Genomic DNA, 55,632 nt, shown 5'->3' on the forward strand with positions numbered 1-55,632 from the left:
AGCGCCTCGGCGATCGAGCCGACGATGCGCGCGCCCGACAAAATATCCTGCGCGCCGCTGGCGAAGGCCACCGCTTCCGCATCCGTCAAGGCGTCGGGAAAGCGGGGGTTGACCAGCACCAGATCGGAAAAACCCATCGTTTTCATGGCGCGCGCAACGCCGCCAATGTTGCCAGGACGACTAGTTTCGACAAGAATAAATCGCAGGCGTTTGAAAAGAGACGTGTTGATTTCGGGCAGATTCATTTAAAATAGCGCTATTGCGCGGTATCGATACAGGAAATTTCGGGAAACGGAGTCACAAAACGCTGACGCCAGGCCGGGATTTTAACCACTTCGGCACCGCTCCGCTCTTTAATTCATTCTTGCACTCTATCGTACCGGCGCCGCAAGGCGGCCATGGGCGGTCGCGTGCTTTTAACGGAAGCTCACATGCACCCAATGCTCAACACGGCGATCAAAGCCGCCCGCCGCGGCGCCGCCGTCATCAATCGCGCCTCTTTTGACCTCGACCGCGTCGTCGTCACGGAAAAACAACATAACGATTTCGTCACCGACGTCGACCAGGCGGCCGAACAAGCCATCATCGAGGTGCTGTCCAAAGCCTACCCGGACCACGCGTTCCTGGCTGAGGAATCGGGAGCTTCCGCCAACTCGCACGACGAGAATGAATATCAGTGGATCATCGATCCGCTGGACGGCACCACCAACTTCATCCACGGTTTCCCGCAATACTGCATCTCGATCGCCCTCGCGCATCGCGGCGTCGTCACGCAAGCCGTCATCTACGACCCGGTACGCAACGACCTGTTCACGGCCACCAAGGGCGCCGGCGCCTACCTGAACGAAAAACGTATCCGCGTCACCAAGCTCGACCGCATCTCGAACGCCCTGCTGGGCACCGGCTACGTGGCCGGCAGCGCCCGTGCGCTGGACGAATACCTGAAGATGTACGCGATCATGGGTGAACGCAGCCAGGGCGTGCGCCGCGCCGGCTCGGCCGCGCTGGACCTGGCCTACGTCGCTTGCGGCCGCCTGGACGGCTTCTACGAAAAAGGTCTGAAGCCTTGGGATATCGCCGCCGGCGCCCTGATGATCACGGAATCGGGCGGCATCGTCGGTGAATTTTCCGGCGAATCGGACTACCTGTACAAGGGCGACGTCATCGCCGCCAGCCCGAAGATCTTTGGCCAGATGATCACCCTGCTGACGCCATTCGCATAAGGTTGCGCACGCGGCATCCATGAAAAAACCAGCCTTGGCCGGTTTTTTGCATTCAGGGGCTGACCTGCCCCGCCACGACAAAGCCCAATGTCATTGCCACCACCATCGCCGCGCCCGTCGGCGTGGGTGGCGTGGGCGACGGCAGGTCGAACCAGCGGCACACGGCGCCCACCAGCAAGCCCAGCAGCGACCCTGCCAGCATCACGTTCATGGCGCCTCCCGTTTCATGTCACGGCGCTGCAGGTACAAGCCCGTGAGCCAGTAGCCGCAACTGGTCAAAAACACCAGCAGCGCGACGCCCAGCACGGGCGGCGCCGGCACGGGAATGTGCGTCAGCTGGCAGATGAAACCCACGACAAAAGCCAGCAGCAGGCCCAATATCACTTTTTTGTAATACATAACGTTCTCCTAGAAGGCGAAGCAGCTGCAGCCCAGGGTGCCCCAGAAGCCGGAAAAATCGGAAATCGGCACGGCCGACTTGCGCGCCCGGTCGTGGGCGTGCGCATGCACGCCGCAGGCGCCCGCGCACTGGTGCGGCAGCATGGTTTGCGTTTGCGCTTGCTTGGCCACGGGCCGGTAATGGCCGGGCACCGTGCGCACGGGCGACCACTCGGGCAGCACGGGAATCGGTGGCGGCGCCAGATTGGTGAACTCCGCCTGACCGTAGACGACCTTGCCGCCCACCATGGTCAGCACGGATTCGATCGACTTGATCGCCTCTTCCGGCACCGTGAAATAATCGGCCGACAGCACGGACAGGTCGGCCAGCATGCCCTCGCGGATACGTCCCTTCTTGCCTTGCTCGCTCGAGAACCAGGCGCTGCCCGCCGTCCACAGTTCCAGCGCCGTGTCGCGCGACAATCGCCCCGCCGCATCCGTCAGGGCCAGGCCGCCCACGGTGCGCCCCGAAACCAGCCAGTACAGCGCCGTCCACGGGTTGTAGCTGGCGACCCGGGTCGCATCCGTGCCGCCGCCCACGGGCACGCCCGCGTCCAGCATGCGCTGCACGGGCGGCGTGGCTTTCGCCGCATCCGCGCCATAGCGCTCGACGAAGTACTCGCCCTGGAACGCCATGCGGTGCTGGATGGCCAGGCCGCCACCCAGCGCCTTGACGCGGTCGATATTGCGCGGGCTGATGGTTTCCGCATGATCGAACAGCCAGTGCAGGCCGCCGAACGGCGTGTCGCGGTTGACCTTCTCGAATACATCGAGCATGCGGCTGATCGATTCATCGTAGGTGGCGTGCAGGCGGAACGGCCAGCGCTGCTCGACCAGGTGGCGCACGACCTTTTCCAGCTCGTCTTCCATGCCGGCCGCCAGCTCGGGGCGCGGCTCGAGGAAATCCTCGAAGTCGGCGGCGGAAAACACGAGCATTTCGCCGGCGCCGTTATGCCGGTAAAAGTCCGTGCCGTCGCCGGGCTTGATCATGCCCGTCCACTTCTGGAAGTCCTGCAGTTCCGCGCCCTTGTTTTGCGTGAACAGGTTGTAGGCGATGCGGATGGTCAGCTGATCTTTTTGCGCCAGCTCGTCGACGACGGCGTAATCCTCGGGATAATTCTGAAAGCCGCCGCCCGCGTCGATGGCGCTGGTGATGCCGAGGCGGTTCAATTCGCGCATGAACTGGCGCGTGGAGTTCACTTGCAGTTCGCGCGGCAGGCTCGGACCTTTCGCCAGCGTGGCATACAGGATCATGGCGTTCGGGCGGGCGATCAGCAAGCCGGTCGGGTTGCCGGCCGCGTCGCGCACGATTTCGCCGCCGGGCGGGTTCGGCGTGTTCTTGTCGTAGCCGACGGCGCGCAGGGCGGCGCGATTCAGCAGGGCGCGGTCGTACAGGTGCAGGATGAAGACGGGCGTGTCGGGCGCGGCCGCGTTAATTTCATCGAGGGTGGGCATGCGTTTTTCCGCGAACTGGAATTCCGTCCAGCCGCCGACCACGCGCACCCATTGCGGGTTCGGCGTGCGCAAGGCCTGTTCCTTGAGCATGCGCAAGGCGTCGGCCAGCGAGGGCACGCCTTCCCAGCGCAATTCCAGGTTGTAGTTCAAGCCGCCGCGGATCAGGTGCAGATGCGAGTCGTTCAGGCCGGGAATCACCGTGCGGCCAGCCAGGTCGATCACCTGCGTGGCCGGGCCGCGATGACGCATCACGTCTTCCACGTCGCCCACGGCGAGAAATTTGCCATCGGCGATGGCGACGGCGGACGCCAGCGGCTGCGTCCTGTCGACCGTGTGGAAACGGCCGTTGAGCAAGATGGTGTTTGCGTGCATGGGAACTCCCGGATCAAATGAAAAAACGGCCCCGCCGGCGGGCGGCGAAGCCGGAGTCAGTGAAAATCAATGGCCTTCGCTGGCGTTGAACATGGATTTGGCGTAGATCAGGCCCAGGCCATAACCGCCGCCGTGCGCCACGGCCGTTGCCACCGTTTCATTGTAGGTCTCGCCGCGGGCCCAGTCGCGCTGCAGTTCCAGCAAGTATTGCACGGACGTCATCGGCTGCGCACCCGCCTGTATCATGCGCTGCATGGCCATCGCATGGGCTTCGTCGGAGACGTCGCCGCTGGCGTCGGCGATCACGTAGACGTCAAAACCCTGTTCCAGCGCCGACAGCGCAGGTCCCACGATGCAGACGGAGGTCCACAGGCCGGCCAGCACGATCTTGCCCTTGCCGTAGCCATTCACCTTGTCGGCGATGCGCGCATCTTCCCAGGTGTTCATGCTGGTGCGGTCGATCGGCGCCTGGTCCGGGAAGACGGACTGGATCTCGTCGAAGATCGGGCCGGAGAACGATTTCGCCGCCACCGTCGTCAAAATCGTCGGCACCTTGAATTCCGCCGCCGCCTTGGCCACCAGGGCCGCATTGTTGCGCAGCAGGGCCAGGTCGATGGAGCGGGTGGCGAAGGCCATCTGCGACTGGTGGTCGATCATGATCAGGGTATGATCGTTCGGGGTCAGCAGTTTTTGGGCGGCTTGGGCGGTGGCGATAGGCATGATGTTTTCCTTAGTGAAAATAATTGAATATAAAAAAAGAGATGTCGTTATACGGTGCTTCTGCTCCTGCCCTTGCGTCACGCTGTGTGTGCCGGGCCAGTGCTATGCAGTATGGACGAGATACTTTGAAAACAAAAACGGAAAGAATGCCAAGCTATGTGCAATTTTTTCGATGATACAAAATAACCGCGGCGGCGACCTGACCATCAAGGGAGAAAACATGGGATTTGAATTCAGGGTCACGGCCAGCCTGGCGCCGGAACAGCGCCAGCACATCGCGCAGCTGCTGGCGGCACGGCCGCAGGCGTCCGGGACCATGTCCGACACGGACGCCAGGCTGACGGATGCGGGCCTGTATATATGCCAGTACCTGCGCCCGGACCCGTGGCATGGCCTGGACGCCGTGCGCGCCTGGCTCGATGCGCAGGGCGTGCGCTACACCGTCGACGAGATCGACGACTAAACGCCTTTTCTTTACTTGCGACATTGCAAACCTGAAACAAAACAGGCGCGTTTTTGCCAGGCTGTTATACTTCGCGTGTGCGGCACATATGACCAGTCCCCTTGCCGCTGTCTTTCGACCCCTAATCTGATTGCCTGCGACTGGCGCCCCACGATGGCGACAGGCCGATCTCACAATAAAGTTACCATGTCCTTTTCCTCCCTCGGATTGTCCGACGCTATCGTACGTGCCGTTACCGAACACGGCTACACCGTGCCGACCCCGATCCAGTCGCAGGCGATTCCCGCCGTGCTGGCTGGCGGCGACTTGCTGGCCGGTGCACAAACCGGTACCGGCAAGACGGCCGGCTTCACCCTGCCCGTGCTGCACCGCCTGTCGACGGACGCCAATGGCGCATCCATCACCAGCAACACCTCGACGCGCCCGATCCGCGCCCTGATCCTGGCCCCGACGCGCGAACTCGCCGCGCAGGTCGAGGAAAGCGTGCGCGCCTACAGCAAGTACACCAAATTGAACTCGACCGTGATCTTCGGCGGCGTTGGCATCAACCCGCAAATCAAGCAGCTCAAGCATGGCGTCGACATCCTCGTCGCCACGCCGGGCCGCCTGCTGGACCACATGGGCCAGGGCACGGTTGACCTGTCGAAAGTGGAAATCCTGATTCTCGACGAAGCCGACCGCATGCTGGACATGGGTTTCATCCGCGACATCAAGAAAGTGCTGGCAGTACTGCCGCCAAAACGCCAGAACCTGCTGTTCTCGGCCACGTTCTCGGAAGAGATCAAGGCCCTGGCCGACGGCTTGCTGAACAAGCCAGCCATGATCGAAGTGGCGCGCCGCAATTCGACCGTGGAAGTGATCAAGCAAAAGATCCATCCGGTCGACCGCGACAAGAAGCATCCGATGCTGTCCTACCTGATCAAGTCGAACAACTGGACGCAAGTACTTGTATTTACGCGCACCAAGCATGGCGCCAATAAACTGGTCGAACAGCTGGGCGCGGACGGTATCGGCGCCCTGGCCATCCACGGCAACAAGAGCCAGTCGGCGCGCACGCGCGCGCTGTCCGAGTTCAAGGATGGCACCCTGCAAGTGCTGGTCGCCACCGACATCGCCGCGCGCGGTATCGACATCGACCAGTTGCCGCACGTCGTCAACTACGACTTGCCGAACATTCCGGAAGACTATGTGCACCGTATCGGCCGTACGGGCCGTGCCGGCGCCAAGGGCGAAGCCGTGTCGCTGGTCTGCGTGGATGAGCACGAAATGTTGAAAGACATCGAAAAGCTGATCAAGCAAACCCTGCCGCGCGAAGTCATCGAAGGCTTCGAGCCCGACCTGAACGCCCGCGCCCAGCCTGTGCAATTGCGCAGCGGCACCGGCGGCCACCGCAACAACAGCCGCGCGCCAGCCGGCGCCGTCGTGCGCGTGAAAACCGGCGGCAGCGGCGCCAAGCCACGCAGCGCCGGCCCATCGGGCGGCGGTGGCGGCGGCAACCGCAGCGGCAATGCGCCGCGTTCGGCAGCCAATCACAGATCTGGCGGCCGCGGTCGTTAATACCCGCGGGTAAGCGCATATCGCAGCAATCAAAACCGTTCCAGAACTTGTTTCTGGAACGGTTTTTTCATGCCCGCCACCAATTGCCGATTTGGGCTAGGATAGTGTCCATTGCCCTCACCTGCGTGCCGCCATGCCGAACTTCGCTGCCAACCTCAGCATGATGTTTACCGAACTGCCCTTCCTCGACCGCTTTGCCGCCGCCAGGGAAGCGGGCTTCGATGCCGTCGAATTCCTGTTCCCCTATGCCGTCGAGGCGCGGCAGATTGCCATGCGGCTGGAACGCCACCAGCTGCAGCTGGCCGTCTTCAACTTTCCGCCCGGCGACTGGGAACACGGCGAACGGGGCATTTCCTGCGACCCGCGCCGGGGCGAGGAATTCCGCAGCAACGTACAGCTGGCCCTCAACTATGCGCTGGCGCTGGGGGCGAAGCAGCTGCACTGCATGTCCGGCATCGTGCCGCCCGGCATGAGCCTGGAACGGGCGCGGCAAAGCCTGATCGGCAACCTGCAATTTGCGGCCGACGCCTGCCGTCCGCATGGCATCAACGTGCTGATCGAGCCGATCAACCACCACGACATGCCCGGTTACTTTCTGAACCATAGCCAGCAGGCGGCCGACATCATCGCCGACTGCCAGCGCAGCAATATCTTCCTGCAGTACGACGTTTATCACATGCAGCGCATGGAGGGCGAGCTGAGCAACACCATCCGCGCCATGCTGCCCCTGATCCGCCACATCCAGATCGCCGACACGCCGGGCCGCCACGAACCGGGCACGGGCGAGATCAACTACCGCCACGTGTTCAAGCTGCTGGACCAGGTCGGCTACGCAGGCTGGGTCGGCTGCGAATACCGCCCCGCCAGCGACACCGTTACCGGACTGGGCTGGCGCGAGCAATTGACGGGCGCCTGATCGCAGCCTGCTTGCGCCCGCACAAGGCGGGTAGCGCAGGCCGGCACGACAATACCTTTCCATACAGTATTTCCTGTCGAGAGGTGACGTGTCCGCCCTGCCCGCCCGCCATCGCCGCGCCCTTTATCTTTGCATCCACCTCTGCCTGGCTGCCGTGCTGTGCGGCTGCGCCACCGCGCGCCCCGAGCTTGCGCAAGTGCGCGCCCTGGCCGCCGGCAACGAGGCCTTGAGCGCCTTCAGCGAACTGTCGCAACGCCACGTCGACAGCTACCAGCGCGCCCGCCCCTATCTGTCGCCCGCCGAAGACGCGCGCGAACGCCTGCTCGATGCGCAGCGCCGCGCCGCGCAGGCGGACGCCGCGCGCCTGGCGCAGGCCGTGCGCCTGTACCTGCAGGCTCTGGGCCGGCTGGCCGATGCCGACGCGTACGACGTGCGGCCGGAACTGGCCGGCGCCGGCGCCGCCCTCCGCGCCTGGCCGGGCAGCGGCATCGACGACCGCCATGTGAGCGCCTACACTTTGCTGCTGCAACAACTGTCGCGCCTGAGCGGCGAGGCCAGCCAGCAGACACACCTGGCACAAGTGCTGCACGATGGCGACGCGCCGCTGCAAGCCCTGCTGGCCGCGCTCGACAGCTTGCTGGCGCTGTACGACAAAAGCGGCGACAACGAGCGCGACATGGTGCTGGGCTTGCTCGACGTGGAAATCGCGTATGCGGACACGCCGCAGCAGCGCCTGCTGGCCGTGCTGGCGAAAAACATGCAGCAAAGCAAAACCGAGGAATACCGCCTGGCTGGCTTGCGCCATACCCTGGCGCGCCGGCAACTGGCGGCACTGGGGCGCGAACACGCCCGGCTCGCCGCCACCCTCACCACCACGGAGGCAAGATGGACGGATCGGTAGGCAGGAGCAACAACAGCGAACGCCGCGAAGCGGCCCTCAGCAGCGCCATGCGCGTCGAGCAACTGGCCGACAGCCTGTCGCAGGCGGCCGTCACCCTGCACGGCGCCGTCATGCGCGCCATCCGCAAGCGCGCCAGCCAGGGCGCCGACGGCATCAGCCACAGCCAGGCGCAAGCCGTCTTCGCCCTGGAAGTGGCCTTGCGCCAGCAAGCCAACCAGCTGTATGCCGATGCGGCCGGACACACGGTGGCGGGCCTGGAAACGGCGCAGCGCCAGCTCAGCGGCCTGCTCGACACGGTGCGCCTGCGCATCGCCCGCAACGACGACGTGCGACACTGGATCAGCCTGGCGACGAGCTTGTTGCACCTGGGCAGCGCCGTGCTTGCAGGCAATCCCGAACGCATCCTCAGCACCCTGGGCAAGGTGCGTGAGCGGCTGCAAGAGATGGCGCCGGAGTGATTGAAATCGGCCGGCGAGCGCCTATACTGGGACCTCCCCGCCTGGCAATCGTGCCTGCGGGGCGATGACCAGAGGAGACCAAGATGCGTATCGAACCGTATTTGCAATTCAATGGAAACTGCGCGCAAGCGCTCGAATACTACCGCCAGCACCTGCATGGCACCGACTTGTGCCTGATGCCATTTCGGGGCACGCCGGGGCAGGAGCAAGTCAAGGAAGACTGGTATGACAAGATCATGCACGGCTCCGTGCAGCTGGGTCCCACCATGCTGATGGGCTCGGACGGCGGCTGCACCGAGGATGGCGCCAAGGGCATGAGCGGCTGCTCGGTCTGCCTGACCGTCGATACACCGGAAGAGGCGGAGCGGGTCTTCGCCGCACTGGCGCGTGACGGCGCCATCCAGATGCCCATGGAAGAAACGTTCTGGGCCAAGCGCTTCGGCATGCTGAAAGACCAGTTCGGCGTCGCCTGGATGGTCAACTGCCTGAAAGAGCCAGCATAGAACGGCCGCTGCCAGCCTGCGCCGCGTCAAACGCGGCGCGGGTGGTAGCGCAAGCAGAGCCGCCAATCTTGGACTACCATGATGGAAGTAACCTCTACCGGGTGATGGCCATGAATGGATTGCCGCAAGACCAGCTGCAGCGCCTGCAAGGCGTGCTGGAGCAACGCAAGCTGGCGTTGCTGGAACAGATCGAGAACGAAGCGGCCGAAGCGGACGCGCGCGCCTCGCTGCTCAATGAAGTCGAAGCCTCGCCGGCCGACAATGCCAGCGTGCGCACCTTGAACGCCCTCGTCAGCGAAGCGGCCGAGCACAACCTGGCGCAGCTGGCCATCATCAAGCACGCGCTGGCCAGGTTTGCCGATGGCAGCTACGGCCTGTGCGACAACTGCGGCGAAGCCATCGGCCTGTCGCGCCTGAACGCCCGCCCCGAAGCACGGCTGTGCATCGATTGCCAGACGCGGCTGGAAAAAAGCCAGCGCTGACTAACACGCTGAGCACCATGACGGCGGCGCAACAACAAAGGGCAAGGCATCGCTGCCCTGCCCCTGTATTACAGCGTGACTGCCATTGCCTGACGTCCGCCGCCAACGTCTGTGCGCCGACTGGGTGGACGGGTCTCCTCTACTGCCATTGCCTCTGTGCAAGCTGTACGCTTGCTTAACTCATGTGCTGTCCGCCATTGATGGCGATGTTCGCGCCCGTGACAAACGCGGCCTCGTCCGACGCCAGGTAAGCGACCAGGGCCGCCACCTCGTCCGGCTCGCCCAGGCGGCCCAGGGGAATTTGCGGCAGGATCTTCGTTTCCATGATATCGGCCGGCACGGCCGTCACCATCTGCGTACGCAGGTAGCCGGGCGAGACCGTGTTGACGGTGATGCCGTGTCGCGCCACTTCCAGCGCCAGCGCCTTGCTGAAGCCATGCACGCCCGCCTTGGCGGCCGCGTAGTTGCACTGGCCAAACGCGCCCTTCTGGCCATTGACGGACGAGATATTGATGATGCGGCCCCATTTATGTTCGAGCATCGGTTCGAGCACCTGCTTGCTCATGTTGAACAGGCTGTCGAGATTGGTACGCATGACCTCGGACCAATGCGGCAATTCCATCTTGCGCATGCTCTGGTCGCGCGTGATGCCGGCGTTGTTGACCAGCACGTCGATGCGGCCGAACTGCGCCAGCACGCTGGACACGGCCTCGCTGCAGGCAGTGAAATCCGTCACGTCGAGGGACAGCGGATGAAAATAATACTGCTGCGCCTGCTGCTCGTCGAGCCAGCTTGCCACCCGCGCATTGCCCGGCGTATGCGCGGCCACAACGGCAAAGCCCGCCCCATGCAGGCGGCGGCACAAGGCCGTCCCCAGGCCGCCCATGCCGCCCGTGACCAGCGCTACTTTTTGCTCCTTCATGACTGTCTCTCCCCGCTTGTTATGGTTGTTCTGCGTGGCATCAAGTGTAGGAGCAGTTTTTATAGCCAGCCTTGCGCCAGATCAAGTGCTCAGTCTGATGCAGTCGTGCGCGGCCGGCACCCCGGACTGTGCCAGAATGGCCGCTACTGCACAGCGAGAGGACAGGCCATGACATACAAGACCGTATTGCTCCACATCGACGACAGCGCCGGGCGCGCCGCCCGCATCGAAGCGGCGGCCAGCATCGCCCAGGCTTGCGGCGGCCACCTGACGGGCGTGGCGCTGACGGGCGTGTCGCGCCTGCTGTACCAGAACCAGCCCGACCTCGATGCGGACCCGAACCTGAGCTTGCATCTGAATTTCCTGCGCGACCGGGCCACGCGCGCCCTCGACGGTTTTGAAGCGCAAGTGCGCGCGGCCGGCGTCGCTTCGTTCGAACAGCGCGTGCTCGACGACGAGGCGGCGGGCGGCATCAGCCTGCTGGCCCGCTACGCGGACCTGGTCGTGATCAGCCAATACAATGCCAAGGATAAATCGCCGTCCGTGATGCGCGACTTTCCCGCCTATGTGCTGCTGCATTCGGGCCGTCCCGTGCTGATCGTGCCGTATGCGCCGCCGCTGCCCCTGCTGGCGCCGCCGGCAGCCGCCCGCAATGTGCTCATTTCCTGGAATGCCAGCAAGGAAGCGAGCCGTGCCGTGAGCGCCGCCCTGCCCCTGCTGCAGCGCGCCGGGCAAGTCCACGTGGCCATCTTTGACGCCCAGGTGCATGCCGCCGAGCACGGCGAACAGCCGGGCGCGGAACTGACGCAATACCTGGCGCGCCACGGCGTGGAAGCGCGGCTGCATTTGCTCGATGGCGGTGGCGTGCGGCGCGGCGATATCGGCGAAGCGCTGCTGTCGCAGGCTGCCGACCTGTCGGCCGACTTGCTGGTGATGGGAGCGTATGGCCATTCGCGCCTGCGCGAAACCATCCTCGGTGGCGTCACGCGCACGATTCTGCAAAGCATGACGATCCCCGTGCTGATGGCGCACTAGGGATTATTCAAAGGGGCAGGCTAGCCGCCCTGCCAGGGCTGGCTGCGGATCTTCGCCACCTGGCGCTGCGCCAGCCACTGCCACAGCTGCAGGGCGTCGTCCTGCGGCAGGGCCGACATGTGGCGCGGCGTGGCCAGGGCGATTTCGCAATCGCGGTCCGACCATTCCTCGAAAGTGACTTCGCCTCCGCTAGCGACCTCGACCTGATACATCAAGCCATCATCGTAGCCGAAGCGCAACAGGACGGCGGCCGGGCTGCCGTCCGGCGCGCCACCACGGTAGACCTCGGCCAGCGCATCGGCCAGCTGTGCCGGCGAGGGCGCGCAGATGTCGCGCCCATCGGCCCGTGTCAGAATGAACCATGCCTGTGTCATGACGCGACCTCCTATTCATACTCGTTAGCATGCGAGGCAAGTACTACAGGCAGTCACCTTGGTCCAGTGTCACTTGGGGCGCGCGGAAACTATCCCTGTCGGCATTGTTTACCAATAATTACGAATACTAACAAGGATCATACCTAAATTTCATGCAGCGCGGAATTTATGCATATTCCACGGCTGGTGCGCCGGTTCACGCCACCAGCACGGGTATGCTGAGCGGGTCGAAATCATGCCAGTCGCCATTGGCGATCGTGCCTTCCGCTTCCTCGATATGCTCGGCGCCCAGCCGGTGCAGCGCCTCGAGCGCCCGTTCGCGCTCGTCGGGACCGCCCAGCGCGACGGCGATCAGCATGCCCGGATGACGGGGCTGGCGGCGGTTTTCGCCATTCCCCTCGCCATTTTCTTCGGACTCGCCCGCATCCTTCATCTTGTTGAAACTGTAGAGCGAACCCACGTGGGCGCCCACCAGCGCTCCCACCACCGGGCCCAGCGGCCCTGTCGCCAGGGTGGTGGCCGCGCCGATGCCCGCACCCACGGCAGCCCCGACGGCCACGCCTTCGGCGACGCCCTCCGGCGTCTCTTTCGCGCCCGGCGACATGTCGCGGTCGCCGCCGAGCGCATGCAAGTCGTGCTGACCCGGCTGGTTGACAAAGAAGGAACTGATGCGGCTATCGGGAAAGCCCGCCTGGTTCAGGGCCGCGCGCGCGGCGTCTATCTGTTCCTGCAACTGAAAATGACCTGCGATGATGCGTGACATGGTACGGCCCTCCTGGTCGGCTGCTGGCGCACCGTGCGCCGCTTGCCTGGCTAGCGTGCGCTTGCCGCCGGCGAAATACCGTTCGCTTGCGCACACAGCCGCCAATCATGCGGCCGCGCCGAACGGGCTGCGGATATCGGACAGGAATTGTTGTGCGCGCGCATGTTGCGGCCGCACAAAGAAATCCCCGGGCGTGGCCCGTTCCAGCACTTGCCCGTGGTCCATGAACCAGACCCGGTCCGCCACGTCGCGCGCAAAGCCCATCTCATGCGTTACGCACACCATCGTCATGCCGCCCTGCGCCAGGTCGCGCATCACTTGCAGCACCTCGCCCACCATTTCCGGGTCCAAGGCGCTGGTCGGTTCGTCGAACAGCATCAGCGGCGGCTGCATGGCCAGCGCGCGGGCGATGGCCACGCGCTGCTGCTGGCCGCCCGACAGGGCCGCCGGCATGGCGCGCGCCTTGTGCGCGAGGCCCACCCGTTCCAGCAAGGCCAGCGCCCGCTCTTCCGCCTCGCGCCGGGTCAGGCCGCGCAGGCGCTGCGGCGCCAGCGTGCAATTGTCCAGCACGGACAAATGCGGGAACAGGTTGAACTGCTGGAACACAAAACCGATGTGCGAGCGGAAGGCATTCACGTCCAGTCCCGGCGCGTATATGTCCTGGCCCGCCACCGTGATGCGGCCCGAAGCAATCGCTTCGAGGCGGTTGATGGTGCGGATCAGGGTCGACTTGCCGGAGCCGGACGGCCCGCACACGACCAGCACCTCGCCCTTGGCCACATGCTCGTTGATGCCATTCAAGGCGTGATAATCGCCATAGTATTTATTGACGTTGTCAAAGTTGATCATGCTGCCGCTTTCAAGAGACGCGCCTGGCGCCGCTCGAGCCAGAAGGCGGCGCGCGACAGGCTGAAACATAAAACAAAATACGTCATGCCCAGCAGGAAATACACTTGCACGGGTTTCGTCAGCACCAGGCCATTGACTTGCGTAGCGATGAACGACACTTCAGCCAGGCCGATGATGGTTCCCAGCGACGTTTCCTTGATGGTCGAGACGAACTGGTTGACCAGCGAAGGCAGCATGTGGCGCAGCGCCTGCGGCAGCACGACCTGGCGCAGGCTGTCCAGATAAGTCAAGCCCAGGGAACGGGCCGCCTCCACCTGCCCCTTGGGCACGGCTTGCACGCCGGCCCGCACGATTTCCGCCAGATAAATGCCGTCGAAAATGACGAGGGCCGCCAGCATGGTGCCGAACTGTCCGCTTTCATGGCCGGTAATGCTGGGCAGGAAGAAATATGCCCAGAAGATGACGAGCAGCAAGGGGATGCCCCGTACCACGTGGATCAGCGCGGCGACGGGCCAGCGCAACAGCCGCCAGGGACTGAGGCGTGCCAGCCCCAGCAGCAAGCCGAACGGCAAGCTGAGCACCAGCGCCAGGCTGGCCAGCAGCACCGTCAATGCGAGGCCGCCCAGCGGCCCCTCGGGATAGCGGCCGACGAGAAAATACAGCCAATAATCGTGGAGCAGTTCCAGCATCAGGACACCTTCTTTTGCAGCAAGGCCGCCAAGCCCGCGATGAGCAGCGAAACAGCCAGATACGCCGCGCTGGCGAAGACAAACGCGTCCACGCTGCGGAACGAGGCCGCTTCCACGCGCTGCGTCTGGTACATCAGCTCGGCCACGCCGATGACGGTGGCGATGCTCGTGTTTTGCCACAGGTTCAGGGTTTGCGACAGCAGCGGCGGCGCGGCCAAACGCAATGCCTGCGGCACGATGCACAGGCGCATGGTGGCAAGAAAACCGAAACCCAGCGCCCGGCCCGCTTCGAATTGCTGGGCTGGTATGGCGCGGATGCCGCTGCGGATGTCTTCCGCCATGTAGGCGGCCGTGTACAAAGTCAGGGCCGCGATGGCGCTGGCGGCTTCGATATTGCCGGCATACAAGCGCTCCTTCCACGTGTCGGGCAGCAATTCGGGCGCGCCGAAATACCAGAACAGGAAGTGGGCCAGCAAGGGCACGTTGCGGATCAGCTCGACATACGCGGCGCCCAGCCCATTGAGCAGGCGCGACGGCGCCAGGCGCAGCATGGCCACGCCGCACGCCAGCGGCAGGGCCAGGAGCAAGGTGATGCCCATCAGTTGCAGGGAAAGCAGCAGGCCGGACAGCAGCCAGTCGCGGTAGTCGCCTGCCAGCAAGAAGTTCAGATCAAACATGCGGAAGAGTCAGGCAAGGTTCAGGCGTCGATCTTGTCCGATTCAATCCTAAATGTGCGTTTCTGGAATTTCACATTGCTCGTCGGGCCATACCATTTGAAGAACAGCTTTTCCGCCTCGCCCGATTTTTCCAGTTCCCGCAGCACCTTGTCGACGGCTGTTTTCACGCCCGTCTCGCCCTTGCGGATGCCGAAGGCAAACACTTCCTGGCTGATGTTTTGCGGCAGCACGATATATTCTTTTTGCGCGGCGCCCAGCTTGGCGTAGTTGTTGAGCAGCGAGACTTCATCGTCGACATAGCCGGCGCCTTTTCCCTGCTGCAAACCCAGGTACGCCTGGCCCGCTGTCTCGAACGTCACCACGTCCACGCCGGGCACGGCCTTGCGGATATTCGGCTCCTGCGTGCCACCCTTGACGGTCAGCACTTTCTTGCCGGCCAGGCCAGCGACCGTCGTGATATTGCTGCTCTTTTTGACCAGCACGCGCTGGCCCGTGTAAAACGTCGACAGGGAAAAATCGATCAGCGCTTCACGCTCCTTGTTGTGCGTCAGGGATGCCGTCAGGATGTCGATGCGGCCCTGCTGCAATTCGGGAATGCGGGCGGCCACGGCCAGTTGCTTGATCACCGGTTTGACGCCGAGGCCCTGGGCGATGGCGCGGCACAAGTCCACTTCATAGCCGACCAGCTGGCGCGACCTGGCGTCGATGAAACTGTTCGGCTCGTCCGTGCCCAGGGTGCCGCAGACCAGCTCGCCCTTCGCCTTGATGCTGGCCAGCTGGTCCGCTTGCGCCACCTGGGTGAAGGCGATGGTGGTGAAAAGAAGCGCGGCGAAGTGAAGACGGGTCTGCATGGGATTCCTCAGGTGGATAACGAATGCCGCCATTAGACCGCGGCGCTCTTATTTCCAAAAAGGAATCTTTTCACCCATGTTTATGCAGATTTCACCTATGGCGCCAGCGCCTTCGTCTCACCGCCAAGACGGATGATCGCCGCTTTGGCTCCCACGGCGCCCGGATAGCGGGGGTCGAGCTGCAGCGCCTGGCGGTACGCTTCGATGGCCTGCGGGCGCAAGCCTTGCTCCACATAAAAATCGGCCAGGCTGTCGTGCAGATTCGCGTCGCGCGGATGCAGGCTGACGGCCGCCTGCAGCACGGCCATGCCTTGCGCCACGGCGCCGCTGCCTTTCAAACGATAGGCTTCCAGGTTCAGCGCCGCCGGACTGGCCGCGCCCAGAGGATCGCGCTCCAGCGCCAGGCGCAGGGCCGCGAGGGAAGCTTCCGTCTTGCCTGCGCGCAGCAGGGTCAGGCCTTGCAGCGCATGCGCGCGGTCGCTGAGCGGATACAGTTCCACGGCCAGGCGGCTGGCCGCCAGCGCCGCCTCCGCCTCGCCGCGCGCGGCCGACGCTTGCGCCAGTTCCTGCAGCTCGGGCACGAAATCGGGATAGGCGCGCTGGCCGCGGAAGGCCGTGCGCAGCTGGCCATCGAGTGCGGCGATGGAGGCGGGCGCGGCCGGCCAGGCGATGGCGGCCGTGCGGTCCCAGCTGCCAGCCAGGGCCACGATGGCTTGCTCGAAAACGGGATCGAAGCGGGGCAAGGCACCGGCCTTTGTGCCTTGCGACAACAGGACATAGTCGCGCGCAAACGCCAGCGCGCCGCCGCGCGCGTATTGATTCAGGTCGACGCCCGCCTCGCGCAACTGCCTGGCCATGCTGGCGCCGGCCGTGAGAAACACGCGGCCGCCTGCGGGATGGCGGGCCGCTTCGATGAAGGCGCGCGCCGCCCTGGCCTCCGACGCCAGCGCTTGCCGGTTGATTTGCGTAAAGGCTTCGCGCGTGGCGGCCGCATCGGCATACGGCTGATCCGTGCGCTCCGCGTATGACCTGCCTTCCTCGAACAGGCCTTGCGCCACCTGGTACGCGCGCTGCGCGTCCGCATCGGCGATATACGTGTTCAGCTGCCACGGTTCGCCCGTAACCACCTCGAACAGGCGCTGCACGAACGCCTCGGGATTGACGCGCTCGAGGTTGGCGGCGACGGCAAGGGTCAGCTTGCGCGATGGAAAACTGTACAGATAGGTGACGGTTTCCGGCTGCTGGCCGCTGTGGGCGATGGCGTAGCGCCCGCCCGTCGGGACGACTTCCCAGCCCATGCCATAGTCCGTCAAGCGGCCGGCGCGCGTGGCCATCGGCTGCACCATGGCAGCCACGCTGGCCGCCGACAGTACCTTGCCTTCGTGGACGCCCCTGCCGAACGCCAGCATGTCAGGCACGCTGGCGCGCGTGCCGCCGGCGGAAAAGCGGCTGCTGATGTCGACAAATTCCGCATTTTTCCACTCCTTGCCGGCCAGCCGGTAGCCGCGCACGCGATGGGCGATCACGGCGTCCGGGTCATCCATCACGATGGTGTCCATGCCCAGCGGCCCCCACACATGGCGCCGCATGTAGCCGCCATAGCTTTCGCCCGAGGCACTCTCGATGACGGCGCCCAGCAGGTTGTAGCCATAGCTGGTGTAGCGGAAGCGCGTGCCCGGTTCGGCGATCAGGTCGAATTGCTCGAAGACGGCGATGGACTGGCGCGTATCCTTGTGCTCCTTGAAGTGCTTTTCCGCCTTGCTGTTGCGGTAGGCATCGATGCCGCCCAGATGGCCCAGCAACTGGCGCACCGTCACGGGAAACGGTTTGACGGGGAAGTACGGCACATAGGTTTGCACGGGTGCATCCAGGTCGATCTTGCCCTGTTCGACCAGTTGCAGGATGGCCACCGCCGTCATGGGCTTGGTGACGGACGCGAGCCGGTAGCTGGACCGGGCCGTGGCCGGCACGCGGTTTTCCAGGTCCGCATAGCCATAGCCTTTGACCCATTCCACGTCGCCCTGGCTGAAACCGACGGTGACGCCCGGGATACGGGCCTTGTCCATGCGTTGCGCCACCCAGCCGTCGAAGTCGGCCAGGCGCGCGGCCAGCGCCGGGGTGGGAGCAGAAGCGGGAGCGGAAGCGGCCTGCGCCGCGCCGCAGAACAGCGCCAGCGCGCCGGCGAAACCGTAGTATTTGCTGCTTTGCATAATCAATATTCCATGGTGAGGGCCGTGTCCACAGCACGGCACTGATGCATGGTAAGTGTCTTTTACACACCGTTGGCGGGCCGTGCACGAACTGCACGTGGCCCGCATGAACGGCACCGAAGTGGATGAAAATGTTGCAAAGGGGTAGCACATGAGCAGCTACAATGCCCGCCATGCCCTCCTGCTTCCGCTACCTGCTGCTGTGCTGCCTGGCCTTGCCCCCTTTCGCCTTGGGCATGGACAGGCTATCGCTGGCCGAAGGCTGGCGCGCCTGCGGCGTCAGTGCTGCGACGCCCGCCGCCTCGCTGCGCCAGCTGCTCAAGCCTGGCCAGCTGCTGTGCGCCGAACGCGATATCACCCTGGCCGCCACGCCCTCGTCGACCCAGCTGCTGGTGCTGTCGGCGCTGGCCGCCAGCGAATTCTGGCTCGATGGCAGCTTGATCGGCAGCAATGGCCAGCCGGCCAGCCAGGCCAGCGGGGAGCGCGCGGGCGACATCGATTTCGCCATCCACCTGACGCCACGGCAGTTGTCCATGGGCACGCACCATCTGCGCCTGCTGCTGTCGACGCAGCAGGCGCCGGCCCGCCTGGCGTCGCCATTGTATGCGCTGTACCTGGTCGACCGGCAAGACTACCGCACGGCGCTGGCCTGGTACCGGCTGCCGCCGTTGCTGCTGGCCGGGGCGCTGGGTGCCGCCGCCCTGCTGTTTCTCGCCTTGACGGCGCTGTACCAGCGACAGCGGCACTGGGCCATGTTTGCCGCGCTGTGCCTGGTGGCGGCGCTGCTGCTGGTGGTGGAACTCTGGCGCAGCGTTGCCGGCTATGCCTATCCCTTGCACTTGCCGCGCCTGTACGCCGTCAGCGCCCTGACCTGGCTGTTTTCCGCCCTGCTGCCCCTGTATTTTTATACGGCATACCGGCTGCCGCGCTGGCCGCTGGCGGCGGCCGTGCTGCTGGCGGGCATCGCGCTGGCCGGCACCCTGCCCGCACATTTCGACTCGCGCTGCTGGTGGATGTTTTTGACGGGCCTGGCAGCGAGCCTGGCGCTCAACCTGGGCGCCCTGTGGCGCCGCCTGCCGGGCAGCCGCGGCGGCGCCTTGATCGCGCTGGCCTCGTGCGCCCTGTTCCTGCTGACGGGCAGCCAGTTTGCCGAAGGCGGCTTCGCCCTCGTCGTGTGCTTTTTGCTGCTGCCCCTGTGCGCGCAATTGCTGGCCCAGCTGCTGCGCGAACGCAGCAAGGCGGCGCGCGCCCAGCAGCTGGAAAACCAGCTCTTGCGCAAAAGCATGCAACCGCATTTCCTGATGAATTCCCTCAGCCTGATCGGCGAACTCAACGCGCAGTCGCCGCAGGCGGCCGAAACCTTCATCGAGGCGCTGGGTGCGGAGTTGCGCATGCTCAACGAATTCGCCCAACAGCCCAGCATTGCCCTGACGCAGGAACTGGCCCTGTGCGAGAATTACCTGAGCATCATGGGCACGCGGCTGCAGCAGCCGTGCAGCCTGCAACTCGATGGCGAAGCGGCGGGCATCACCGTGCCGCCCGCCATCTTGCTGACGGCGCTGGAAAATGCGTTCAGCCACAACCGCTACCGGCGCGGCGCGGCCTTTATCCTGCGCATCGCACGCCATGCGCAAACGCAGGTGCTCACCGTGGTGTTGCCGGAAGGCGAAGCGCGCCCGCATGCGGGCGGCGGCAAGGGCGAACAGTACATCCGCGCCAGCCTGCACGCCGTGTTTGGCGATGCGGCACGCTATGAGTCTGAATATGCCGGCGAACAGCAGCAAACAGGCTGGCGCCTCACCTTTACCTTGCCGGCGGCGCCATGAATGTGTTGATACTGGAAGATGAACCGCTGATCGCGCAAGGCCTCGAACGCGAAGTGCGCGCGCATTTCGGCGTGCGCCTCGGCAATCTCGTGCTGCATGACAATGTCCCGCAAGCGCTGGCCGCCCTGGCCCAGCAGCAGGTCGACTTGCTGCTGCTGGATCTGAACCTGCACGGCGCCGACGGCTATGACTTGCTGCGCCAGGCCCAGGCAGCCCCATTCCAGACCATCATCATCTCGGCCCACGCGGAACGCTCGATCACGGCCTTCGAATTCGGCGTGCTCGACTTCGTTGCCAAGCCTTTCAGCCGCGAGCGCCTGCACAAGGCGCTGCAACGCTATACGGGACGGCATACGGAAGCGGCCTCGCTGGCCGTCAAGAAACGCGGTGCGCTGGAATGGATCGCCATGGCCGACATCGACCATGTGCAAGCCGATGGCCACTACAGCAACATCGTGCTGCGCAGCGGCGAACAGTGTTTTCATGACTTGCCTATCGATAAGCTCATGGCCCTGCTGCCGCCCCACTTCCTGCGCGTGCACCGCTCCTACATCGTCAACAGCCTCGGTTTCAAAAAGCTGCAGATCGCGGCGGGCGGCAAATACGCGCTCGACACGCAGACGAGCACGGGCATCCCCGTGTCGCGCAGCAGCTATCCCGCGCTGAAACGGCGGCTGCTGGGCTGAACGCTTACCAGTGCGCTGCGTAGTTAGGAAACGGCGAGGCCATGTGCTCGGGTTCCACAGGTGGCGCCATCCAGTCGCGCGGGTCGACCTTGTAGTACTGCAAGAATTGCGCGTACAGCTCCTCGTGGTGCTCGGCCATCTGATATGGCTTTTCAAAGAAGGTTTCCGTGGCCACGGCAAAGAATTCGGCGGGATTCGTGGCGCCGTAATGGTCCATCACGCTGTGCTGCTGGTAGATGGCGTCGTGGCGCAGGTTGTCGAAGTCGCGCGACAGCACCGTGGCCCAGCTGCGGTAGCTCGACACGCTGGGCAAATACGGTGCGCCATTCGCGGCGCCCGATTCGCTGTCGAGCTGGTGGGCAAATTCATGCAGCACGACATTGTGGCCATCGGTCCAGTCGGCCGCACCGCGCTGCACGTGGTCCCAGGCCAGCACCACTCTGCCATCGCCCCAGGATTCGCCCAATAAACCATTCTCCGATGGCGTCACCACACCGCCCGGCCCCACTTCATTGCGCGTGACGATGAATTCCGTGGGGTACACGAGGATGGTGTCGAGTTCCGGATACACCTGCATCTGGCGGTTCAGCAGCAGCAAGCAAGCCTGGCCGGCGATGGTGTAGCGCATCTCGTCCGTGATCTCCAGGCCGCCGCAACCAACGAATTTCTTCTGGTACAGGAATTGCACGACGAGACGGCGCAACTGCTCCTGCAGCGGGGCCGGCATGCGCGGATACACGGGAATATTCTTTTCCAGCACGGCCAGGCCTTCAGCCGGCAAGGGTTTCGCCAAGGCCCGCTTCAAGCGCCAGCGGGGAAACCACAGCGAAAACACGATGGAGGCCGTGACGAGGGCGATCCACAGAAGCGGATTCATGCGGCGGCCCGCTTCAGGATGAGGGCAAGGGGGCAGGAAAACACGGCGTAAGCAGACAAGGACAGCTCCTTCAAGTGAACCCGCACGTCGCGGGCAGCAGTCCAGCCCACATGGGGATGCTTGCAGTCTTTTCAATCAGACAGCATGAAACGGCTTGCCCCAACGCCAAAAGCCGGGTACAACCCGGCTTTCATTACAACGTCACAACGCCTGACAAAACCGTCAGCTATTACTCGGCCGATTTTTGCTGCGGCGCACCGAACAAGGCTGCCACCAACGGATCGCGCGTCACGGGACCGCGGTTGACGCGGATGGCGTAATGCGTGTCATCGGCCAGGATGTGGAAGTGGCGGCCGCTGCCTGCCATGCTTTGCTCGCGCAAGCCTGGACGGTCCTTGCGCGGTGGCGCGCCTTCGCGTTTCGGCTGGACGATGGCGGCCAGGAAGGCGCGCACGCGCTCAGGATCTGGCGTCAGCTGGTACACTGCCTTGCCCAGATAGGTGGCGGTGCCTTCGATGTAGCGGGCCAGTTCGATCACGCCCGCTTCGCGCAGGTCGCGGATATATTTGCGGGCGCCCGATGGCGAAAACTTGAGGAACCAGGCGATTTCGTCGGCCAGCATCTCGTGCAGCGACAATTCGCCGATCAGCTTTTGCATGTTTTCGATGCGGCGCAGGGTGGCCGACGTCGAACGCACGCGCTCGATCGGTGCCATGGAAATGGGATTCATGCGTTCCGGGGGGATCGGTGCTGCGCGTTCTACCATTTGCGAGCCTTTTTCGGGGCTACGAAGTTCCTGGTGCGCTGCCTTTAATTCGCTCTTCACGTGAGACTGAGTCATTGCATGCATTTGAATACTCCTTTTAAACGATTGCCGGTAGCCCGGATTGTTAAGTTCTTGGCAATTTTTATACCAGAACGCCACGAATCCTGAGCGTCTGGACACAGAATGCCATCCTGCTCCTCACTGGTCTGTGCGTTAACGAACATTAGAAGCAAGAAAGTGAAAAATATTGCCTTGCTGAATTATTTCTCTGACGACATCTATAAAAGACATCCAAAAACGCTGTGCCCCATTCGCGCACAAAGTGAAATAGCGAACAGAAGCGTCGGCATTCTTGCAATAAATTCAAGCTTCGCGCGCGGCACCCGCCGCCCGCATCGCGCCACTTCTTGATACTTTGCAAAGGAACCATCATGAACATGCCTAGTCTGCTGGCCGCCGCCGCCCTGATCACCTTGTCCGCCTGCAAAAAACCGGCCGAAGCGCCGCTGCCCGAAACGGCGCCCAACCCCGCTTCCGCGCCACAAGTAATGCCGCCGCCCGTCGCGCCAGCCACGCCGGAAGCGGGTCCCGGCAGCACGACGCCGCCTGCGCCGCTGACCGATCCGGCCACCGCACCGGCCCTGCCGCCCGCCACGACGCCAAAGTAAGCCCGGCAAACGTCAAGCCGATCCATCAGGCGCCCGCGCGGCGCCGCCCCTACTCCACGGGGGAGTTACGCGTTGCCAGCCTGTTTGCAACGCGTTTTTTTACGATTGGAGTCGGCCACGCCATTTAGGTTCACCTGCTCCGAGTCCGCAATCCAATACCGAACCCGCCGCCAAAATGCGGCAATCCGCACAATCTTTCCCCTCTCCGTGCGGAAAGGCGGAATCTCGCCATTTCCCATTTTCAATAGATTCAAATTAAACCTTTATAAACAATCACTTGCAATAAACGTCAAAATACGCTCCACTGGCACGGAAGATGCTTTTATATTTTCATAGCCGTCATCAGAGCGGCGGCCTCACCCAATATAAAAAACCATCTACCTTTTGGAGACAACAGCATGGCACGCACCTTCCGCATCTCGTCCTTCCTCAACACCAAAGCACTGGCCGTCGCCGTCGCCCTGGCCGCGCAATTTCCGCTGGCCGTCCACGCGGCCGATACCGTACGCCTGGGCAACCTGAAATTCGCCCATTACGGCGCCGTCGCCTACATGAAGGAAATCGCGCCGAAATACGACCTGAAGATCGAAGAGCGCATCTTCGCCAAGGGCCTCGACATCGTGCCAGCCATGATCGCCGGCGAAATCGACGTGTCCGCCAGCGCGCTGGAAGCGGCCATCACGGGCCGCGCCACGGGCTTGCCCGTGTATCTGGTGGGCGGCTTTGCCAAGGGCGGCGTGCAGATCGTCGGCCGTCCCGACCTGAACATCAAGGGCATCGCCGACCTGAAAGGCAAGAAAGTCGGCGTCACGCGCGGCGGTCCGCAGGAAATCCTGCTGTTTGCCGAATTGACCAAGGCCAAGCTGACCTGGTCCGACAAACCGGGCAAGGACGTGCAGATCCTGTACATGGGCTACCCCGACTTGAACCAGGCGCTGCTGACCAAGGATATCGACGTCATGAGCCAGTCCGAGCCGTACTCGACCCAGGCCATCCACAAGAAATACGGCGCGGCCATCATCAAGCCTTACGACACGCCGCTGGGCGAGCCCGTGCGCGCGCTGGTGATGACGGAAAAAATGTACAAGGAAAAGCCGGCCGTGGCCCAGCGCTTCATGGATTGCTTCGTCGCTGCCACGCGCGCCTTCCTGGCCGACCCGAAACTGGCGGAAAAATACGTGCGCGAATCGATGTTCAAGAACCAGATCACCTCCGACGATTACCGCGACGCCATCGACAACGCCATCTTCACGGAAGACATCACGCAAAGCCACGTGCAGCTGACCACCGACTACATGGTGAAATTCGGCGTGGGCCGCATGGCCAAAGCGCCTGCAGCCCAGGATTGGGTCAAGCTCGATCTGCTGGAAAAAGCCAAGAAATCCTACGCGCCTCGCTAATCTGAAAGTGTCACGATGAATATTCAAATGATGAAACGCTTCGCGCACGGCGCCGCCGTGCCCGTCGCCGTGCTGCTGCTGTGGCAAGCCATGTCCACGTTCGGCTGGATCAACCCGCAAATCCTGCCCTCGCCCGTCGCCGTGGTCGTGAAGTGGTATGAATACCTGATCCCCATGGAAGCGTACACGCCCGAAGCGGGCAATTACCTGGTGTGGATGTTCTCCGGCGAACTGCCGCACGACGCCTGGGCCAGCCTGTCGCGCGTGCTGGGCGGCTTTGCCATCGGCGCCGGCCTGGCCTTGCCGCTGGGCTTGCTGATGGGTACCAACAAGACCATCTACAAACTGTTCGATCCGCTGGTGCAGGTGCTGCGCCCGATTCCGCCGATCGCCTATATTCCGCTGGCAATTTTGTGGTTCGGCCTGGGCAATCCGCCCGCCTTCTTCCTGATCAGCATCGGTTCCTTCTTCCCCGTGCTGATGAATACCATCGCCGGCGTGCGCCAGGTCGACGGCATCTATATCCGCGCCGCGCGCAACCTGGGCGCCAGCCAGATGACGATGTTCCGCCGCGTCATCCTGCCGGCCGCCACGCCGTATATTTTGGCCGGCGCGCGCATCGGCATGGGCACGGCCTTCATCGTCGTGATCGTGGCGGAGATGATCGCCGTCAACAGCGGCCTCGGTTTCCGCATCCTGGAAGCGCGCGAGTACTTCTGGTCCGACAAGATTATCGCCGGCATGTTCACCATCGGCCTGTTCGGCCTGGCCATCGATATCGCCATGAATGCCCTGAATAATCATTTGCTGCAGTGGCACCGCGGCCTGGAACACTGAGAGGAACGGCCATGACCACGATCAATATCAACGCAGTCAATAAAATCTTCACCACGGGCGGCGCGGACGTCATCGCCCTGAAGGACATCAACCTGGAAATCGCCAGCGGCGAGTTCATCTGTCTGCTGGGACCGTCCGGCTGCGGCAAGTCGACCTTGCTCAACGCCATCGCCGGCTTTTCGCAGCCGACGTCGGGCCAGATCCTGGCCGGCGGCAAGCTGATCACCGAACCCGGTCCCGACCGCGGCATGGTGTTCCAGGAATACGCGCTGTTCCCCTGGATGACCATTGAGAGCAATATCGCTTTCGGCCTGGAAATCGCCGGCAAGACGCCGGCCGAGATCAAGGAACGGGTCGACATGCTGCTGAGCATGCTGGGCTTGACGGAATTCCGTGCCCGCTACCCGAAAGACTTGTCGGGCGGCATGCGCCAGCGTGTGGCGATTGCCCGCGTGCTGGCCCTCGATTCGCCGATCATGCTGATGGATGAACCGTTCGGCGCGCTGGACGCCTTGACGCGGCGCAACCTGCAAGATGAGTTGCTGAAAATCTGGAAAGTCTTCGGCACCACCATCGTGTTCGTCACGCACTCGATCGAGGAATCGATCTACCTGGCCGACCGCACCATCGTCATGACCTACCGTCCCGGCACCATCAAGCGCGACGTGGCCATCGACCTGCCCCGCCCGCGCGACCCGAGCGACCCCGAGTTCAACCGCCTGAAACGCATGCTGGGCGAGATGGTGATGGAAGAGCAGCAGCGTCATCACAATGCGGAGACGATGGCAAGTACCGCTGATTAAATAATGGGGTCAGTCGCTTCGCGATCGGGATGTGGCCCATTGGGGCGCATCCCCCCGCCGGGTCTGACCCCAGATTGCCACAAACAAACACACGGAGCACCATGGCAGCCGGCAAATGGCCCCTGAGACAGCTACTCGCCCCCCTGCTGGCCGTGGGGTCGCTGGTCGTGCTGACGTGGGCGTCGTATGCCTGGGTCAAGCAGCGCCAGCTCGACGAATTGCACCGCACCCTCGATTCGCGCGCGGAACTGTATGCGGCGTCCATCGGCGGCGCCCTCAACAAGTACGAATTCCTGCCCCTGGCCGTGGCCCAGAGCGATGCGGTGGCGCAATTGCTGGAGCAGCCCAGCGCCGATAAAGTCACGCAGATCAACGCCTACCTGGTCGACATGAACCGTCGTGCGGGGGCCTTTGCCGTCTACGTGCTCGACGACAAGGGCACGACACTGGCGTCAAGCAACTGGCAGGACCGCAGCTCGTATGTGGGTGTCAACTACGGTTTCCGCCCCTATTTCAAGAACGCGATCGCAGGCGGCATCGGCCGCTTCTACGGCATCGGCTTTTCCACCTTCGAGGCCGGTTATTTCATTTCGCAGCCCGTGCAGCGCGACGGGCGCATCATCGGCATCGTCGCCGCCAAGGTCAACCTGGACTGGATCGAGCAATCGTGGCGCACGCCCGGCGCGGGCGAACAGATCTGGGTCAAGGATGCGAATGGCGTGATCATCCTGGCCACCACGCCGGCCTTCAAGTTCAAGACCCTGGCCCCGCTGTCGGCGGACGCCAAGAAAGACATCAGCGAACAGCGCCAGTTCCTGCAAGAGAATCTCCCCATCCTGCCGCACCGCGTCAGCCGCCAGTTCGCCGACGGCGCCAGCGTGATGACCCTGGAACGTCCGCAGACGAGCGACACCCCTGCCCTGTCCGGCAGCGCCGATTACCTTGCCGTGAACCGCGCCTTGGGCCCGCTGCAATGGCAGATCACCGTGCTGGCCGAACTCGACCAGGTGAATGAGGCGGCGCGCAACGCGGCCATCGCCGCTGCGCTGGGCTGGGCCTTGCTGCTGCTGGCCCTGATGTATGCGCGCCAGCGCCGGCGCCGCATCGCCGACAAGCTCAATGCGCAGCAAACCCTGGCGCGCGCCTATGAACAGCTGGAAATCAAGGTCGAGCAGCGCACGGCCGACCTCGTGCACGCGAACGGCCGCCTGCAAGCCGAGGTGACGGAACGCGAACGGGCAGAGCAAACCTTGCGCTATGCCCAGGCGGAACTGGTGCAAAGCGGCAAGCTGGCGGCCATCGGCCAGATGGCGGCTGGCGTCACGCACGAGCTGAACCAGCCGCTGGCCGCCCTGCAAACGTTTTCCGACAATGCCAAGGTGTTTCTGGCGCGGGGCCAGATCGACGATGCGCTCGACAACCTGTCGACCATTTCCGACCTCGTCAAGCGCCTCGGCTATGTAACGTCGCAACTGAAAGGCTTTGCGCGGCGCAGCGACGATGCGCGCAAGCCCGTCAGCGTGCGCCAGGCATTTGCGCAAACCATGCTGCAAATCCGTACCCGCAAGAACTCGCAGCGTTTGACCCTGCATGAAAGCTGGCTGGAGGACGACATCATCGTGCTGTGCAACGCCATCGGCCTGGAACAGGTGTTTACCAATCTGATCACCAATGCCATGGATGCCGTGCCGGAAAACGAGCCCGTGCAAATCTGGTTCCAGGTGCGCCGCGAAGGCAGCCTCGCCGTGCTGCATATCACCGATAATGGCCCCGGCATCCCGCTGGCCTCGCTCGACAAGATATTCGACCCCTTCTATACCACCAAGGAGCACGGCCTGGGCTTGGGTTTGTCGATCAGCGCAGGCATACTGCGGGCGGCCGGCAGCGCCCTGGCCGTGCGCAACCGCAGCGCGCAGGAAGGGGGCGGCGCACAATTTACCATCACCCTGAGCTGCGACCCGGGGGAGAATAAGATAGAGACGAAGGAATAGGGAATGCACGAGAATAATTTTGAAGGCATGCAAGTGCTGCTGGTGGAAGACGACGCCGTCGTGCGCAAGGGCGCCCGGCAATCGCTGGAACTGGCGGGCTTGCAAGTGACGGCCGTCGCCACGGCAGAGGAAGCGCTGCCCTATCTGGTGCCCGAATTTGCGGGCATTTTATTGAGCGACATCAAGCTGCCCGGCATGGATGGCTTGAAACTGCTCGATATCGCCGTGGCGCAGGACGCCAGCCTGCCCGTCATTCTCGTCACGGGACACGGCGACGTGTCGATGGCCGTGGGCGCCATGCGCCGTGGCGCCTACGACTTCATCGAAAAACCGTTTTCCGCCGACTTGCTGGTGGAAGTGTGCCGCCGCGCTCTCGACAAGCGCCACCTGGTGCTGGAAAACATGAACTTGCGCCGCCAGCTCGAGCAGCGCGTCGGCATCGAAGCGCGCATCGTGGGCCGCAGCGCGGCCATGGCCAAGGTGCGCCAGCTGGTGCTGAACCTGGCGCCGAAATCGGCCGACATCATCATCCTCGGCGAAACGGGAACCGGCAAGGAACTGATCGCCCGCTGCCTGCACGACTTCAGCGAGCGGCGCGACCACCCGTTCGTCGCGATCAATTGCGGCGCCCTGCCCGAATCGATCTTCGAATCGGAACTGTTCGGCCACGAGGAAGGCGCGTTTACGGGCGCGCAGCGCCAGCGCATCGGCAAGATCGAGTACGCGAACGGCGGCACCCTGTTCCTCGATGAAATCGAAAGCATGCCGCTGGCCCTGCAAGTGAAACTGCTGCGCGTGCTGCAGGAACGGCAGGTCGAGCGCCTCGGCTCGAACAAATTGATATCCGTGAATTTCCGCGTGATCGCCGCGGCCAAGGAAGATTTAAATGTGCTGGCGGAACAGGGGAAATTCCGGCCCGACCTGTATTACCGCCTGAACGTGGCCAGCCTGACCCTGCCCGCCCTGCGCAACCGGCGCGAGGATATCCCGCTGTTGTTCGAATTTTTCGTGCTGCAGGCAGCGCTGCGCTATGGCCAGCCGGCCGCCCTCGTCAGCGGCGAACTGATCGCGTCCCTGATGGCGCAGCGTTGGGCCGGCAATGTGCGCGAACTGCACAACGTGGCCGACCGCTTCGTGCTGGGCCTGCTTGACGACACGCTGAGCCCGGCCGGCTGCCGCGAAGCCTCGCTGGCCGAGCAAGTCGACACGTTCGAGATTTCCATCATCGAGGAAGCCTTGCGCCGCCACAATGGCAACGTCATCGATGCGGCAGCCAGCCTGAATATTCCCAAGAAAACCCTGTACGACAAGCTCAAGCGTTTCGATATTTCAACCGAGCAGTTCCGCTGACGCCTGCGCCACGGCCAGCCATGCACCCACAGCCGCGGGCGGCGCGCTCCTACTTGCCGGCCTGTCCGCGCGTGCCAGAATCGGGACTCCATTTCAAGCCACGAGAAGGAGTTCCCATGAAACCATCCGCATTGATGCTGGCCGTCCTGCTGTTCGGTAGTGCAAGCGCCCTGGCACAGGCGCAATCGACGGGCACCGGCAATACCACAGGCAACACGGGCACGACGGCCCAGCAAGATACGCAGCAAAATACGCGACAGGACGACACGGCGCCGCGCAAGCATGACAAGAAGCAGAAGCAGAAATCCGGCAAGTCGCGCAATCACGATACGGGACAATCGACCAGCGCGGGACAGTCCACCAGCGGCACCAACTCGGGCGGCGGCGCCCCGGGCAGCGCCGGCCAGTCCGCAGGCAACGCCGCGCGCAGCGGTACGCAAAACATGAATGGCAATACGGGCGGTACAGGCACGTCGGGAACTTCGGGCACGTCAGGGACATCGGGGACTTCCGGCAATAGCGGCACCTCTGGCACGTCGGGCAACACCGGCAATACCGGCACCACGGGCACCACCGGCAACACGGGCGTGGTGCCGCCGCGCCAGCCCGGCCGCTAAACGCTAGCAACGCGGCACGGGATAGCCATGACGGCGCTGCAGGCCGCGTTGCTGCTGCACGGCCTGCTGGGCGGGGCCGACGTCATCCTGAACCACGAGTTGCTCGTGCGGCTGCCGTCGCGCCCAGGCGCAGCCGCCGAGCAGCGCCTGCACAGCGCCCGCGAAGTCATCTTCGGCCTGCTGTTTCCCTCGCTGGGCCTGTTCAGCTGGCACGGCTGGCTGGCCTGGTGGCCCGTAGCACTGCTGCTGGCGGAGATACTGGTCTCGCTGCGCGACACCGTGGTCGAAGGCGATACGCGACGCCTGCCCGTGCCCGAACGCATCTTGCACGTCCTGCTCTTCATTAACCTGGGCGTGATCGCCACCCTGCTGCTGCAAGCACTGTCCGGCTGGCTGGCCCTGCCGACGGCCATGCAAACCCTGCCGCTCGGCGGACCCGGCCAGTGGCTGGCCGCCATGGGCGCCATCTCGCTGGCATGGTCCGTGCGCGATGGCCTGAGCGCGCGGCGCCTGCGCTTGCGTACGGGCCAACATGCGTGAACACTGGCAATATGCTCACACGCGCATGCGGCATATTCCTACTTGGAAACGGCGGCACGCATGTGACAATCCAGTCTCGACAGCAACTCCCAACTTTGATACAGGACACGCACCATGAAAACTCCCGCTCTCTTGCTGGCCGCCACCCTGATGACTGTTGGCGGCGCCTGGGTACAAGCCCAGTCGACGACGAATCTGAACCAGACAGGCAACCACACCAACAATGCCAAGGACCCGGGGCAGCAATCGGATGCATCCGACAAGCTCGACAACAAAGGCAAGCTGGTCCACGACGGCAAGACCAGCAAAACCCGCACGGACAAGCGCACGCGGCGCGGCAAACCCACGGTGGACAAACCACATAGCGGCGCCCCCACCGAGCCGCCAGCATCCACGCCAGCGGTGCCCAGCATCCCCGTCGCCCCCGTGAAATAGGGCCAGCGCTGCGCCACGTTGCTTCCAGACACGCTATCATCGCGCCTTTACAAGATAGTCAGGAAGACAATGAAAGCAGCATGGTTCGGGATGGTGGCGGCAAGCGTTTTGACGGCCGCGAGCGTACAGGCGGCGCCCACGGTGGGCGAGTGCATGGAACTGACGACGGGCATCAAGTTCAGCAAGAACAATGGCGATGCACAAGTCAACGTCGAGGAAACCTTCGAGGGCAAGAAACAGAAGGGCACGCAGCTGATCCTCAACGGCGGCGTGCTGTTGGCCACGTCTTACCAGGACATCCGCGATGGCCAGGTGTTCTTGACGGGCAACGTCCACTACAACGAAGACGGCACCGTACGCAGCAAGAACGTCTACACGCCGCAGTCCGCCATCCCCGCCAACATGCGCCCCGGCCAGGAAGTGCGCGTGCAATTTTCGGACACGCAAACGAGCACCCACTACCCGCTGGCGGGCCTGTCCGACAAGATCACCACCTCGACCCGCACGGACGAGCGCAATTTCTCCATCACCTTCCTGGGCTGGGAACGCCTGGAACTGGGCGGCCGCCGCTTCCCCGATGCCTGCAAGTTCGAACTGCATGATGTGGGCGGAAAAAGCAAAGGCAAAAGCGGCGAATACGTGTGGTACGCGCAAGGCTATGGCGTGATCATGACGGACAAGCTGGACAACAATGGCGATGTGCAGCCGGCTTACCGCATTGCGCTGACGAAGATCCTCAGTGCGCCATAAGACGACCTTCTTTCCAGCAATGCTTGCGTAAACGCAATTAATCCGCCATCCCGCTCCTCTACACTGTCCTGTCTGGTCAGCATGGAGCGGCGATGGCGTATCCCAAACTTCCCTACACCAGCGGCAAGAGTAGCGCCCTGCTCCATTGCGGCCGCCTCAACGACGCCATCGTGCGCGTGCGTCCTGAACTGCCCGGCAACGTCATCGTCATTCATGGCGTCAACGACGTCGGCACTAGTTTCAGCGCCGTGGAAAAGGGACTCTGCCAGGGACTCGATGCGCGCATGTACGGCGGCGGCCACGTGTTCACCCCGGCCGCCTACCGCCTGCCACAGGAGGCCGACAAGCGTGAAGTGATCGCCGATCCGGACGCCGTCTACTTCAAGCGCCAGCCTGATGACACCACGTACAGCCCCGTCATCCCGTTTTACTGGGGCTTTCGCGAACGCAGTAACGCCAGCAAAGTGGTCAACGGCCAGAACACTGACCGCTATGGCAACCGGCTGGACAAGGATATGTCGAAGAACGGCGGCCCGTTCGGCAATGCCACCAATACCCTGCCCGACATGTGGAACAAGGGACTGTTTTCGCCCTACGACGTGGGTGGCGACCCCGTGCGCCCGCTGATGACGGCACCGGGCCGCATGTACATGGTGCTGGCCGCCAAGCGCCTGGCGGCGCTCATCGCCATGATCCGCGATTACGACAGCAACGACGTGGTTTCCATCGTCGCGCACAGTCAGGGCTACCTCATCTCGCTGCTGGCGCAAGCCTTCCTGCTCGACGAAAACAAGCGGCCCGCCGACACGCTAATCCTCACGCATCCGCCCTACAGCCTGGTGGAAGACACGACGATGTTTTTCGGCGCGGCGGAATCGAGCCGCATCTTCGGCGGCGGCAGAGACGCGGCAATGGAAAGCCAGTACGACGCCATCGACAACCGCCAGACCCTGCATGCGCGCCTGCAGACGCTGGCGCAGATCGTGCAAGGCGTGGTGGCAAAAAAGCACGCCACGCCCGCCTTTGCGCACATCAAGGATCACACCGTCTGCCATGGCATGGCGGGGGCTGCATGGCGCGCGGAGGCGGACCGCGACAACCGGGGCAAGGTCTACCTGTACTTTTGCCCCGAAGACATGACGGTGGCACTGGATAATATGCAGGGCATCGGCTGGCAGGGCATACCTGACCACATCGACGGTCATGGCCTGTCCAAAACCAAGGGCAAGACGGACAAAAGCATCTGGGGTGATGGCCCCACCTACTGGGACAAGGAATCCCAGCACCGCCAGCCGCTGGTAGAACTGGGCAAAGGGTTTTACCAGCGCGTGTTTACCAACAAACAGCGCCCCGATGCGGCCGGCAAAAACAACGGGCCAGTGCTGGTGGGCCTGCCGCCGCACGACTTCGCCCTGCGCCTGGAAGGCGAGGACGATCATGCCCACGTGGCCGGGGCCAACCGGGGACACCGCGGCAACCATGACGAGGCACAATGGCCGCCCGTCAAACCCGGCAAGTGGAATATCTTTTCCACGGAAGCGAGTCGCCGCGAAGGCTTGCGCACGATCAATGGCGAAGCGCTGCGCGTGCCCATGAAAGCCGTGCTGGATGGCGGCGAGATCCGCCCTGGGCAACTTCCCAAGGATTCCGACCAGGCCAAGCTGCCGCGCGGCCAGCAGGGACCGTGCGAAGAAGTCGATCCGATCGACGCGGCCATCGCGGTGACCAGCAAGAAAGGTTTGCGAATGCGCAAACAGGAAATCATCGCCGACCCGCGGCCGCTAAAGCATCGCATTCCCGAATACGGCGCCGGCATGTTCGGCTCGGGCGAGTGTGATCAGGTGGAAAAGGCCTTGAACCTGGGCAAGGAAGTGGGCGACCAATGCAAGATAGACCGCGTATCGCGCCATCCGGGCGGTGGCGACAAGCTGCTTGTGAACCGCGAAGAAACCCCGAACGAGGCGCGCAAGCGCTGGCAGAACGAGGTCAGCCCCAAATCCTTCCACGGCGCCATTATCGGCAATGCGGACAACCACCGCAACGTGACGGCGTATGACGTGGCCATCGGCAGCGGGAAGGCGAGCAGTGATCCGAGTTTTTATCGGTATTTGTGTGCGGTGGCGGATTGGCGGCTGCAAAACGACATGAAAATACCTGAACGCTCATCGATATTGCGATGGGATGCTTTCATGGAGGACTTTTCCATTTATTGGGCAGCCGAACCAGTAGCACGTAAACAACTCATAGAAGGAAACGCAAACTATTACAGTTCGGGGCAGCTACCAGCCTGCGTTCCAGCCCTGCAGGCCGGCCTGCCCTCCACCGTCGTGTGTGAAATAGTCAACGGCAGACGCACCGCGTCTGTCGTCACGCCGGTCGTTCATAAAGCCAGCGATGACATCCCAAAATGAAAAACTTGCTTCTACGCTTCAAGTATCCGCTTGGTGCTGGCCTTGGTGCACTGGCACTGCTACTGCTTGGGTCTTTATTGATCGTCCAATCACCTTCCTTACTGGAGCGCACGATGAGCAGCAAAATATGGCAGCACCTGCAATGGCTCTTGCTCATCCCGCCCATCGTCGCGGCCACATTGCTTGGCTCACGCTGGCTGCACTCGCTTACGCCTGCCATCGCGGTCAAACCGCAAGTACAACAGGCGACACCCAACGAGCAGGAAGAACGCGAGTATGTCCTGGAAGTCATCGGCCTCGGCGTCACGCTGGATAAATACCGGCAGGACAATTTATGGGACGCGCTGCAAAAGGGAAATGCATATGCCAGTATCCGCGAGCAGGATAGTCAAAAATATCCTTGGAGTTCGAGAGAAAGATCTGGAATATCTGGCAGCCGTGGCGGTGATGCGCTGGAAAACGGCGCGAAGTACATTCCTATATATTTCGGTGTGCCCGTGTTTAATGCTGAGTCACCAATCTACAACTCACGCATGCAGGATAGGTCCGACTCGCCGACAATAGGCTTGGCCGCAGGCGCCGCACCTTCTGGTCTGCACTGGCATCTGTTTGTCGCCGGTCCCCGTCGCTTCAGCGAAAGCCCGGACCGTATCCTAGAAGACGTATTCGCATTTTTCGATGCCAATCCCGACGTACCGTACATCGTGCTCAATTCCGAAGACAGCATGCCCACTCGCAATTTATATCGACCCGACGGATCTCCCCGACTCGTAAAAGACGGCCGCTACATCCCCGAAATGCCCGACGCCTCCGCCCTCTTCGTGCTGGCGCGGCGCGAGCGCATTGAGGCCGTACGGAAGTTCGCCTACGATGACGCGCCGCCCGAGGACAGCGTCGATGACTTGAATACCTACGGTGTGGCGCGGCGCTTGTATCTGGCGTATGACGAATTGATGCGGGCCGTGCCGCACCCGCGCAAGAAGGAAGACCCAACTGCCTTCACCCAGCGCCAGCCCAGCATCGCCGAATGGCTCCCGGCCGCCGCGCAATTCGCGCAGCGCTCCGATATCCGCGGCACGGGCAGTTTCAGCATGGTCGACAGGCTCAAGCACAAAACATATCACCCACCAAAAGACTGGCAACCCACGCCCTGGTTTCCCGTGCCGTTCAACAAGGAGCAACTGGCGCAGCTGGACCGCCTGCCCACCTTCGGCTTTATCCACAGACCCACGTTTGTCAGGATGAAAGATGAACACGGCAAGCCGCTCACGCGCCGCGACCAGCGCGAGCAAGCTTTGCAGGCGGGCTGGCAGCAAGCCTTGCACAGCTTGCCGGATGCCGATCGACCCACCGCGCCAGCGCGCTTGGTCGCCGCCACGGGTGGCAATCAGGCGCAGCTGCTCGCATTGCACAAGACCTTGCTGAAACATGCGGAAAATGGCGGTACGGAACTCGACAGCGGCAATACCGCGCAATGGATCGATACGGATCAGCGCCTGGGCAACACGGGCGCGGCCACCCTGTTCGTGCAAATGGCCATCGGCGTGATGGGCAGCTACCGCGATGGCGGCGTCAGCGCTGTGGTGAACCTGCGCAATCCGGAAGAAGCAACCATCGTGCTGGTCAGCCCACCGTCGGACGAAAAGCGCCGCACGCAAAAACACCCGCACGGCGGCGATGTATTGCGGCACTACGTCACGCCGGCCATCGACCCGGCGAATTATCCATCGAACTGATTATTTTCCCTGTGCGGCAAGTTGCCCCAGCGCATTCCCCCGCACCTGAAACGCCACCTTCGCCACCGTCTTGCCCGCATCATCGACCAGCGCCAGCGCATGCTTGCCAGGCACGGGGCGCCAGCTGATGCTGTCAAGGGCCGCGCCCAGGTCCTTGCCGTCGAGCACCCAGCGCAAGTCGTGGCTGCCCTGGGCCTGGAAGAACACGCGCTGCAAGGCAGGCGGGATGTCGGGGTCGATGGCGAGGATGCTGTCTTCGGCCGGATACACGATGGCAGGCGGCTTCACGGTGTCGCCCAAGACGGCGATGACGGGGCTTTCCGTGCCGGCGATAAACCATTCGCGGCGCGGCGCTTCCAGTGCGGGCTGGTACGCCACCATCTGCTGCAACACGCCTGATGGCGCTTTCGGGGCATGGCTGGGCACGTTCTTGTGCAGGTAATCCATGACGTCGCGCCACACGGGCGCGGCGCCAGTCACGCCCGACACGTCCCACATGGGCTTGCCGTCGAAGTTGCCCACCCATACACCCACCGTGTAGCGCGCCGAGTAGCCCATGCACCAGTTGTCGCGCATGTCCTTGCTCGTGCCCGTCTTGACGGCGCTCCAGAAATTTGTCCCCAGCTCGTTGCGCAAGCCAAACGTCATGCTGCGCGCGGCACGGTCGGCCAGGATATCGCCGACGATGAAGGCGGCGCCCGGCTCCATCACGCGGCGCCGGTCCTTGCCAGCCTGGCCAGGCTGCAGGCTGGCTGTGCTGTACAGACCGCCATTGGCCAGCGCGCGGTAGGCGTTGGCCAGTTCCAGCAAGGTCACTTCGGATGAACCCAGCGCCAGCGAGGGGCCGTAGTACTCGGCCGGTTCCGTCAGGCTGGACAGGCCCACTTCCTTGAGACGGTTGTAAAAGCCGTCCTGGCCCGTCAGCAGCACCGTGCGCACGGCGGGAATGTTGAGGGAACTGGCAAGGCTGGTACGGGCGCTGACATAACCCTTGAAGTTGCGGTCGTAGTTTTGCGGCGCATACATGCCCGATGCCGTGGCGACGTCGAGCGGCGAGTCGTCCATGACGGACGCGGCCGTCATCAGCCGGCGCTCGATGGCCAGTTCATACAGGAACGGTTTTAATGTCGATCCCGCCTGGCGCAGGGCCGTCACGCCATCGACGTGGCTGCCGCCCGCATTGCCGACATAGGCGAGAATCTCGCCGCTGCGGTTGTCGAGCACGATGATGGCGCCATCGTTGACATTGCGCTCGCGCAAGGATGCCAGTTGCTGGCGCAGGTTTTCCTGCGCGAAACGCTGCAGGGGACCATCGAGCGTGCTGGCGACCTGCGCACCGGGCTGTTTCAGCAATTGCTGCGCCACTTGCGGCGCCGGCGCCAGTTCCGCATACAACGCGTTGCGCTGCAAGGCCGTCAGCACGCGCTGGCCGATCAGCTGGCAACTGCTATCCATGCGCCACTCTTTCGCCAGCGCGCAGGTGCGCCGCGTGACGGTGGCCGGCGGCGCGTTCGGCGCGCGCACGAGGCTGGCCAGGATGATGGCGTCCGTCTGGTTCAGGCCCGACGGCGCCTTGCCGAACAGGCTGTACGAAGCGGAGGCGATGCCTTGCAGCTCGCCGCGGAACGAGACCAGGTTCAAATACGCCTCGAAAATCTGCGCCTTGCTCCAGCTGTCTTCGATCGCCTGGGCGGCGCGCATCTGGTCCCATTTTTGGCGCAGGCTGCGTCCGCCCGAGGACGCCTGCAAGTCCGCGTCCAGCTGGCCCGCCAGCTGCATGGTGATGGTCGAGGCGCCCCGGGGCTTTTTCGAAAACAGATTGTCCCAGGCGGCCGTGGCCAGCGCGGACACATCCACGCCGCCATGCTGCATGAAACGCTGGTCTTCCGCCAACAGCACGGCTTGCTGCACGGCCGGCGAGATATCGGCCAGCGGCACCCACGGCAAGCGCCGCACCTTCATGTCCACGCGCAAGGACTGCAGTGGCGCGCCGCTGCGATCCAGCAACTGCGCTTCCGAACTGCGGTAGGCGGCCTGCACCTGGGCGGGCGTCAGGACCGCCTCGGCAAAGACCGGGCCGGCCAGCAGGTATCCCATCAGTAAAACCTTAACTTTCACTGCGCCACCTTCACATTTGCGTTCGGCGACTCGCCAAACATCTCGGGCGAATACATGGCTTCGATGCGCGTGGCCGGCAGGCTGAAATCCCCGGCATTGTTCAGGCGCACCGTGTATTCCACGCTCCAGTTACCCTTCGGCACAAACGCGTAATACGCGCGGAAGGCGTCGAATGCCCGCTCCTCGAACGTGGGCCAGACCCAGCCCGTGGATTTTTCGCCGGCCGTCATCAGCTGCGAATCACGGCCCAGGCCATTGCCCAGCACGGTGGCGCTGGCGGGAATCGGGTCGTCGACCACCACCCAGCTCATGTCCGCCTGCGCAGATAAATCCAGGCGCACGCGGTAGACGTCGCCGCGCGACCATGCGCCCGCCGTCTTCTGTTCCACCGGCGTAACGGTTTTCTTGATCGTGTAGCCGCTGGACACGGGCGCCTTGAGCGGGATGGCCGCCAGGCTTTGCACGGTGGTCCAAGGCTTGCCCGTGCCGCTGTGTGCCAGGCCCAGGGTGTCCGTGCCTTTCGGCCACGCCTGCAGCACGGGCCCCACTTTCGCCGCGCCATTCCATACGAGCGCTTGCGTATCGCCGCCCAGCTTGACGGCACTGGCGCCCGTCACTGGCGTGGATTCGAACTTGGCGGAGAATTTATTGATGGCCAGGGTGCCCCAGGCGTTGGCTACCGTCGTATCCCAGCGGCCCTTCTTCTGGCGGCCCATGCTGCCCCGCACGAGGCGGCCGATGTCGTCTTTCCACGCCGGGTTGTCCATCACGGCCAGCAACAGGCGGTTGGCGTTGACGTCGCCGGACACCATCAGCCACCACCAGTTATCCTTGCGCTCGGTGGAAAAGCCCATGGTCGTGCCCTGGAAGTTCAGGCGTGAACGCAGTATCTGCTGCGCCTCGGCCAGCAGCGCATCGCGGCGCGCCAAGCCTGGCGTGCGTTGCAGCAACAGGCTCCAATCGATGACGGCGGAAGTCGGCCACAGGTTCGGGTTGATGCTGATGCTCTCCAGCGCATCGGGCGGCACTTTATTGGAACGCGACAGCGCTTCCAGGGCGGCGAGCTTGCGCACGGCCAGGTCCGTCGTATCCAGCGCGGAACGCCGCACGATGCGGCCCTGCACGAAAGCCGTCAAGGCTGCTTCCATGCGGTTTTTCGTCTGTTCCGGAATCGCATAGCCCGCTTCTTTTGTAGCCGACAGCACATACGCCGTCAGGCTGTCGCTGCCCTGCTCCATGATGGGGAAGTATTTCAGCATGCCGTCGCCATCCAGGTAGGCGGGCAGGCTGGCGGCCAGCTTGTTCCACGCCTCCTCGTCTTGCAGGGCGATGGCTTTCGACGTGTTTTGCTCGAAGCAGGTGTACGGGTAGGCGGCCATGTACTCGCGCACGCCAGGCAGCTCGCCGCCGAGCTTGGCGACAAAGCTGGTCTGGATGCCGCCCCGGCCCGGCAAGGCGCCGGCCGGCATTTGCACGGACATATTGATGGGTTTGTCGATCTGCTGCAAGGTGGCCTGATACGTGCGCACGGGCGTGGCCTGGCCCACCTTTTGCGTGATTTTCAGTTTATCGGTATGGTTTCCCGCCTTGGCGCCGATCTCCCACACAATCTGCTGCGCGCCGAGCGGCACCTGGTAATCCCAGCCCACCTCGCGCGCTTCGCCCGCCGCCAACGTTAAACTCTGGCGCGGCAACGCCTTGCCGGCCGCGCTGGCGTTCAGGTCCACGCTCAAGGAGGCGGCCGAGGTGTTGCGCACCGTAAATCCGGCGCGCAGCTGGTCACCTTCGCGCACGAGCGTCGGCAAGCCCGACATCAGGATCAAGTCTTGCGAGCTGCGGATGTCCGTGCTGCCCGTGCCAAACAATTCCTTGCCGGCGCTGGCGATAGCGACGATGCGGAACGCCGTCAGCGAGTCGTTGAGCGGCACCTGGACTGTCGCTTCGCCCTTGGCGTCAAGCTTGACGGTTCCCTTCCAGAACAGCAAAGTGTCGAACAGTTCGCGGCTGGCGCCCTTGCCGCCGCCACCACCGGCCGGGAAGGCCTTGCGGCCGAAGTGGCGCTTGCCGATCACCTGCATCTGCGCCGTCGCCGTTTCCACCTGCAAGCTGCGCTGCGCCATCATGGCATCGAGCAACTTCCAGCTATCGTTGGGCATCAGTTCCAGCAAGCCCGTGTCGACGGCCGCCAGCGCCACTTCGGCGCCGGCCGGCAACGGCTTGCCATCGGCGCGGCGCACCCGCACGGACACCTCAGCCTTGTCGCGCGTCTTGTACACCTCCTTGTCGGACACGACCATCACGTTCAGTTCATGCGCCTGCCACCCCACGTTCAGCGGCGCAATGCCCATCTTGTAGGCCGGCTTGCCCAGGTCGACCAAGGCCGTCGGCTGCACGCCGTCCACCCTGCCCCGCACGACAAACACGGACACATACACATTCGGCGCGTAATTCGGTTTGACAGGGATATTCACCACCGGTTCCCGGCCATTGAGCTGGCGCACATAGGTGTCGAGGATGCCTTCGCGCTCGACCGTGATCAGCGCCGTGCCTGAGCGGAACGGCATGCGCACCTGCAAGCTCGCTTCCTGGCCCGGTTCATAGCGTTTCTTTTCCGGCAGCACGTCGATGCGGTCATTGTCGCTGGCGTTGAACCACCAGTCGCCGCTGCCGGCCACCCAGGTTTCGCGGTTGGCGACGGCCGCGTTGCCGGATGCATCCTGCGTGCTGGCGCGCAAAATCAGGTTGCCGCTGGCGGGCGCCTTCACGTCGCAGATCAACAGGCCCTTGCCATCCGTCTTGCCCAAGCACGCAGGGCCCAGCTTGACCACTTCGCTGCTGTTTTCATACGCATAGAAGCCGCCAATCAGGCGCCGGCGGTGCGAATAACTGTTGCGCTGGAAGAAGTCGACGGCGACCGGTGCATTTGCCACGGGCTTGCCATTCGTGCCCAGCACGGCGACCGTGAACTTGAAGGAATCCTTGCTCAAGGCCCAGGCGTCTGGCTTGATGCCAATCACATAGTTCGATGGCCACAGCGGTACACGCGTGGCAACCGAGGCAGTCTCGCCATTCGCATCCTGGAACGCCATTTCCGCCACCAGGTCGCGCGGCGTGGACAGCTGCGGCAGCTGGTCGATGACGATGCGCGCGCCGCCCGCCTTGTCCAGGGTCAAGCTTTGCGTGCGCGCGGCAGCCGCACCGGCACCAGCCGCGCCATGGCCTTCATCCTGCCACTCCCCTTCATCGTCGTCGTAGCCGGTGCCCTGTTTCACAAGGCCTTCCTTCACGTCGCCATTGCTGAAGCTGTACTCGGGATAATCGGCAAACGTCACGCTCTTGTCTTGCAGCACCGTGCGCAGCTTGACGGGCGCGTTGGTGGCCGCGCCGCCGGCCAGATACGTGATTTGCGCATCAAGGGCCAGCTGCCTGGCCTGCACGGCGGGCGCTTTCGGGCCCTGCAGCACGGCTTTCATGGTGGGCACGCGGAACGCTTCCACGCGGAAACTGCCGGACGGGCGGCCCGCCATCGTCACGCTGTATTCGCCCTGCTTGGCGTCGGCGGGAATGAGCCAGTCGCTTTCCGCCGTGCCGCTGGCGGACCAGCGCAGCGGCAGCTGGTAGTTCTGGTCGCTGCCCTGGTGCGTGATGACGACGGAGGTGGCGCTGCCGGGACCGTTGTTCTTGTCGACCAGGCTCATGCCTTCGCCCGTGTGCTTGCGGATGAAATGCTTCATGTGCACGGTTTCGCCGGCGCGCAGCAAGGTGCGGTCGAATACCGTGGCCAGCAGAGTGTTATCGGCGCGCGTGTCGTCCGTGGGCAAATTGAAACGCCAGGCTTCGATGCCGCCCACCCAGTCCGACAGCGTGAACGTCATGTCGCCGCCGCTGCGTGCACTGATAAAGTAGCGGCCATTGTTCTTGCAGCTGGAATTGGCCAGCTCGCCGGAAATGTGCGCCACGCCGTCCGCGCCCGTGGCGCCTTGCCACAGGAGCTTGCCGGTGCAGTCGCGCACGGCCACTTGCGCTTTCGCAACAGGCGCGCCCTTGTCGAGCGACGTCACCCACACAAGCGACGATTGCGCGCCATGCTTGAAGTGGGCCGCCAGATTCGTCACCAGCGCGGCCGTGCGGATGTAGGCCGTCGTCGGTTTGCCCAGCAGCACCTTGCCGAGGATGGGGCTGGCCAGCTCGACCACGTAAAAGCCCGGTTTCTGCAAGGGGATGCCGATCACTTCAAAGGTTTTCTTGCCATCGGGGCGCGGCAGGCTGATGGGGCGCGTGCCGGCCGCGCCCGCCAGCACGGATTTGCTCATGTTGCCCGCGTATTGCGCGTACGGCTGCCAGTATTCGCCCCCGTCGCCATTGCCGGCCAGGCGCCGCATCCACTCGATGACGAACTTGTCGTCATTGTCGGGCACGCGCAAGGTGGCGCCCGTGGCGGCAGCCGATGGCTGGGCGACTTCCTTGCCCGACAGCACGGGCTCGATATTGCGCACGGTGACGGGCAGCAAGCCGTCGCCCTTCGCCTCGATGATGCCGAACGGGGCCGGGAACTTCAGCAGTGGCGGCTGTTCGCCCGTGCGCACCGTCATGGGGAAGCGCGCGCGGTTGAGCAAGGCGCGGCCCGCGTCATCCGTCAGTTTCGGCGGCAGGCTCAGGACAAAACTCGATTGCACGGGAAAGGGACCGTTGAAGGCGGCGCTGTACAGGAATTCGGCCTTTTCTTCCTCTTTTGAAATCGTCGGCGCATACGTCTTGCCGCCCCCCTTCAAGGTCATGGCGCGCACCTGCGCGGCGCTCACGGGCGCGGAAAACTGCACGCGCATGGGCAAAAAGGGAATGCATTGCTCCTTCGGATTGCTGCGCTCGCAGCTGAACTTGGCCGTGAAGTCGGGACGCGTCTTGAACTGCAGGGTCTGCGCCTTCTCCGTGGCGATGCCGCTGGCGCTGGCGATGCCCTCGCCCCACACCAGCGACACCTTGGCGTTGGCGGGGAAGCTGCGCTTGCATTGCAGCACGGTAACGGGCAGCGGCGGCGCGCCCTTGCTGGCCACGGGCATGCCCACTTTCCACACGACGCCCCGCTTCTTGAAATACACGGTCAGGTAGCGGTCGAGAAAGCTCTTGCGCAGGGTCAATACCTGCTCCAGTTCCTTGCCTTTGAGCAGGCGCACGGGAATCTTTTCATTGATGCCGTCGGCGCGGCAATACGCGTTCGCGGCCACGCTGGCCTCGTTCGGCGCGGCATCCAGGCCCAGCACGAAGATCTGGTTTTCATCGATGTAGGGCTGGCCGTCATACGGTACGGCCTCGACGATGGCCGGGCCGCCCGTGGAGAAGCGGTACGACGCCGTCCCCTGCAAGGCCTGGCCCGCCTGGTCCTTCAGGCCCGGCTTCAAGGTGAAACTGCAGGCCACGCCGGCCGGCAAGTCGCGCTCGAAATCGAAATTCCAGTTGCGCTCGTCGGCCCAGCGCCCCGCGCCCGCCACGGCGCCAGGCTCGGCCTTGCCGCAATCGATGGCGAACGGCGCGGGCAAGCCCATGTCGCCGAACGGCACCATCGGCGTGGCGAACTGGACCCGCACCTGACGCACGGCCTTGACCGTACCGCTCGGTGAAAACAGGGACACACCGCTATCGGCCCAGGCCGGCGATGCCAGGCCCAGCGACAGCAGCAGGCACAAAGTGCCCAGTTTGCCAAACGGCGGGAAAGAAAAAACACGGGGAAGGTCAGGCACGAGTGACTCCTTGATGAAAAGTGGCGGAGCTGGCTGCGGCGCGCAAAAGTTGCCTGGCAGAAGCCCGGAAAAGCAACAGAACGCGGCAGGAATACAACATCAATGTAATATTAGTTATCAAGCTCATCATTGTTGCTAATATACAGTGGCATGCAGGTGACAAGTCGTACGATTGCCTCTTGCCGCGGTGCCCGGAAGTGGCCGCGCGTGGAAAAGTTTCACCTAGCAAATTAGTTTTTTTCAACACCAAAGTCTTTGTCGTGAATCTGCAACACCATTGATATACCACAATGCTTTGTGCGCCAGCGCACCGACCAGGTGAACCTGCATCCGTATTCTCTAGTCCAACAGCAGTGCATTTATCGCAAGAAAACGCACCTGGAAGTGTGGTCGATCTCTAGCAATAGCATGTGCAGCAAGAAGTGTTTTGATGCCGTAGAGAAAATCTCTTATCAACGTTGGGAGTTACTTGTGAATAATCTAAAAAAAATCGCCGTTGCCGCCGCAGTCCTGTGCTCCGCCCTCGGCGCACAGGCCCAGGAAATCAATCCCTCCTGGTATATTCAACCTAGCATCAACGCACTCAAGCCAGATTCCGACTTCGCCACGGATAAAACCGGTTATGGCGCAGGCTTGCGTTTCGGTAAGCCTGTTTCCCAGGACTGGGATATCCAGCTGGGCACCACGTATGCCCGTTCCAAGGATGGCGGTCAGCGCTACCAGCAAAATACGCTGGGCGTAGACGGCTTGTACATGTTCTCGCGTAAAGCCTTCCGTCCTTTCCTGCTGGTCGGTGCCGGCATGCAGCGCGACAAGGACACCAGCTTCGCCTTCGGTGAACGCAGCAAGAGCTCGCCATACGCCAGCGTCGGCCTGGGTTTCCAGTCCAGCATCACCGAGCAACTGTCCCTCCAGGCTGACGTGCGCAACGTGCACGGTTTCCTGCGCGGTAATACCTTCGACCCGAGCAGCAAGTCCAATAACTACTACGTCACCGTGGGCCTGAACTACGCGTTCGACAAACCGCCTGCACCGCCGCCGCCACCGCCACCGCCGCCAGTGCGTGAAGAAGTCGTCGTGGTCGTGCCGCCGCCACCACCGCCACCGCCGCCTGCACGTTTTGAAAAAGTGACGATGTCGGCAACGGAACTGTTCGCGTTCGACAGCGCCAAGCTGGGTCCGACACAGACCAAGCTCGACGAAATCGCCCGCGTGCTGACCGCAGCGCCAGACGTCAACAACGTCGTCATCAGTGGTTATGCCGACCGCATCGGTTCGCCCAAGTACAATCTGAAACTGTCGCAGCAGCGCGCTGATGCAGTCAAGGAATACCTGGTCGCCCACGGTGTCGCCGCCAACCGCCTGACGGCCGAAGGCAAGGGCTCCACGAATCCTGTCGTCACCTGCGACAACAAGAAACGTGCCGACCTGATCAAGTGCCTGGAACCAAACCGCCGCGTTGAAGTGGAACAAATCACCATCGAACGCCGCGTGCAATAAGCTGAACAGTGGTACGCCACTTGTGAATTAAAAAAAGGGGCTCGCGCCCCTTTTTTGCATTGAAAGCCACCATGAATTTCTCTACCCGCTATCCCAAACTGGCCGGCCTGGCGCCGTTCAGCAAGCAGATGCGCAGTGTCATCGTCTGTTCCGTCACCGAATGGCTGGAACACCGCGCCTCGAGCAAGGGCGCCGCCCTCGCCTATTACACCCTGTTTTCCATCGCCCCCATCCTCGTGCTGGTGATCGCCATCGCCGGCTTTTTCTATGGCCCGGCCGCCGCGCGCGGCGAGCTGATGGGGCAACTGCAGGGCTTGCTGGGCACGCAGGGCGCCGAAGCCATCCAGCTCGTACTGGCCGGCGCGAAGAACCATGAACAGGGGCGCATCGCCACCCTCATCGCCAGCGCCCTGCTGCTGTTTGGCGCCACCAGCGTCTTTGCCGAACTGAAAGCGAGTCTCGATGAAATCTGGCAAGTGCCGCCCCTGAAGGAAGCGGGTGCCTGGGACATGCTGCGCACGCGCCTGCTGTCCTTCGGCCTGGTGCTGGTGCTGGCCTTCCTGCTGATGGTGTCGCTGGTGGTCAATGCGGCCATGGCCATCCTCGCCAACTTCTGGGAAGGCGTGTGGAAGGACACGGCCGTGCTGTTTACCATCCTGTCGAACCTGATCGGCTTTGCCGTCATCGCCAGCCTGTTTGCCGTCATCTATAAAATGCTGCCGCGCGTGCGCCTGTCCTGGCGCGACGTGCTGATCGGCGCCATCGGCACAGCCTTCATGTTTTCACTGGGGAAATATGCGATTGGCGTATATATCGGCAATAGCGGCGTGGCCAGCAGCTATGGCGCGGCCGGCTCCCTGGTGGCCCTGCTGTTGTGGGTGTATTACTCGGCGCAAATCTTCTTCCTGGGCGCCGAATTCACGCGCCAGTTCGCCCTGCAGCTGGGCAGCATGAAGGATATGCCGAAGACGGAAGACGGCGATGTGCAAGTCAAGATACTGAAACGCCACCAGTCGTAAGCAGTCTGCACGCAACAACGGCGCCCGCGGGCGCCGTTTTTTTTATTGAACATCAACTTACTCGCCCAGCAGCTCGGCTACCACTTCCATGCCCTGCACGCGTTCGGCCACGACCTTCACGATGACGATGATGGGCACGCCCAGCAGCAAGCCCCAGACGCCCCACAGCCAGCCCCAGAACAGCAGGCTGATGAACACGGCCGTGGGATTCATGCGGGCGATGCGCCCCGTCATCCAAGTGGTGACAAAGGTGCCAACCAGGGTGGCGATGGCCATCGACGTACCCGTCACCAGCAAGACCATTTCCAGCGATTCGAATTGCAGGAAGGCGACCAGGCCCGTGGCGATGGTGATGAGCAAGGGGCCAAAATACGGCATGATGTGCAGCAAGCCGGCCACGATGGCCCAGGCGCCCGCATTTTCCAGGCCGATCACGCGCAAGGCGATCCACATCAGGACGGCCAGCAAGACATTCGTGACGAGCAGCATGAACATATAGTTCTGGATCGACGTGTTGATGTCTTCCAGGATGTGCACGGTGACCTTCTTGCGGCTCAGCGATGGTCCCGTCAGTTTGACGAGCTTGCGCTTGAAGGTATCGCCCGACAGCAGCAGGAAAAACACGAGGAAGATGACCATGGTGGCCTGGCTGAGGAAGCCCACCAGGCCCAGCGAACCGGCCCAGACCCAGTCCATGATCTTGAAGTTGGGCGCCTCGGCTGCAGCGGCGCGGCGGTTGTTGCGGCGCGCTTCGGCGCCGGCGGCTACTTGCTCGATTTCATTGGCCACGGCCTGCATCTTCTGGAAGGTGCTGTTCTTGCCGCCCGTATTGGCGGCGATCAGGCGCGACAGTTTATGCGTGGCGGCCGGCAGCTCTTCAACGATGGATTCGAATTCGCCCTGCACGCGCTCGACCACGACGATGGAGCCGAACAGGATCAGGGCTGTGACGGCCGTGGCGCCGATGGCGCGCGGCAGGCGCAGCTTTTCCAGCCAGGCGACGACGGGATTGAGTGTATAGGCAATGAAAATGCCGAAGATGACGGGAATGAGGAATTTCTGTGCCCACTGCAGCGCATAAATGAAGCTGACGGTGGCGATGATGCCCAGAGCCATGCCACGCGCATTGACATGCAGCGGCAAACGCAAGGGTGAGTCTGGCTGCTCCACCGGCGCGCCGGGAGGTGGCCCGGCAGGCTCGGTGGAGGCAGCCGCCACCGGCTCGGGCGGGGTATCTGTAGGCTGGATATGCATGCGATTCCCGCGACGGTCGGTGGTGGGCCGCAGCACCAGCCATGGGCTGGCCGCTGCGGCAGGTCAGGCCATTACTTGACGCGGATGTCGTTTTTCACCGACTTCACGCCCTTGACGCCACGGGCAACTTCGCCCGCTTTGGCGGCATCCGATGGCTGAGCCACGAAACCGCTCAGCTGAACCACGCCCTTGAAGGTTTCAACGTTGATTTCCGTCGATTTCAGGGTAGGCTCGTTGAAGATGCTGGCTTTCACTTTGGTGGTGATCGCGGCGTCGTCGATGTACTCGCCCGTGCCTTCCTTGGTTGGGGTCGAAGCGCAGCCTGCAACGGCGAACAGGGAAGCGACGAAAAGGCCAGTAGCGATAGATTTAGTGAATTTCATGGTTTTTTCCTTAGGAGTGGTCAATCAATGTGCTCACAATGAGCTTCTTATACCAACTTGATTACATTGCGCCCTGGGGCGCTCAGTAGCCAAACTGGGTTTTTGCAGCCTTGATACAGTCATCCTTGGCTGCGCCGGCTAATGCATCGCATTTTTCTGTCGCGACCTTGTACTCGGCTTTTCTTTTTGCTTCACGCGCATCGCTGCGCGCTTCGATGACTTTCTTGTCCGCCTTGGCGTCGGCCAGGGCCGCCACCTTGGTGGACTTGGCCAGCTTGACGCAGACATCCTTGTCGTTGCCCGTCAGCGCATTGCAGCGCGCCAGGTCGACGTCGTAATTGGCATCGGCAATCTTGATGCGCGCCTTGGTGTAGGCGCGCAGGGTATTCGTGTATTGCGCCTGGGCCACGGCTTCATCGTAGGTGCGCACGGCCTTCGCTTCGGCGATGCAGACATCCTTCGGGTTGCCCGTGATTTTTTCGCACTCGGCATGCGCCAGCTTGTAATTCAGGCCCGCCTGCTCATTGGCCGCCTTGTAGGCTGCTTTCGCTTCCGGCGTGGCGGCCACTGCCTGGCCGCCCCAGGCGGCGCACGCCAGGCTGACGACGATGGCGGTGAAAAGCTTATTCTTGTTCATATTGTATTTCTCCCTGGTGGTACCAAGCATGTCTGCTTGGCATGACTACCGTTTTACGTGGATCGCCGCCTCTCTTCTGTACGCTGCCGTACACAAGTAATTTATTTTGAAAACGGAAGGCGGACAGGAAGAAATAACAACGTTTTAGTGGATCATCCCGGCCAACAATAGCATTTTCGACCGCAAATAAGTACGTGCGGCAGCGTACAGACCGGGAACGGGGGCATGACTAAGATGGCACTACACCCTCACCTCGTCAGGAGAATAAAATGAAAACCAACGCCACCTTGGCTGCACTGATGCTTGCCGCCACCGCCGTACTCAGCGGTTGCGCCACCGGCCCTTCCCAGTCACAACAATATTACCCGGCCAACCAGCCTGAGTCCGCCATGTACGGCACCGTCGACTCCATCCAGATCGTGCAAGGTAGCGGCCAAACGAGCGGCGCCGGCGCCGTGGTCGGCGGCATCGCCGGCGCCCTGCTGGGCAACACGATCGGTTCGGGCAGCGGACGCACGGCCGCCACCGTGGCCGGCGCTGTCGCCGGCGGCGTCGTGGGCAACCAGGTCGAAGGCCGCAAACAGCAGGCACAGGCTTACCAGATAAGCGTACGCCTCGACAACGGCGAATACCGTACCGTGGTGCAGGACAACGCCAATGATTTGCGCCCGGGCAACCGCGTGCGCGTCGTTGACGGCCGCGTCTACCGCTATTAATCCCCTGGCCGGGCTTGCCAGCAAGCCTGCGCCGGACCATGCACCAACAAGGAGATACCATGGGCACCATCATTCTGATCATCTTGATCCTGGCCCTGGTCGGCGTCCTGCCCACCTGGCCGCATAGCCGCAACTGGGGTTACGGCCCCAGCGGCATCGCCGGCCTGGTCGTAGTGATACTGATCCTGCTATTACTGACGGGCAGGTTGTAAAAAAAGGCGCTACGGCGCCTTTTTTATTTCAAGGAGGAAATATCATGACTATCCACAACACACTCTTGGCGACCCTGTTCGCCTGCAGCCTGGCGCCGCTGGCATTGGCGCAGACAACCACGCCGCAACCGGGCGACCCGCAACGCTGGTACCAGGAAGACAGCACGGCGCAAGCCCAGCTGCGCACCCTGCGCAAGGAAATCGCCGCCGCCCTGGCCGAGGCCAAGAGAGCTTGCCGCCTCGAACCGTCCGCCGCGCGCGCCACCTGCCTGAAGGATGCGCAAGACACGTACCGGCAAGACATGGCGAACGCGGAAAAACTGCGTGTAGCGGCCCATCCGCAGTGATGCAGCGATACGCCGTACTCTTGCTCTTTACTCTTGCAACGCCTGGCAAAACCGTCGCGAGCGGAAGGGAGAGGTGGCCAAGAAGCGCAACCGTACTTTGTACGGGGGCGCCGAGCCGGTGAGCATCGCAGGCCGCCTATACCGACGCGCAGCAGGTTTTGACAGGCGTCACTAAGCGGCGTCGCGCTCGTAAGGTGGCAATTCGTGCACCACGAGCGGCGTGTCCTCCGTGACAAAGGCCAGCCAGCCGGCCGCCTTGATCGCGCGCAAGCCATCCTGGTAGCCCTGCTCCCAGCGCCATTCGATCGAGCCCTTGGAGAAATTGATATCCTTGGCCGCCATGTGCCAGTCGCGCCCCGCATACGGCAAGCGCACGATGTGCATGGTGCTGTCGCAGCCGAGCGCCACCAGCTCTTGCGTCTGCTGGCGGTTATGCTTTGTGTCGGGCAGGCCGGCGTACAGTTCGCGCAATTTGCGCTGCAAGGTGTGCGTGTTGACATAATCGGCGATATGCCGCTTCGAGCGCGACGCGAAGGTGACGTCCTTTTGCCGCGTCTGCACCTCATCCAGGGTGGTCGGTTCCGGCCCTTCCGAACTCCACAAGTCCACCATGAAGACCAGGGTATCGACGTGGGGCGTGTCGTCGAGCACGGTTTCGAGCGGCGTATTCGAGTACAGGCCGCCATCCCAATATAAATCACCATCGACGCGCACGCCGGCAAAGCCGGGCGGCAAGGCGCCGCTGGCGCGGATATGATCGGCCGTCAGGGGCTGCTGCTGGCTGTCGAAACTGGTGAGGCTGCCGCATTTGACGCGCAAGGCGTTGACCGTCAGGCGCATGCCGCCGGGCTCGTTCAGGTAATCGAAATCGACCAGTTCCTCGAGGGTGCTGGCCAGTTCGCTGGTGTCATAAAAACTCGCCTCTTCCGGCTTGACGGCGATTCCAGCGGGAAACAAGCTGAAAGTGCGCGGCTTGAAAAAGCCGGGCACGCCGCGCAATACCGTATCGAGCGTGGCCAGCCAGATGTTCGAACGGCGCTGCTGGTCCGATACCAGGTTCATGTCGATGCTGTCGCGGTGCGCCACGCGCTGCCAGAACTCTTTCAAACGCACGAGCCGGTCTTCGTGCTTGTTACCAGCCAGAATGGCGGCATTGATGGCGCCGATCGAGGTGCCCACCACCCAGTCGGGCGCCAGGCCATGTTCGTGCAGCGCATGGTAGACGCCAGCCTGGTAGGCGCCCAGTGCGCCGCCGCCCTGCAGCACCAGCACGATGCGCAGGCGCGAGGGATTTAACTGATTGATCGGTGTCTTCGAATGCGTCATCAAGATGGCCCCTCTGTCCGCCGCGCGAAATACGGCGTGAATCATTGTAAGGGATTGCGTCAGTACGCGCCGGACCTTGGGTGCAGGCAAAAAAAACGCCGTCGATGACGGCGTTCCTGTGCAACACGGCTGGCGTTCAGCGCTTGCGGCGCAGCCAGCTGGCGGCCACGGCGGCCACGGCCACGAGGACCAGCGCCGGCTTGACGAGCTTCTTGCGTCCGATAAACGATAACGCCGTCAGCACATACGGCATGGCGCCTTGCAGCCGCATGCCGCCCGGCGCCAGCAGGGACTCGACGCGGTGGCCGGCAAAGCCGACCGCCGTCTCGACCACGCCCTGCAGCATGGACTCGGGACGCAATGCATAGCCCACGTTGGCGCGCGCATGCACGATGCCCACGCGGTACATTTCGCCCTGGGCGATCAGCAGGCGCTTGCGGGCGGCTTGCGCCGCCAGTTTGTCGTTTTCCGACATGAATTCTCCTCGTAAGGCACTTACATCAGCATGTCGCGGTCGGCCTTCAATTCCGCCATGGTGGCGGGCATGGACAGCTTTCCTTGACGCAGCATGGCGCGCGCATACATGACCAGCGCGATGGCCAGCATTACGAACACGACCGTCATGATCGCCAGGATCTTCCAGCCCAGGCTATCCCAGGCGAGGAAAACGATCAGCACGCTGCCGTAAGCGATGGCAAACAAGCCCGCCACCGTCGCCAGCGCGAAAATGACAACCAGCTGCAGCATGTGATTGCGCACTTCCGACAGTTCGATGGTGGCCAGTTCCAGCCGCGACAACATCAGTCCGACGGCGTTTTTGGCCAGGCCGGCGACCGAGCCGATCAATCCCGGCCCCTGGTGAGACGAAGCAGACTTGTCCATATCGCTCCTGACAGTGGATTACTTGCGGCCCAGGATGAAGCCAACCAGCACGCCGACGCCAGCGGCGACGGCCACCGTGCGCCATGGGTTTTCCTTGACATAACCATCTGCCTGGGCAGCCATCTGCTTGGTGGCAACGATGGCCGACGCCTGCGCTTCATGCGCCTTGGCCAGGGCGGCATCCAGGGTTTTCATGCCCTTGATGCGCACTTCATCGGCTTTTTCGCCGGTCAGGGCGGCAGCGGCGCTGAACAGGGCTTGCGCATCCTTGACGAGGGTTTTGACATCGTTATTAACGGTGGTGATATTGTTTTCCAACATGGTTTAGCTCCTTAGCTGTGGATGAATGTAGTTACTATACCTACTTTACTCAAAAACACTATTCCATTAGATCGCGCATATCATCGGCGTGCTCTTCTTCAACAGCCATGATTTTGATCAACAAATGGCGTGTGGTCGGGTCTTTGTCGCCGATTTTTATGATCATCTGGCGATACGACTCGATCGCTACCCGTTCCGCGATCAGATTGGCACGCACCATGCTCTGCACGTCTTCGGAGTCATCATACTCGGCATGGCTACGCGCAAGCAATGTTGCAGGATTAAAATCTGGCTTGCCATTCAATTGCACGATGCGTTCGGCCAGCCAGTCGGCGTGCTCCTGCTCCTGCTGCGCATGCTCAAGGAACTCGGCCTTGATGCTGCCATTGTCGCGTCCGCTAACGGTGTAGTAATGGCGTTTATAGCGTGCAATACACACCAGCTCGGTGGCCAGCGCCCCATTCAGCAGGGTAATTAACTCCTCGCGGTCGGCCTGGTAGCCGGCCGTCACGGCGCCGTCGTCCAAATTTTTCGCGGCGGCGCGGATGGCCGCCGTATCGATGCCAGCTGGAATCTCAACAGATGTTGGTGTCATGATGCTTCCTTTCAATACTTGCGTGGGTATCCACCGGCCAAGGTTCGGCCGGTGCTGCCTTTGGCTTACAACGCCCCAAGGCGTTTAACGGCGGGCGGGAATCGCGGTGTTATCTTCCGACAAGACGATTTCCACCCGGCGATTCAGCTGGCGGTTTGCCGCCGTATCGTTGCCGGCGGCCGGATAAGCGGCGCCATAGCCTTTGGTGGCGATGCGGTCACGGCTGATGCCTTGCTCCAGCAGCGCATTGCGCACGGATTCGGCGCGGCGTTGCGACAATTCCAGGTTGTGCGCGGAACCGCCCGTGCTATCCGTAAAGCCTTCGATCAGCACGGTGCGCTGCGGGTTGTTTTTCAGTACGTCGGCCAGCTTGCGGGCCGTATTCGCGCCATCGGCCGTCAGGTTCGCCTTGTCCGTGCCAAACAACACGTCGCCCAAGGTAATGACCATGCCGCGCTCGGTTTTCTTGGCGGCCAGGTCGGCCAATTGCGCCTCGAGTCCGGCGGCGCGGGCTTGCGCATCGCGGGCCGACGCTTCGGCAGCTTGCGCCTGGGCCTTGGCCGCTTCCGCATCCGCTTGCGCCGACTGGGCGCGGGCCGTGGCCTGGTCAGCCTGCTGCGTGCGCGCATCGAGACGCAATTGATCGCGCTGCTTGCCGGCGTTGGCGATATCGGCTTCCGCAGCCTTCTGCTTGGCGACTTCTTGCGCCGTGGCTATCTTTTGCTTGGCCAGGTAAGCCAGCTTGTCGACTTTTTCGCTATCTTCCTGGCGCGTGGCGGCCGCGTTTGCCGCTTCCAGCGCAGCGCTCGCTTCGCGGAATTCGCGTGGCGCATAAGTCGACACCATCGGGTTCGATTGCGCCGCCATGTAGTCGCCGCGGGTCTGGTCGAGCAGGCTGGTGGTGGTCGGTGCGGAGCTGCAGGCGGCAACCAAAGCGGCCATGGCCAGCAGGCCGGGAATGGTGGTGTAGGTAGCTTTTTTCATGATGGAATCCTGTTCTTATTGTTGCTTATTGTTTTGGGGCTTGCTGATTGGCGCGGTCGAGCTCTTCGCGCATGACGCGGATGTTCTCGTTGATTTCATCGGCGGCGCTGGTGGCCTTGGCCGAATTGGCCTTGCTTTGTGCCAGCTTGGCATCGGCTTGTGCCTGGTCGGCCAGCTCGCGCGCCGTCTTGTAGTCGCGGTCTTTCAGGGCTTGGTTGGCCATGCGCATTTTTTCGCGGGCCGAACGCATTTCATCGGGGGCCAGGTCGGCGGCGCCGGCACTGGCGGCGTTATCGACGGCGGCGCGCGACACGGCAACGTCAGCCGTGGCTGGCGTTTTCAGGCTGGAACAGCCCGTCATCAGGACAACGGCGGTGGCGCAAGCGGCCAAGGCGGCCAATGGGGACATTTTGAAATCTCGGTTTGTCATTTTTCTTCTCCTGGAGAATGTTAAGCGTTAGGGTTCATACGTCGGTGCCTCTGGAATCAGGAACGGCGTTTGATGTAGACGTTATAGGCTCCGGCTCCCCGCATATCCGTTCGGTGCCGCACATAGAGTAGGAAATCGACAATACTTGCATGGGCAACGTGCGCTAGCGCACATGCCGGCCAGCAAAACTTGAAACGGCCCCGGCCTCAGGACGATTCCTGTAGCATCATGACTACTTGTCCAGAAAGAACCTGCTTATGCCGCTCTCCCGTCGTCAGAAAATCGCCCTCGCCAGCACCGCCGTGTTGATCGCCCTGCCCGTCACCGCTGCCATCGTCCTCATGAACATGGACTGGAACCGTGCCAAGCCCTGGCTTAATGCGCGCGCCAGCGAAGCGCTGGGTCGGCCGTTTGCCATCGAGGGCGACCTGGCGCTGACGTGGCAGCAGCCAACGGCTGGGGGGCAACAAGGCTGGCGCGACTATTTGCCATGGCCGCACCTGCAGGCCAAGGACGTGCGCCTGGGCAACCCGAGCGCCATGGCAGGAACGGATGACGAAGCGCAGCTGGCCAGCGTCAGCCAGCTGGCGTTCTCGCTCAATCCGCTGGCCCTGCTGGACAAGAAAATTATCATCCCGCAATTGCGTTTCGACACGCCGCAGGTGCGCTTGCTGCGCAACAAGGATGGCAAGAACAACTGGACCTTCGACAAGCAGGACCAGCCGTCGCCATGGCAGCTGGAATTGCAAAGCGTGGTGTTCAGCAAGGGCACCGTGACCTTGGACGATGGCGTCAGCAAAACGGCCATGCGCGCCGATGTCGACACCATCGCGGGCGACGCGCGCTACGGCATCGCCTGGACGCTGTCGGGCCAATATCATGGCGAAACCGTCAAGGGCGGCGGCAAGGCGGGCGGCGTGCTGTCGCTGCAGCAACAAGGCACGCCCTTCCCCATCCAGGCCGACATGCGCGCGGGCGGCAACAACATGGCCATCGAAGGCACATTGACGCGCCCGGCCAATCTGGCAGCGCTCGACGTGCGCCTGAAGCTATCCGGGCCCAGCATGGCGCGCCTGTATCCGTTGACAGGCGTGCTGCTGCCGGAAACGCCGCACTTCAGCACGGAAGGCCATTTGACGGGCACCCTGGCGCCGCGCGGCGGCGAATGGGTTTACGACAAGTTCAGCGGCAAGGTGGGGTCAAGCGACATCAGTGGCAAGCTGGCTTTTTCCGCCAGCACGCCGCGCAAGCGCCTGACGGGCGAAGTCCACTCGCGCCTGCTGCAGTTTTCCGATCTGGGTCCACTGGTGGGCGCCGATTCCAGCGCCAGCAAGAAGGAACGAGGCGTGGCCTCGACGCAGCCGGTCGGCCGCGTGCTGCCGGTGGAAACGTTCAAGACGGAGCGCTGGACCAGCCTGGACGCCGACGTGCGCTACACGGCCGACAAGATCACGCGCGACGCCGAGCTGCCGATCAGCAAGCTCGACACGCATGTGGTGCTGACGGACGGCGTGCTGTCATTGACGCCGCTCAACTTCAACGTGGCGGGCGGCACCCTGACGTCGCAGATCAAGCTCGACGGTAGTGGCAAGGTCATCGCCAACGGCATCGCCGCCGAA

The 55,632-nt window shown here is 63.0% G+C and carries 57 protein-coding genes (2 of these 57 cut by a window edge); 30 read left to right on the top strand and 27 right to left on the bottom strand.

Translation table 11 applies throughout. The features are described from left to right. Window positions 1-245: the start of an RNA methyltransferase gene (locus ASN89_RS11840; protein WP_034758797.1), read on the bottom strand. It extends 520 nt beyond the left edge of the window; the window shows 245 of its 765 coding nt (coding positions 1-245); it begins with the start codon at window positions 243-245; the stop codon falls past the left edge of the window. Between the two features lie 195 nt (window positions 246-440). Here ASN89_RS11840 and ASN89_RS11845 point away from each other — a divergent pair, with 195 nt between their 5' ends. Further along, complete coding sequence (locus ASN89_RS11845) at window positions 441-1,223, top strand: inositol monophosphatase family protein (RefSeq protein WP_034758799.1); 783 nt, start codon at window positions 441-443, stop codon at window positions 1,221-1,223. Between the two features lie 52 nt (window positions 1,224-1,275). Here the strand turns inward: ASN89_RS11845 and ASN89_RS11850 are convergent, their stop codons facing one another. From ASN89_RS11850 to ASN89_RS11865, 4 genes are all read right to left on the bottom strand, one after another. Beyond that, window positions 1,276-1,434 (bottom strand): XapX domain-containing protein, encoded by a 159-nt coding sequence (locus tag ASN89_RS11850; protein ID WP_046682465.1) that lies wholly within the window; start codon window positions 1,432-1,434, stop codon window positions 1,276-1,278. Further along, complete coding sequence (locus ASN89_RS11855; RefSeq protein WP_058049404.1) at window positions 1,431-1,622, bottom strand: DUF1427 family protein; 192 nt, start codon at window positions 1,620-1,622, stop codon at window positions 1,431-1,433. The genes ASN89_RS11850 and ASN89_RS11855 overlap by 4 nt, the downstream gene beginning before the upstream one ends. Before the next feature lie 9 nt (window positions 1,623-1,631). Next, entirely contained in the window at window positions 1,632-3,488 is a 1,857-nt protein-coding gene (locus tag ASN89_RS11860; RefSeq protein WP_058049405.1) for an amidohydrolase, read from the bottom strand. A 66-nt stretch (window positions 3,489-3,554) separates the two neighbouring features. Continuing rightward, window positions 3,555-4,208: a hydrolase gene (locus ASN89_RS11865; RefSeq protein ID WP_046682462.1), complete on the bottom strand. Its 654-nt coding sequence runs from the start codon at window positions 4,206-4,208 to the stop codon at window positions 3,555-3,557. A gap of 172 nt (window positions 4,209-4,380) precedes the next feature. Between ASN89_RS11865 and ASN89_RS11870 the strand changes: the two genes are divergently transcribed. From ASN89_RS11870 to ASN89_RS11900, 7 genes are all read left to right on the top strand, one after another. Further along, complete coding sequence (locus ASN89_RS11870; RefSeq protein WP_058049406.1) at window positions 4,381-4,671, top strand: hypothetical protein; 291 nt, start codon at window positions 4,381-4,383, stop codon at window positions 4,669-4,671. A 186-nt stretch (window positions 4,672-4,857) separates the two neighbouring features. Continuing rightward, window positions 4,858-6,228: a DEAD/DEAH box helicase gene (locus ASN89_RS11875; RefSeq protein ID WP_046682460.1), complete on the top strand. Its 1,371-nt coding sequence runs from the start codon at window positions 4,858-4,860 to the stop codon at window positions 6,226-6,228. Window positions 6,229-6,361: 133 nt separating this feature from the next. Continuing rightward, window positions 6,362-7,144, top strand: coding sequence for a 2-oxo-tetronate isomerase (gene otnI, locus ASN89_RS11880; RefSeq protein ID WP_058049407.1), 783 nt, complete (start codon window positions 6,362-6,364; stop codon window positions 7,142-7,144). Window positions 7,145-7,232: 88 nt separating this feature from the next. Beyond that, window positions 7,233-8,045, top strand: a complete 813-nt coding sequence (locus ASN89_RS11885; RefSeq protein ID WP_152988545.1) for a hypothetical protein — start codon at window positions 7,233-7,235, stop codon at window positions 8,043-8,045. Continuing rightward, entirely contained in the window at window positions 8,030-8,503 is a 474-nt protein-coding gene (locus ASN89_RS11890; protein WP_052755523.1) for a hypothetical protein, read from the top strand. Before ASN89_RS11885 ends, ASN89_RS11890 begins: the two co-directional genes overlap by 16 nt. An 83-nt stretch (window positions 8,504-8,586) precedes the next feature. Continuing rightward, the gene (locus ASN89_RS11895) at window positions 8,587-9,006 is read left to right on the top strand and encodes a VOC family protein (RefSeq protein ID WP_046682458.1); all 420 of its coding nucleotides are present in this window, start codon (window positions 8,587-8,589) and stop codon (window positions 9,004-9,006) included. Between the two features lie 110 nt (window positions 9,007-9,116). After that, entirely contained in the window at window positions 9,117-9,488 is a 372-nt protein-coding gene (locus ASN89_RS11900; RefSeq protein ID WP_046682534.1) for a TraR/DksA family transcriptional regulator, read from the top strand. 175 nt (window positions 9,489-9,663) lie between these two features. Here ASN89_RS11900 and phbB read toward each other — a convergent pair whose 3' ends face one another. Beyond that, entirely contained in the window at window positions 9,664-10,410 is a 747-nt protein-coding gene (gene phbB / locus ASN89_RS11905; protein ID WP_058049409.1) for an acetoacetyl-CoA reductase, read from the bottom strand. Between the two features lie 168 nt (window positions 10,411-10,578). Between phbB and ASN89_RS11910 the strand changes: the two genes are divergently transcribed. Further along, window positions 10,579-11,445: a universal stress protein gene (locus ASN89_RS11910; protein ID WP_034758861.1), complete on the top strand. Its 867-nt coding sequence runs from the start codon at window positions 10,579-10,581 to the stop codon at window positions 11,443-11,445. A 20-nt stretch (window positions 11,446-11,465) separates the two neighbouring features. Here ASN89_RS11910 and ASN89_RS11915 read toward each other — a convergent pair whose 3' ends face one another. The 7 genes from ASN89_RS11915 to ASN89_RS11945 form a co-directional block, all read right to left on the bottom strand. Continuing rightward, window positions 11,466-11,819, bottom strand: a complete 354-nt coding sequence (locus tag ASN89_RS11915; RefSeq protein WP_046682456.1) for a hypothetical protein — start codon at window positions 11,817-11,819, stop codon at window positions 11,466-11,468. Between the two features lie 196 nt (window positions 11,820-12,015). Beyond that, complete coding sequence (locus ASN89_RS11920; protein ID WP_046682455.1) at window positions 12,016-12,582, bottom strand: glycine zipper domain-containing protein; 567 nt, start codon at window positions 12,580-12,582, stop codon at window positions 12,016-12,018. A gap of 105 nt (window positions 12,583-12,687) precedes the next feature. Beyond that, entirely contained in the window at window positions 12,688-13,431 is a 744-nt protein-coding gene (locus ASN89_RS11925; RefSeq protein WP_058049410.1) for an amino acid ABC transporter ATP-binding protein, read from the bottom strand. After that, a complete protein-coding gene (locus ASN89_RS11930; protein WP_058049411.1) occupies window positions 13,428-14,120 on the bottom strand; it encodes an amino acid ABC transporter permease in 693 nt (230 codons plus the stop codon). Before ASN89_RS11930 ends, ASN89_RS11925 begins: the two co-directional genes overlap by 4 nt. Continuing rightward, a complete protein-coding gene (locus ASN89_RS11935) occupies window positions 14,120-14,797 on the bottom strand; it encodes an amino acid ABC transporter permease (protein ID WP_058049412.1) in 678 nt (225 codons plus the stop codon). Before ASN89_RS11935 ends, ASN89_RS11930 begins: the two co-directional genes overlap by 1 nt. A 20-nt stretch (window positions 14,798-14,817) precedes the next feature. Beyond that, on the bottom strand, window positions 14,818-15,648 hold the full coding sequence (locus tag ASN89_RS11940; RefSeq protein WP_058049413.1) for a transporter substrate-binding domain-containing protein: 831 nt from the start codon (window positions 15,646-15,648) through the stop codon (window positions 14,818-14,820). Between the two features lie 95 nt (window positions 15,649-15,743). Then, entirely contained in the window at window positions 15,744-17,858 is a 2,115-nt protein-coding gene (locus ASN89_RS11945; RefSeq protein ID WP_058049414.1) for a serine hydrolase domain-containing protein, read from the bottom strand. 164 nt (window positions 17,859-18,022) lie between these two features. Here ASN89_RS11945 and ASN89_RS11950 point away from each other — a divergent pair, with 164 nt between their 5' ends. Continuing rightward, the gene (locus tag ASN89_RS11950; protein ID WP_058049415.1) at window positions 18,023-19,684 is read left to right on the top strand and encodes a histidine kinase; all 1,662 of its coding nucleotides are present in this window, start codon (window positions 18,023-18,025) and stop codon (window positions 19,682-19,684) included. Beyond that, window positions 19,681-20,370, top strand: coding sequence for a LytR/AlgR family response regulator transcription factor (locus ASN89_RS11955; protein ID WP_058049416.1), 690 nt, complete (start codon window positions 19,681-19,683; stop codon window positions 20,368-20,370). The genes ASN89_RS11950 and ASN89_RS11955 overlap by 4 nt, the downstream gene beginning before the upstream one ends. 4 nt (window positions 20,371-20,374) lie before the next feature. Here the strand turns inward: ASN89_RS11955 and ASN89_RS11960 are convergent, their stop codons facing one another. Continuing rightward, window positions 20,375-21,247 (bottom strand): zinc-dependent peptidase, encoded by an 873-nt coding sequence (locus tag ASN89_RS11960; protein WP_058049417.1) that lies wholly within the window; start codon window positions 21,245-21,247, stop codon window positions 20,375-20,377. Window positions 21,248-21,476: 229 nt separating this feature from the next. Continuing rightward, entirely contained in the window at window positions 21,477-21,977 is a 501-nt protein-coding gene (locus ASN89_RS11965) for a winged helix-turn-helix domain-containing protein (protein WP_223278908.1), read from the bottom strand. Between the two features lie 273 nt (window positions 21,978-22,250). Here ASN89_RS11965 and ASN89_RS28995 point away from each other — a divergent pair, with 273 nt between their 5' ends. The 13 genes from ASN89_RS28995 (at window position 22,251) to ASN89_RS28170 (ending at window position 35,551) form a co-directional block, all read left to right on the top strand. Next, window positions 22,251-22,424, top strand: a complete 174-nt coding sequence (locus ASN89_RS28995) for a hypothetical protein (RefSeq protein ID WP_160309274.1) — start codon at window positions 22,251-22,253, stop codon at window positions 22,422-22,424. Window positions 22,425-22,444: 20 nt separating this feature from the next. After that, a complete protein-coding gene (locus ASN89_RS11970) occupies window positions 22,445-22,681 on the top strand; it encodes a hypothetical protein (RefSeq protein WP_046682446.1) in 237 nt (78 codons plus the stop codon). Window positions 22,682-23,079: 398 nt separating this feature from the next. After that, window positions 23,080-24,081, top strand: coding sequence for an ABC transporter substrate-binding protein (locus tag ASN89_RS11975; protein WP_046682445.1), 1,002 nt, complete (start codon window positions 23,080-23,082; stop codon window positions 24,079-24,081). 27 nt (window positions 24,082-24,108) lie between these two features. Beyond that, entirely contained in the window at window positions 24,109-24,918 is an 810-nt protein-coding gene (locus ASN89_RS11980) for an ABC transporter permease (protein WP_370385376.1), read from the top strand. A gap of 11 nt (window positions 24,919-24,929) precedes the next feature. Continuing rightward, window positions 24,930-25,721 carry an ABC transporter ATP-binding protein gene (locus tag ASN89_RS11985; RefSeq protein ID WP_034786306.1) on the top strand — a complete coding sequence of 264 codons (792 nt, stop codon included), beginning with the start codon at window positions 24,930-24,932 and terminating at the stop codon, window positions 25,719-25,721. A gap of 101 nt (window positions 25,722-25,822) precedes the next feature. Then, entirely contained in the window at window positions 25,823-27,712 is a 1,890-nt protein-coding gene (locus ASN89_RS11990; protein WP_058049418.1) for a sensor histidine kinase, read from the top strand. Between the two features lie 3 nt (window positions 27,713-27,715). After that, the gene (locus ASN89_RS11995; protein ID WP_034758888.1) at window positions 27,716-29,062 is read left to right on the top strand and encodes a sigma-54-dependent transcriptional regulator; all 1,347 of its coding nucleotides are present in this window, start codon (window positions 27,716-27,718) and stop codon (window positions 29,060-29,062) included. A 116-nt stretch (window positions 29,063-29,178) separates the two neighbouring features. Further along, window positions 29,179-29,679 (top strand): hypothetical protein, encoded by a 501-nt coding sequence (locus tag ASN89_RS12000; RefSeq protein ID WP_152988546.1) that lies wholly within the window; start codon window positions 29,179-29,181, stop codon window positions 29,677-29,679. A 27-nt stretch (window positions 29,680-29,706) separates the two neighbouring features. After that, a complete protein-coding gene (locus tag ASN89_RS12005; RefSeq protein ID WP_058049420.1) occupies window positions 29,707-30,219 on the top strand; it encodes a hypothetical protein in 513 nt (170 codons plus the stop codon). A gap of 114 nt (window positions 30,220-30,333) precedes the next feature. After that, window positions 30,334-30,654 (top strand): hypothetical protein, encoded by a 321-nt coding sequence (locus ASN89_RS12010; RefSeq protein ID WP_152988547.1) that lies wholly within the window; start codon window positions 30,334-30,336, stop codon window positions 30,652-30,654. A gap of 69 nt (window positions 30,655-30,723) precedes the next feature. Further along, on the top strand, window positions 30,724-31,404 hold the full coding sequence (locus ASN89_RS12015; protein WP_152988548.1) for a hypothetical protein: 681 nt from the start codon (window positions 30,724-30,726) through the stop codon (window positions 31,402-31,404). A gap of 92 nt (window positions 31,405-31,496) precedes the next feature. Then, the gene (locus ASN89_RS12020; RefSeq protein ID WP_058049423.1) at window positions 31,497-33,815 is read left to right on the top strand and encodes an effector protein Tle3 domain-containing protein; all 2,319 of its coding nucleotides are present in this window, start codon (window positions 31,497-31,499) and stop codon (window positions 33,813-33,815) included. Then, window positions 33,812-35,551, top strand: coding sequence for a type VI lipase adapter Tla3 domain-containing protein (locus ASN89_RS28170; protein WP_082654536.1), 1,740 nt, complete (start codon window positions 33,812-33,814; stop codon window positions 35,549-35,551). The genes ASN89_RS12020 and ASN89_RS28170 overlap by 4 nt, the downstream gene beginning before the upstream one ends. Here the strand turns inward: ASN89_RS28170 and pbpC are convergent, their stop codons facing one another. Together pbpC and ASN89_RS12035 are read right to left on the bottom strand one after the other, a co-directional pair. Beyond that, window positions 35,552-37,648: a penicillin-binding protein 1C gene (gene pbpC, locus ASN89_RS12030; RefSeq protein ID WP_058049425.1), complete on the bottom strand. Its 2,097-nt coding sequence runs from the start codon at window positions 37,646-37,648 to the stop codon at window positions 35,552-35,554. It lies immediately after the preceding gene. A gap of 17 nt (window positions 37,649-37,665) precedes the next feature. Further along, window positions 37,666-43,407 (bottom strand): alpha-2-macroglobulin family protein, encoded by a 5,742-nt coding sequence (locus tag ASN89_RS12035; RefSeq protein ID WP_235501955.1) that lies wholly within the window; start codon window positions 43,405-43,407, stop codon window positions 37,666-37,668. A gap of 471 nt (window positions 43,408-43,878) precedes the next feature. On the opposite strand from ASN89_RS12035, the gene ASN89_RS12040 reads away from it, so the two are divergent. Further along, a complete protein-coding gene (locus tag ASN89_RS12040) occupies window positions 43,879-44,907 on the top strand; it encodes an OmpA family protein (RefSeq protein ID WP_046682435.1) in 1,029 nt (342 codons plus the stop codon). A 71-nt stretch (window positions 44,908-44,978) separates the two neighbouring features. After that, a complete protein-coding gene (locus ASN89_RS12045) occupies window positions 44,979-45,926 on the top strand; it encodes a YihY/virulence factor BrkB family protein (protein WP_046682434.1) in 948 nt (315 codons plus the stop codon). A 57-nt stretch (window positions 45,927-45,983) separates the two neighbouring features. Here ASN89_RS12045 and ASN89_RS12050 read toward each other — a convergent pair whose 3' ends face one another. The 3 genes from ASN89_RS12050 to ASN89_RS12060 all read right to left on the bottom strand — a co-directional run bounded on the left by ASN89_RS12050 (window position 45,984) and on the right by ASN89_RS12060 (window position 48,200). Continuing rightward, window positions 45,984-47,180, bottom strand: a complete 1,197-nt coding sequence (locus tag ASN89_RS12050; RefSeq protein WP_409929563.1) for an AI-2E family transporter — start codon at window positions 47,178-47,180, stop codon at window positions 45,984-45,986. 71 nt (window positions 47,181-47,251) lie between these two features. Further along, entirely contained in the window at window positions 47,252-47,563 is a 312-nt protein-coding gene (locus ASN89_RS12055; protein WP_046682432.1) for a BON domain-containing protein, read from the bottom strand. Window positions 47,564-47,645: 82 nt separating this feature from the next. Then, the gene (locus ASN89_RS12060) at window positions 47,646-48,200 is read right to left on the bottom strand and encodes a hypothetical protein (RefSeq protein WP_046682431.1); all 555 of its coding nucleotides are present in this window, start codon (window positions 48,198-48,200) and stop codon (window positions 47,646-47,648) included. 269 nt (window positions 48,201-48,469) lie between these two features. On the opposite strand from ASN89_RS12060, the gene ASN89_RS12065 reads away from it, so the two are divergent. Genes ASN89_RS12065 through ASN89_RS12070 form a run of 3 tightly spaced genes read left to right on the top strand, consistent with a single transcriptional unit; the run spans window position 48,470 to window position 49,475 of the window. After that, window positions 48,470-48,916, top strand: coding sequence for a glycine zipper 2TM domain-containing protein (locus tag ASN89_RS12065; protein ID WP_046682430.1), 447 nt, complete (start codon window positions 48,470-48,472; stop codon window positions 48,914-48,916). 59 nt (window positions 48,917-48,975) lie between these two features. Continuing rightward, complete coding sequence (locus ASN89_RS28175; protein ID WP_010396415.1) at window positions 48,976-49,128, top strand: DUF3309 family protein; 153 nt, start codon at window positions 48,976-48,978, stop codon at window positions 49,126-49,128. Window positions 49,129-49,172: 44 nt separating this feature from the next. Further along, a complete protein-coding gene (locus ASN89_RS12070) occupies window positions 49,173-49,475 on the top strand; it encodes a hypothetical protein (RefSeq protein WP_082654537.1) in 303 nt (100 codons plus the stop codon). A 171-nt stretch (window positions 49,476-49,646) separates the two neighbouring features. Here the strand turns inward: ASN89_RS12070 and ASN89_RS12075 are convergent, their stop codons facing one another. The 7 genes from ASN89_RS12075 to ASN89_RS12105 form a co-directional block, all read right to left on the bottom strand. Next, window positions 49,647-50,801 (bottom strand): patatin-like phospholipase family protein, encoded by a 1,155-nt coding sequence (locus ASN89_RS12075; RefSeq protein WP_046682428.1) that lies wholly within the window; start codon window positions 50,799-50,801, stop codon window positions 49,647-49,649. Window positions 50,802-50,937: 136 nt separating this feature from the next. Beyond that, window positions 50,938-51,276 (bottom strand): hypothetical protein, encoded by a 339-nt coding sequence (locus tag ASN89_RS12080; protein ID WP_035826249.1) that lies wholly within the window; start codon window positions 51,274-51,276, stop codon window positions 50,938-50,940. A gap of 20 nt (window positions 51,277-51,296) precedes the next feature. Beyond that, on the bottom strand, window positions 51,297-51,683 hold the full coding sequence (locus ASN89_RS12085) for a phage holin family protein (RefSeq protein WP_058049427.1): 387 nt from the start codon (window positions 51,681-51,683) through the stop codon (window positions 51,297-51,299). Window positions 51,684-51,701: 18 nt separating this feature from the next. Beyond that, window positions 51,702-52,004, bottom strand: coding sequence for a DUF883 family protein (locus ASN89_RS12090; protein WP_034758939.1), 303 nt, complete (start codon window positions 52,002-52,004; stop codon window positions 51,702-51,704). Window positions 52,005-52,062: 58 nt separating this feature from the next. Further along, window positions 52,063-52,599 carry a ferritin-like domain-containing protein gene (locus tag ASN89_RS12095; RefSeq protein ID WP_046682426.1) on the bottom strand — a complete coding sequence of 179 codons (537 nt, stop codon included), beginning with the start codon at window positions 52,597-52,599 and terminating at the stop codon, window positions 52,063-52,065. 84 nt (window positions 52,600-52,683) lie between these two features. Next, entirely contained in the window at window positions 52,684-53,583 is a 900-nt protein-coding gene (locus ASN89_RS12100; protein ID WP_046682425.1) for an OmpA family protein, read from the bottom strand. Window positions 53,584-53,608: 25 nt separating this feature from the next. Then, window positions 53,609-53,992 (bottom strand): DUF4398 domain-containing protein, encoded by a 384-nt coding sequence (locus ASN89_RS12105; protein ID WP_235501956.1) that lies wholly within the window; start codon window positions 53,990-53,992, stop codon window positions 53,609-53,611. A gap of 278 nt (window positions 53,993-54,270) precedes the next feature. On the opposite strand from ASN89_RS12105, the gene ASN89_RS12110 reads away from it, so the two are divergent. Then, window positions 54,271-55,632, top strand: the 5' portion of a protein-coding gene (locus tag ASN89_RS12110) for an AsmA family protein (RefSeq protein ID WP_058049429.1). It continues 675 nt past the right edge of the window; the window shows 1,362 of its 2,037 coding nt (coding positions 1-1,362); its start codon is at window positions 54,271-54,273; its stop codon lies off the right edge, out of view.

Origin of the sequence: Janthinobacterium sp. Ant5-2-1, from assembly GCF_001445815.1 — a bacterium.
In the GTDB taxonomy this organism is placed as follows: domain Bacteria; phylum Pseudomonadota; class Gammaproteobacteria; order Burkholderiales; family Burkholderiaceae_D; genus Janthinobacterium; species Janthinobacterium lividum_E.

What these genes read in the sequence shown, in the direction of transcription:
- ASN89_RS11845 (WP_034758799.1), top strand. Translation starts at nt 441, where the DNA reads ATGCTCAACACGGCGATCAAAGCCGCCCGCCGCGGCGCCGCCGTCATC.
- ASN89_RS11850 (WP_046682465.1), bottom strand. Translation starts at nt 1,434, where the DNA reads ATGAACGTGATGCTGGCAGGGTCGCTGCTGGGCTTGCTGGTGGGCGCC.
- ASN89_RS11855 (WP_058049404.1), bottom strand. Translation starts at nt 1,622, where the DNA reads ATGTATTACAAAAAAGTGATATTGGGCCTGCTGCTGGCTTTTGTCGTG.
- ASN89_RS11860 (WP_058049405.1), bottom strand. Translation starts at nt 3,488, where the DNA reads ATGCACGCAAACACCATCTTGCTCAACGGCCGTTTCCACACGGTCGAC.
- ASN89_RS11865 (WP_046682462.1), bottom strand. Translation starts at nt 4,208, where the DNA reads ATGCCTATCGCCACCGCCCAAGCCGCCCAAAAACTGCTGACCCCGAAC.
- ASN89_RS11870 (WP_058049406.1), top strand. Translation starts at nt 4,381, where the DNA reads ATGATACAAAATAACCGCGGCGGCGACCTGACCATCAAGGGAGAAAAC.
- ASN89_RS11875 (WP_046682460.1), top strand. Translation starts at nt 4,858, where the DNA reads ATGTCCTTTTCCTCCCTCGGATTGTCCGACGCTATCGTACGTGCCGTT.
- otnI (WP_058049407.1), top strand. Translation starts at nt 6,362, where the DNA reads ATGCCGAACTTCGCTGCCAACCTCAGCATGATGTTTACCGAACTGCCC.
- ASN89_RS11890 (WP_052755523.1), top strand. Translation starts at nt 8,030, where the DNA reads ATGGACGGATCGGTAGGCAGGAGCAACAACAGCGAACGCCGCGAAGCG.
- ASN89_RS11895 (WP_046682458.1), top strand. Translation starts at nt 8,587, where the DNA reads ATGCGTATCGAACCGTATTTGCAATTCAATGGAAACTGCGCGCAAGCG.
- ASN89_RS11900 (WP_046682534.1), top strand. Translation starts at nt 9,117, where the DNA reads ATGAATGGATTGCCGCAAGACCAGCTGCAGCGCCTGCAAGGCGTGCTG.
- phbB (WP_058049409.1), bottom strand. Translation starts at nt 10,410, where the DNA reads ATGAAGGAGCAAAAAGTAGCGCTGGTCACGGGCGGCATGGGCGGCCTG.
- ASN89_RS11910 (WP_034758861.1), top strand. Translation starts at nt 10,579, where the DNA reads ATGACATACAAGACCGTATTGCTCCACATCGACGACAGCGCCGGGCGC.
- ASN89_RS11915 (WP_046682456.1), bottom strand. Translation starts at nt 11,819, where the DNA reads ATGACACAGGCATGGTTCATTCTGACACGGGCCGATGGGCGCGACATC.
- ASN89_RS11920 (WP_046682455.1), bottom strand. Translation starts at nt 12,582, where the DNA reads ATGTCACGCATCATCGCAGGTCATTTTCAGTTGCAGGAACAGATAGAC.
- ASN89_RS11925 (WP_058049410.1), bottom strand. Translation starts at nt 13,431, where the DNA reads ATGATCAACTTTGACAACGTCAATAAATACTATGGCGATTATCACGCC.
- ASN89_RS11930 (WP_058049411.1), bottom strand. Translation starts at nt 14,120, where the DNA reads ATGCTGGAACTGCTCCACGATTATTGGCTGTATTTTCTCGTCGGCCGC.
- ASN89_RS11935 (WP_058049412.1), bottom strand. Translation starts at nt 14,797, where the DNA reads ATGTTTGATCTGAACTTCTTGCTGGCAGGCGACTACCGCGACTGGCTG.
- ASN89_RS11940 (WP_058049413.1), bottom strand. Translation starts at nt 15,648, where the DNA reads ATGCAGACCCGTCTTCACTTCGCCGCGCTTCTTTTCACCACCATCGCC.
- ASN89_RS11945 (WP_058049414.1), bottom strand. Translation starts at nt 17,858, where the DNA reads ATGCAAAGCAGCAAATACTACGGTTTCGCCGGCGCGCTGGCGCTGTTC.
- ASN89_RS11950 (WP_058049415.1), top strand. Translation starts at nt 18,023, where the DNA reads ATGCCCGCCATGCCCTCCTGCTTCCGCTACCTGCTGCTGTGCTGCCTG.
- ASN89_RS11955 (WP_058049416.1), top strand. Translation starts at nt 19,681, where the DNA reads ATGAATGTGTTGATACTGGAAGATGAACCGCTGATCGCGCAAGGCCTC.
- ASN89_RS11960 (WP_058049417.1), bottom strand. Translation starts at nt 21,247, where the DNA reads ATGAATCCGCTTCTGTGGATCGCCCTCGTCACGGCCTCCATCGTGTTT.
- ASN89_RS11965 (WP_223278908.1), bottom strand. Translation starts at nt 21,977, where the DNA reads ATGAATCCCATTTCCATGGCACCGATCGAGCGCGTGCGTTCGACGTCG.
- ASN89_RS11970 (WP_046682446.1), top strand. Translation starts at nt 22,445, where the DNA reads ATGAACATGCCTAGTCTGCTGGCCGCCGCCGCCCTGATCACCTTGTCC.
- ASN89_RS11975 (WP_046682445.1), top strand. Translation starts at nt 23,080, where the DNA reads ATGGCACGCACCTTCCGCATCTCGTCCTTCCTCAACACCAAAGCACTG.
- ASN89_RS11980 (WP_370385376.1), top strand. Translation starts at nt 24,109, where the DNA reads ATGATGAAACGCTTCGCGCACGGCGCCGCCGTGCCCGTCGCCGTGCTG.
- ASN89_RS11985 (WP_034786306.1), top strand. Translation starts at nt 24,930, where the DNA reads ATGACCACGATCAATATCAACGCAGTCAATAAAATCTTCACCACGGGC.
- ASN89_RS11990 (WP_058049418.1), top strand. Translation starts at nt 25,823, where the DNA reads ATGGCAGCCGGCAAATGGCCCCTGAGACAGCTACTCGCCCCCCTGCTG.
- ASN89_RS11995 (WP_034758888.1), top strand. Translation starts at nt 27,716, where the DNA reads ATGCACGAGAATAATTTTGAAGGCATGCAAGTGCTGCTGGTGGAAGAC.
- ASN89_RS12000 (WP_152988546.1), top strand. Translation starts at nt 29,179, where the DNA reads ATGAAACCATCCGCATTGATGCTGGCCGTCCTGCTGTTCGGTAGTGCA.
- ASN89_RS12005 (WP_058049420.1), top strand. Translation starts at nt 29,707, where the DNA reads ATGACGGCGCTGCAGGCCGCGTTGCTGCTGCACGGCCTGCTGGGCGGG.
- ASN89_RS12010 (WP_152988547.1), top strand. Translation starts at nt 30,334, where the DNA reads ATGAAAACTCCCGCTCTCTTGCTGGCCGCCACCCTGATGACTGTTGGC.
- ASN89_RS12015 (WP_152988548.1), top strand. Translation starts at nt 30,724, where the DNA reads ATGAAAGCAGCATGGTTCGGGATGGTGGCGGCAAGCGTTTTGACGGCC.
- ASN89_RS12020 (WP_058049423.1), top strand. Translation starts at nt 31,497, where the DNA reads ATGGCGTATCCCAAACTTCCCTACACCAGCGGCAAGAGTAGCGCCCTG.
- ASN89_RS28170 (WP_082654536.1), top strand. Translation starts at nt 33,812, where the DNA reads ATGAAAAACTTGCTTCTACGCTTCAAGTATCCGCTTGGTGCTGGCCTT.
- pbpC (WP_058049425.1), bottom strand. Translation starts at nt 37,648, where the DNA reads ATGGGATACCTGCTGGCCGGCCCGGTCTTTGCCGAGGCGGTCCTGACG.
- ASN89_RS12045 (WP_046682434.1), top strand. Translation starts at nt 44,979, where the DNA reads ATGAATTTCTCTACCCGCTATCCCAAACTGGCCGGCCTGGCGCCGTTC.
- ASN89_RS12050 (WP_409929563.1), bottom strand. Translation starts at nt 47,180, where the DNA reads ATGCATATCCAGCCTACAGATACCCCGCCCGAGCCGGTGGCGGCTGCC.
- ASN89_RS12055 (WP_046682432.1), bottom strand. Translation starts at nt 47,563, where the DNA reads ATGAAATTCACTAAATCTATCGCTACTGGCCTTTTCGTCGCTTCCCTG.
- ASN89_RS12060 (WP_046682431.1), bottom strand. Translation starts at nt 48,200, where the DNA reads ATGAACAAGAATAAGCTTTTCACCGCCATCGTCGTCAGCCTGGCGTGC.
- ASN89_RS12065 (WP_046682430.1), top strand. Translation starts at nt 48,470, where the DNA reads ATGAAAACCAACGCCACCTTGGCTGCACTGATGCTTGCCGCCACCGCC.
- ASN89_RS28175 (WP_010396415.1), top strand. Translation starts at nt 48,976, where the DNA reads ATGGGCACCATCATTCTGATCATCTTGATCCTGGCCCTGGTCGGCGTC.
- ASN89_RS12070 (WP_082654537.1), top strand. Translation starts at nt 49,173, where the DNA reads ATGACTATCCACAACACACTCTTGGCGACCCTGTTCGCCTGCAGCCTG.
- ASN89_RS12075 (WP_046682428.1), bottom strand. Translation starts at nt 50,801, where the DNA reads ATGACGCATTCGAAGACACCGATCAATCAGTTAAATCCCTCGCGCCTG.
- ASN89_RS12080 (WP_035826249.1), bottom strand. Translation starts at nt 51,276, where the DNA reads ATGTCGGAAAACGACAAACTGGCGGCGCAAGCCGCCCGCAAGCGCCTG.
- ASN89_RS12085 (WP_058049427.1), bottom strand. Translation starts at nt 51,683, where the DNA reads ATGGACAAGTCTGCTTCGTCTCACCAGGGGCCGGGATTGATCGGCTCG.
- ASN89_RS12090 (WP_034758939.1), bottom strand. Translation starts at nt 52,004, where the DNA reads ATGTTGGAAAACAATATCACCACCGTTAATAACGATGTCAAAACCCTC.
- ASN89_RS12095 (WP_046682426.1), bottom strand. Translation starts at nt 52,599, where the DNA reads ATGACACCAACATCTGTTGAGATTCCAGCTGGCATCGATACGGCGGCC.
- ASN89_RS12100 (WP_046682425.1), bottom strand. Translation starts at nt 53,583, where the DNA reads ATGAAAAAAGCTACCTACACCACCATTCCCGGCCTGCTGGCCATGGCC.
- ASN89_RS12105 (WP_235501956.1), bottom strand. Translation starts at nt 53,992, where the DNA reads ATGTCCCCATTGGCCGCCTTGGCCGCTTGCGCCACCGCCGTTGTCCTG.